This window comes from Acidovorax sp. LjRoot117, assembly GCF_964252695.1.
Lineage (GTDB): Bacteria > Pseudomonadota > Gammaproteobacteria > Burkholderiales > Burkholderiaceae_C > Acidovorax.
Genome location: NZ_CAXUPO020000017.1, coordinates 1 through 55,807, shown reverse-complemented (window position 1 = coordinate 55,807; position 55,807 = coordinate 1). Strand labels below are relative to the sequence as shown.

General features: G+C 67.7%; 48 protein-coding genes and 1 tRNA gene (1 of these 49 cut by a window edge). 23 read left to right on the top strand and 26 right to left on the bottom strand.

Annotated elements, in window-relative coordinates; genetic code table 11:
- The 4 genes from ACSQ3D_RS26355 to ACSQ3D_RS26340 form a co-directional block, all read right to left on the bottom strand.
- Positions 1-345: the beginning of an ATP-binding protein gene (locus ACSQ3D_RS26355; RefSeq protein WP_436128799.1), read on the bottom strand. 1,854 nt of this gene lie to the left of the window's left edge; 345 of the gene's 2,199 nt are visible here — the first part of the coding sequence; the start codon lies at positions 343-345; its stop codon lies beyond the left edge, outside the window.
- A complete protein-coding gene (locus ACSQ3D_RS26350) occupies positions 342-1,568 on the bottom strand; it encodes a hypothetical protein (protein WP_436128798.1) in 1,227 nt (408 codons plus the stop codon). Before ACSQ3D_RS26350 ends, ACSQ3D_RS26355 begins: the two co-directional genes overlap by 4 nt.
- 149 nt (positions 1,569-1,717) lie before the next feature.
- A complete protein-coding gene (locus ACSQ3D_RS26345; protein ID WP_436128797.1) occupies positions 1,718-2,224 on the bottom strand; it encodes a hypothetical protein in 507 nt (168 codons plus the stop codon).
- Positions 2,225-2,258: 34 nt separating this feature from the next.
- Positions 2,259-3,206 (bottom strand): hypothetical protein, encoded by a 948-nt coding sequence (locus tag ACSQ3D_RS26340; RefSeq protein WP_436128796.1) that lies wholly within the window; start codon positions 3,204-3,206, stop codon positions 2,259-2,261.
- Between the two features lie 373 nt (positions 3,207-3,579).
- Between ACSQ3D_RS26340 and ACSQ3D_RS26335 the strand changes: the two genes are divergently transcribed.
- Positions 3,580-4,599 (top strand): PhnD/SsuA/transferrin family substrate-binding protein, encoded by a 1,020-nt coding sequence (locus tag ACSQ3D_RS26335; RefSeq protein WP_436128795.1) that lies wholly within the window; start codon positions 3,580-3,582, stop codon positions 4,597-4,599.
- A 48-nt stretch (positions 4,600-4,647) separates the two neighbouring features.
- On the opposite strand, the gene ACSQ3D_RS26330 is transcribed toward ACSQ3D_RS26335, so the two are convergent.
- From ACSQ3D_RS26330 to ACSQ3D_RS26310, 5 genes are all read right to left on the bottom strand, one after another.
- The gene (locus ACSQ3D_RS26330) at positions 4,648-5,214 is read right to left on the bottom strand and encodes a YcxB family protein (RefSeq protein ID WP_436128794.1); all 567 of its coding nucleotides are present in this window, start codon (positions 5,212-5,214) and stop codon (positions 4,648-4,650) included.
- A 194-nt stretch (positions 5,215-5,408) separates the two neighbouring features.
- A complete protein-coding gene (gene leuD / locus ACSQ3D_RS26325; RefSeq protein WP_436128793.1) occupies positions 5,409-6,059 on the bottom strand; it encodes a 3-isopropylmalate dehydratase small subunit in 651 nt (216 codons plus the stop codon).
- Positions 6,056-7,474, bottom strand: a complete 1,419-nt coding sequence (gene leuC, locus ACSQ3D_RS26320) for a 3-isopropylmalate dehydratase large subunit (protein WP_436128792.1) — start codon at positions 7,472-7,474, stop codon at positions 6,056-6,058. The genes leuD and leuC overlap by 4 nt, the downstream gene beginning before the upstream one ends.
- Before the next feature lie 47 nt (positions 7,475-7,521).
- Entirely contained in the window at positions 7,522-8,427 is a 906-nt protein-coding gene (locus ACSQ3D_RS26315; RefSeq protein WP_436128791.1) for an alpha/beta fold hydrolase, read from the bottom strand.
- A gap of 25 nt (positions 8,428-8,452) precedes the next feature.
- Positions 8,453-9,448, bottom strand: a complete 996-nt coding sequence (locus tag ACSQ3D_RS26310; RefSeq protein ID WP_436128790.1) for a tripartite tricarboxylate transporter substrate binding protein — start codon at positions 9,446-9,448, stop codon at positions 8,453-8,455.
- Between the two features lie 112 nt (positions 9,449-9,560).
- Between ACSQ3D_RS26310 and ACSQ3D_RS26305 the strand changes: the two genes are divergently transcribed.
- Together ACSQ3D_RS26305 and ACSQ3D_RS26300 are read left to right on the top strand one after the other, a co-directional pair.
- A complete protein-coding gene (locus ACSQ3D_RS26305) occupies positions 9,561-10,460 on the top strand; it encodes a LysR family transcriptional regulator (RefSeq protein WP_436128789.1) in 900 nt (299 codons plus the stop codon).
- Positions 10,461-10,528: 68 nt separating this feature from the next.
- Complete coding sequence (locus ACSQ3D_RS26300) at positions 10,529-10,888, top strand: FlxA-like family protein (RefSeq protein ID WP_436128788.1); 360 nt, start codon at positions 10,529-10,531, stop codon at positions 10,886-10,888.
- Positions 10,889-11,062: 174 nt separating this feature from the next.
- Here ACSQ3D_RS26300 and ACSQ3D_RS26295 read toward each other — a convergent pair whose 3' ends face one another.
- On the bottom strand, positions 11,063-11,677 hold the full coding sequence (locus tag ACSQ3D_RS26295; RefSeq protein WP_436128787.1) for a hypothetical protein: 615 nt from the start codon (positions 11,675-11,677) through the stop codon (positions 11,063-11,065).
- Between the two features lie 331 nt (positions 11,678-12,008).
- Here ACSQ3D_RS26295 and ACSQ3D_RS26290 point away from each other — a divergent pair, with 331 nt between their 5' ends.
- Complete coding sequence (locus tag ACSQ3D_RS26290; RefSeq protein ID WP_436128786.1) at positions 12,009-12,605, top strand: lipocalin family protein; 597 nt, start codon at positions 12,009-12,011, stop codon at positions 12,603-12,605.
- Between the two features lie 240 nt (positions 12,606-12,845).
- Here the strand turns inward: ACSQ3D_RS26290 and ACSQ3D_RS26285 are convergent, their stop codons facing one another.
- The 4 genes from ACSQ3D_RS26285 to ACSQ3D_RS26270 form a co-directional block, all read right to left on the bottom strand.
- Complete coding sequence (locus ACSQ3D_RS26285) at positions 12,846-14,528, bottom strand: ABC transporter ATP-binding protein (RefSeq protein ID WP_436128785.1); 1,683 nt, start codon at positions 14,526-14,528, stop codon at positions 12,846-12,848.
- A complete protein-coding gene (locus ACSQ3D_RS26280; RefSeq protein ID WP_436128784.1) occupies positions 14,525-15,577 on the bottom strand; it encodes an ABC transporter permease in 1,053 nt (350 codons plus the stop codon). The genes ACSQ3D_RS26285 and ACSQ3D_RS26280 overlap by 4 nt, the downstream gene beginning before the upstream one ends.
- A gap of 13 nt (positions 15,578-15,590) precedes the next feature.
- On the bottom strand, positions 15,591-16,622 hold the full coding sequence (locus ACSQ3D_RS26275; protein WP_056414646.1) for a microcin C ABC transporter permease YejB: 1,032 nt from the start codon (positions 16,620-16,622) through the stop codon (positions 15,591-15,593).
- A gap of 86 nt (positions 16,623-16,708) precedes the next feature.
- Complete coding sequence (locus ACSQ3D_RS26270; protein ID WP_436128783.1) at positions 16,709-18,514, bottom strand: extracellular solute-binding protein; 1,806 nt, start codon at positions 18,512-18,514, stop codon at positions 16,709-16,711.
- 117 nt (positions 18,515-18,631) lie between these two features.
- On the opposite strand from ACSQ3D_RS26270, the gene fabI reads away from it, so the two are divergent.
- Positions 18,632-19,432, top strand: a complete 801-nt coding sequence (fabI, locus tag ACSQ3D_RS26265; RefSeq protein WP_396506483.1) for an enoyl-ACP reductase FabI — start codon at positions 18,632-18,634, stop codon at positions 19,430-19,432.
- A gap of 93 nt (positions 19,433-19,525) precedes the next feature.
- A complete protein-coding gene (locus tag ACSQ3D_RS26260; protein WP_436128782.1) occupies positions 19,526-20,389 on the top strand; it encodes a DNA ligase in 864 nt (287 codons plus the stop codon).
- 104 nt (positions 20,390-20,493) lie between these two features.
- Here the strand turns inward: ACSQ3D_RS26260 and ACSQ3D_RS26255 are convergent, their stop codons facing one another.
- Together ACSQ3D_RS26255 and ACSQ3D_RS26250 are read right to left on the bottom strand one after the other, a co-directional pair.
- A complete protein-coding gene (locus ACSQ3D_RS26255; RefSeq protein WP_056414656.1) occupies positions 20,494-21,054 on the bottom strand; it encodes a fasciclin domain-containing protein in 561 nt (186 codons plus the stop codon).
- 244 nt (positions 21,055-21,298) lie between these two features.
- Entirely contained in the window at positions 21,299-23,665 is a 2,367-nt protein-coding gene (locus ACSQ3D_RS26250) for an arginine/lysine/ornithine decarboxylase (protein WP_056414659.1), read from the bottom strand.
- Positions 23,666-23,811: 146 nt separating this feature from the next.
- Between ACSQ3D_RS26250 and ACSQ3D_RS26245 the strand changes: the two genes are divergently transcribed.
- From ACSQ3D_RS26245 to ACSQ3D_RS26230, 4 genes are all read left to right on the top strand, one after another.
- A complete protein-coding gene (locus ACSQ3D_RS26245; protein ID WP_056414662.1) occupies positions 23,812-24,237 on the top strand; it encodes an NfeD family protein in 426 nt (141 codons plus the stop codon).
- Between the two features lie 75 nt (positions 24,238-24,312).
- A complete protein-coding gene (locus tag ACSQ3D_RS26240) occupies positions 24,313-25,242 on the top strand; it encodes an SPFH domain-containing protein (protein WP_436128781.1) in 930 nt (309 codons plus the stop codon).
- A gap of 265 nt (positions 25,243-25,507) precedes the next feature.
- Positions 25,508-26,728 (top strand): GGDEF domain-containing protein, encoded by a 1,221-nt coding sequence (locus tag ACSQ3D_RS26235; RefSeq protein WP_436128780.1) that lies wholly within the window; start codon positions 25,508-25,510, stop codon positions 26,726-26,728.
- A gap of 63 nt (positions 26,729-26,791) precedes the next feature.
- Positions 26,792-26,881 (top strand) — tRNA-Ser (locus ACSQ3D_RS26230).
- Between the two features lie 9 nt (positions 26,882-26,890).
- Here the strand turns inward: ACSQ3D_RS26230 and ACSQ3D_RS26225 are convergent.
- The 4 genes from ACSQ3D_RS26225 to ACSQ3D_RS26210 form a co-directional block, all read right to left on the bottom strand.
- Positions 26,891-27,034, bottom strand: a complete 144-nt coding sequence (locus ACSQ3D_RS26225; protein ID WP_436128779.1) for a hypothetical protein — start codon at positions 27,032-27,034, stop codon at positions 26,891-26,893.
- A gap of 230 nt (positions 27,035-27,264) precedes the next feature.
- Complete coding sequence (locus ACSQ3D_RS26220) at positions 27,265-29,085, bottom strand: methyl-accepting chemotaxis protein (protein WP_436128778.1); 1,821 nt, start codon at positions 29,083-29,085, stop codon at positions 27,265-27,267.
- Complete coding sequence (locus tag ACSQ3D_RS26215) at positions 29,082-29,303, bottom strand: hypothetical protein (protein WP_436128777.1); 222 nt, start codon at positions 29,301-29,303, stop codon at positions 29,082-29,084. The genes ACSQ3D_RS26220 and ACSQ3D_RS26215 overlap by 4 nt, the downstream gene beginning before the upstream one ends.
- A 378-nt stretch (positions 29,304-29,681) precedes the next feature.
- A complete protein-coding gene (locus ACSQ3D_RS26210) occupies positions 29,682-31,544 on the bottom strand; it encodes a methyl-accepting chemotaxis protein (protein ID WP_436128776.1) in 1,863 nt (620 codons plus the stop codon).
- 242 nt (positions 31,545-31,786) lie between these two features.
- On the opposite strand from ACSQ3D_RS26210, the gene ACSQ3D_RS26205 reads away from it, so the two are divergent.
- A complete protein-coding gene (locus tag ACSQ3D_RS26205) occupies positions 31,787-32,593 on the top strand; it encodes an alpha/beta hydrolase (protein WP_436128775.1) in 807 nt (268 codons plus the stop codon).
- Positions 32,594-32,803: 210 nt separating this feature from the next.
- Here ACSQ3D_RS26205 and ACSQ3D_RS26200 read toward each other — a convergent pair whose 3' ends face one another.
- The 3 genes from ACSQ3D_RS26200 to ppa form a co-directional block, all read right to left on the bottom strand.
- Positions 32,804-34,705, bottom strand: a complete 1,902-nt coding sequence (locus tag ACSQ3D_RS26200) for a methyl-accepting chemotaxis protein (RefSeq protein ID WP_436128774.1) — start codon at positions 34,703-34,705, stop codon at positions 32,804-32,806.
- 241 nt (positions 34,706-34,946) lie between these two features.
- Complete coding sequence (locus ACSQ3D_RS26195; RefSeq protein WP_436128773.1) at positions 34,947-36,098, bottom strand: esterase-like activity of phytase family protein; 1,152 nt, start codon at positions 36,096-36,098, stop codon at positions 34,947-34,949.
- Between the two features lie 330 nt (positions 36,099-36,428).
- Positions 36,429-36,968, bottom strand: coding sequence for an inorganic diphosphatase (gene ppa / locus ACSQ3D_RS26190; RefSeq protein ID WP_056167978.1), 540 nt, complete (start codon positions 36,966-36,968; stop codon positions 36,429-36,431).
- Between the two features lie 262 nt (positions 36,969-37,230).
- Here ppa and ACSQ3D_RS26185 point away from each other — a divergent pair, with 262 nt between their 5' ends.
- From ACSQ3D_RS26185 to ACSQ3D_RS26175, 3 genes are all read left to right on the top strand, one after another.
- Entirely contained in the window at positions 37,231-39,312 is a 2,082-nt protein-coding gene (locus tag ACSQ3D_RS26185) for a sodium-translocating pyrophosphatase (protein WP_436128772.1), read from the top strand.
- Positions 39,313-39,429: 117 nt separating this feature from the next.
- Positions 39,430-41,805, top strand: coding sequence for a DUF1631 family protein (locus ACSQ3D_RS26180; RefSeq protein ID WP_436128771.1), 2,376 nt, complete (start codon positions 39,430-39,432; stop codon positions 41,803-41,805).
- A 157-nt stretch (positions 41,806-41,962) separates the two neighbouring features.
- Positions 41,963-42,349, top strand: a complete 387-nt coding sequence (locus tag ACSQ3D_RS26175; RefSeq protein WP_436128770.1) for a VOC family protein — start codon at positions 41,963-41,965, stop codon at positions 42,347-42,349.
- 78 nt (positions 42,350-42,427) lie between these two features.
- Here ACSQ3D_RS26175 and ACSQ3D_RS26170 read toward each other — a convergent pair whose 3' ends face one another.
- Positions 42,428-43,048 carry a TetR/AcrR family transcriptional regulator gene (locus ACSQ3D_RS26170; RefSeq protein WP_056167970.1) on the bottom strand — a complete coding sequence of 207 codons (621 nt, stop codon included), beginning with the start codon at positions 43,046-43,048 and terminating at the stop codon, positions 42,428-42,430.
- Between the two features lie 148 nt (positions 43,049-43,196).
- Between ACSQ3D_RS26170 and ACSQ3D_RS26165 the strand changes: the two genes are divergently transcribed.
- From ACSQ3D_RS26165 to ACSQ3D_RS26145, 5 genes are all read left to right on the top strand, one after another.
- Positions 43,197-44,018, top strand: a complete 822-nt coding sequence (locus ACSQ3D_RS26165) for a metal-dependent hydrolase (RefSeq protein ID WP_436128769.1) — start codon at positions 43,197-43,199, stop codon at positions 44,016-44,018.
- Positions 44,019-44,156: 138 nt separating this feature from the next.
- Entirely contained in the window at positions 44,157-45,590 is a 1,434-nt protein-coding gene (locus tag ACSQ3D_RS26160) for a TolC family protein (RefSeq protein WP_436128768.1), read from the top strand.
- Between the two features lie 7 nt (positions 45,591-45,597).
- Positions 45,598-46,755, top strand: coding sequence for an HlyD family secretion protein (locus ACSQ3D_RS26155; RefSeq protein WP_436128767.1), 1,158 nt, complete (start codon positions 45,598-45,600; stop codon positions 46,753-46,755).
- Between the two features lie 259 nt (positions 46,756-47,014).
- Positions 47,015-48,187: an ABC transporter permease gene (locus ACSQ3D_RS26150; RefSeq protein ID WP_436128766.1), complete on the top strand. Its 1,173-nt coding sequence runs from the start codon at positions 47,015-47,017 to the stop codon at positions 48,185-48,187.
- A gap of 281 nt (positions 48,188-48,468) precedes the next feature.
- The gene (locus tag ACSQ3D_RS26145) at positions 48,469-49,632 is read left to right on the top strand and encodes an ABC transporter permease (protein ID WP_436128765.1); all 1,164 of its coding nucleotides are present in this window, start codon (positions 48,469-48,471) and stop codon (positions 49,630-49,632) included.
- Between the two features lie 165 nt (positions 49,633-49,797).
- On the opposite strand, the gene ACSQ3D_RS26140 is transcribed toward ACSQ3D_RS26145, so the two are convergent.
- Both ACSQ3D_RS26140 and ACSQ3D_RS26135 read right to left on the bottom strand, forming a co-directional pair.
- Positions 49,798-50,670: a bile acid:sodium symporter family protein gene (locus tag ACSQ3D_RS26140; RefSeq protein ID WP_436128764.1), complete on the bottom strand. Its 873-nt coding sequence runs from the start codon at positions 50,668-50,670 to the stop codon at positions 49,798-49,800.
- A 188-nt stretch (positions 50,671-50,858) separates the two neighbouring features.
- Positions 50,859-51,383: a DUF962 domain-containing protein gene (locus ACSQ3D_RS26135; protein ID WP_056167953.1), complete on the bottom strand. Its 525-nt coding sequence runs from the start codon at positions 51,381-51,383 to the stop codon at positions 50,859-50,861.
- A 165-nt stretch (positions 51,384-51,548) separates the two neighbouring features.
- Between ACSQ3D_RS26135 and ACSQ3D_RS26130 the strand changes: the two genes are divergently transcribed.
- From ACSQ3D_RS26130 to ACSQ3D_RS26115, 4 genes are all read left to right on the top strand, one after another.
- Positions 51,549-52,253: a Crp/Fnr family transcriptional regulator gene (locus ACSQ3D_RS26130; RefSeq protein WP_436128763.1), complete on the top strand. Its 705-nt coding sequence runs from the start codon at positions 51,549-51,551 to the stop codon at positions 52,251-52,253.
- A 105-nt stretch (positions 52,254-52,358) separates the two neighbouring features.
- Positions 52,359-53,792, top strand: coding sequence for an aldehyde dehydrogenase family protein (locus ACSQ3D_RS26125; protein ID WP_056417112.1), 1,434 nt, complete (start codon positions 52,359-52,361; stop codon positions 53,790-53,792).
- Positions 53,793-53,901: 109 nt separating this feature from the next.
- A complete protein-coding gene (locus tag ACSQ3D_RS26120) occupies positions 53,902-54,537 on the top strand; it encodes a DUF2889 domain-containing protein (RefSeq protein WP_436128762.1) in 636 nt (211 codons plus the stop codon).
- A gap of 121 nt (positions 54,538-54,658) precedes the next feature.
- Entirely contained in the window at positions 54,659-55,420 is a 762-nt protein-coding gene (locus tag ACSQ3D_RS26115; RefSeq protein WP_436128761.1) for an SDR family oxidoreductase, read from the top strand.
- Positions 55,421-55,807: the final 387 nt, after the last annotated feature.

The following is a 55,807-nucleotide window of genomic DNA, read 5'->3' as shown; positions in this document are numbered from 1 at the left end:
CACGACCACCTGAGTGCCTGCGAGCTTGCCCAGCTCGGGGTTGGCCGCGATGTCGGCCTGCAGCACGTAGGGCCGGGGCGACGTGACGCGCAGCTGCGGGTTGCCGATGGGGGGCGCGTATTTCTGGATGTCCTGCGGCCACGCGTCCAGCTCGTTGTGGGCCTGCATCAGGGCCACGCGCCACTGCACCAGTTCGCCCCAGACGATGCCCGCGTTCTCGGCGCCCAGCACCGAGCCGCGCGTGACCGGGTTGAGCTTGGGCGTGAGCAGCGCGCTGCCCACGAAGAGGGTGATGGCCGCGACGACCACCGCGCGCACCAGCGCCTTGGACAGCAGCGGTCTCATGCGGCGCCGGACGCGGATTCCACGACCATCAGGCCCGCCTCGCGGATGGCCGGGCTGCGCCAGTGCAGCCGCGCGGCATCGCCCGTGCCCCGCACATGGATGAGGTTGCCCCAGAACAGGCGGCGCAGTTCGTCGTCCTGCAGGTACGGGCGCGCGCGGCCCAGTTCGTCGGCCTGCAGCAGCTGGGCCAGGCGCTGGCGCGTGGCAGGGGCCTGTGCCAGCGGCAGCAAGGTCTGCCACAGGCGCGGGCTGCCGGCCAGGTGGCTGCGCAATGCGGCAGAGCGGGCCTGCGCCTCATCCACGCCGTGGTCCACCAGCCATTGCAGGCCTTCTTCGAACAGCGCGGGGTGTCCGCCGCTCACGCCCTGCAAGGCCGCCAGCACGGACTGCGGCCAGGCCTGGTCGGGCCAGCGGTGGCGGGCCAGCAGCGTGAGGTCTTCGAGCGACGGGTCGGGCCAATGGTGGACCTGCGCGATGTTGAGCAGCGACAGGTCGCCGCTGCGGTACTTGAGGTCGGCCAGTGCCTCGCCGCCGCACAGCAGCAGGTGCAGGCGGCCGCTGTGCATCTCGCTCAGGCTGCGCAGGATGCCCGCCAGGGTCTCGCGCAGTGCGGGCGTGCCCTGCTCGAACCGGCTGACCAGGCAGAACAGGCGCTCGCCAGCGACCAGCCGGCGCTCCAGGGCGGACTCGAATTCATAGTCGGTGGCTACATCGCCCAAACCGCACTGGCGGCCGATGGCGGCAAAGTATTCGGCCGGCACGGTGCTCACGCTGTAGGGCGGCTGGATGTGCAGCACCGCACCGTCTCCGTACTGCGCCTTGGCGCGCTGCAGCAGCTCTTGCCGGAACGGCGGCTGGCCCCAGTGTGCGGGCGACAGCAGCAGTGCGATGGCATAGGGCACGGCCTGCGCCAGTTGCGCGAACAGCCGGTCTTGAAAGGCAGCAAACGGCTGCGCGGCGCCGGCCGGCCCGGCCTGCAGCGGAAACTCGGGCTGCAAGCCCGCCGCGCTGAGCAGGCGGTTGGCCTCGGCCTCGGTCAGGCGCAGGTAGCGGGTGCAGGCCACCACCTTGTCGCGCGAGCGCGGGTTGGGTGCGGACAGACCGTTGCGCCAATTGTTGACCGCCTCGCGGCTCAGGCCGATCTCGGTGGCGACGCCGGAGGCGCTGGCGCGGATGCGCCGCATGTAGAGCGACAAAAGCTCAGCGAAGGAATCTTGGGCCATGGACGGAAAAGGCGTGGGCGCACATGGGCGCGGGGCAAAGGGTCATGGATAAGTAGATGAAGGGGCCGGCCGGCCACTGCCGATTGTGATGGGCGCCGCAGCCGGCCGGCCCTGCAATGCGCCCCAGGTACAACCCGGGGCGGCATGCATCACAGCAGCCGCTGCACCATGGGCCAGGCCTTGTGGCAGCCCAGGCCGCAGGCCACCAGCACCGGGCTATACAGCGCCAGCGCGCCCACCACGGTCATCAGCCAGCCTGGCTCGTCGTCATCTTCGTCACCGCCAGCGGCGTCGGGCGGCTGCTTCTTGGCTTGCGGATTTTCTTCCGCGCCCTCCCCCTTCGTCTTCGCCTTGTCGGCCTTTTTCTTCTCTGCATCCGCGGGGCTGTCTCCGGTGATCTCTTGCACCAGCATCACCAGCACGACGGCCAGCGACGCGCCCAGGACAGCCAGGTAGCCGTACTGCCATCCGGCGCGCGGCAGGGGATAGAAGTACCCGGCCAGCACCACGGCGGGCAGCAGGAAGAACGCGTGCATCAGCCCGCGGTACCAGTGGATGCCGTCTTCGTTCTTCTCCAGCGCGCCCATGACCAGCCGGTAGGTGATGGCACCCAGCACGAAGATCAGCCCGCCCCACCATTCGATGTTTGTCAGCATGTTGGAATCGCTCCCTCGTCGTCAGTCATTGTGTTCAGTGGCCGGCCTGGGGGGCCTTTGGGGTGTTGGCGGCATCGTCGGCGTCGTCGCCAGCGGGCGCTTCGGCCAATTGCGCTTCACCGTCGTCATTGCCACCTCCATCCCCATCTCCATCACCACCCTCCGCATCGCTGTCATCGTCATCCCCATGGATGTCCTTGTATTCGCTCAGCATGTAGTACAGCGGCAGCACGATGGCCAGCACCAGCCCCAAGCCCAGCCAGAGCCACAAGCCCTTGAACAGCAGCACGGTGACTACCGTGAAGGCGATGGCCTGCAGCAGGCCCTTGAACCCCGCGCGCAACAACAGCACGGCGATGAAACCCTGCACGGGCGACTTGCCGCTCTTGCCCATGGCGCGGGCCATGTCGATGAAGGCCTGCGCGGCCTCTTGCGCTTCTTGCTTGCGTTCGGCCTCCTGCTGGCGCAGCTTGCTGACGCTGACGGGTTTGGCCGGGTCCTTGGAGTGGCAGTATTCGTCTTCGCTGCTGTCTTCAGCGTTGCCATCGCTCGCACTGTCGCGTTCCACCGCGGGCTCCACCACCGCGCGCCATTGCGGGTAGGCCGCGAAGAACGCCTTGCGCGACACCCACTGGCCTTGGTCGAAGTGCATGCGCTCGGTCTCGCCCACCTGGTCGTAGAACACCTCCAGCACTGCCGACTGCAGGCCGTGGGCGAAGAGGGCTTCCAGGGCGCGCAGGGGCAGGTCGTCGTGGGTGCCGGTGTCAAAGCGCAGCAGCAGGTGGGTGCGCTCGGCCGACACCTGCTGGTTGAACCATTGCGCGTCCCACAGCGCGCCCAGGTCCACGCCGCCCAGCTTGTCGGCCCAGCGCTCGGCCTGCTCGGTGTTGTGGGCCACCAGGTACTGGTAGACCAGCTGAAAGGTCTTGAGCTTGATCGGGTCTTCGAAGAACAGGTGCAGGGTATGGGCGTTTTGCGACATGGTTCGGCGGATGCAGGCAGTCGATGAAAGGTTCGCGTTGGAGTGCACGAATTGTTACAGGCTCTGGAGCCCCCGTCCCTCTCGGTCTTGTCCATGCCGACCACCGGGCACTTGACGCGGTGTCAACCGCCCTGCCCAGCGAGCCGCCGGCCCAGGCCGATGCCATGCGCCCACGGAGTCCCGCGCGTTACCCAAGCGCGCCGCCGTGGGCCCGCGCCAGCCGCTGCGTCATGCATACTCGACGGCTGCCCGCCGCCGCCAGCCTGACCGGCCATGCGACCGCAGGCTGCGACCAGCGCGGGCTGCGACGATCAGGCGCCAGACGTCGGGCTCCGGGCCTGCACCAACCACAAAACACTGAGGGAGATTCACCATGCGTTCCCACGCCCGCTCCGGCGCACTTTGGCTGTGCACCACGCTCACGCTCGGCCCGGTGGCCGTGCAGGCCCAGACCGACGCTGCCACCATGCCCCAGGCCCGCGCAGCCGCTGCCCGCGCCGCGGCAGCCCCGGCCCCCGCTTTCAGCGGCCCGCGCGAAAAGCTGGTGGTGGCCATGCCCAAGACGTATGCCAAGAGCGAGACGATGCTGCTGTGGGGCGACTACTTCAACCACCTGGCGCGCTGCGGCAACATCGACCTGCAGAACCTGCAGGGCGAGTCGCTGGAGCGCAGCACCAACATCGACGTGCTGCCCGAGAAGGACCTCATCGACAACCTGATCGCCGGCAAGGCCCAGCTGGCCCAGGTCAACCCGGGCCTGGTGCCGCAGCTCATCGCAGCCGGCCAGCCCGCGCCGTTCGGCGTGCCGGGCAACAAGGCCAGCGGGCAGCGCAATTCGTACAAGCTGATCCTGATCGCGCGGGTGGACAGCCCGTTCACCAAGCCGCAGGACCTGGTGGGCAAGAAGATCGCGCACACCACGCCCACGTCCAACTCCGGCAACCTGGCGCCGCGCGCGCTGTTCCCGGCCATCGGCCTGGTGCCGGACCAGAACTACGAGGTGGTGTTCTCCAACGGCCACGAGCGCTCGGTGACCGGGGTGATGCACGGCTTCTACCCCGCCGCTGCGGTGGCCAGCGACCTGTACCAGCGCATGGTGGTCAAGGGCGATGTGAAGGGGTCGAGCATTCGCACGCTGTGGGAGAGCCCGCCCTTCATGACCGAGACCTGGACCCTGGGCAAGGACGTGTCGCCCGATCTGCAGGCGCGGGTCAAGAAGTGCTCGTACGGCTACAGCTTCTCGCCCAAGCTGCGCCAGCTGCTGCCGGGCAACGACACCTTTTTGCCCATCAACTTCGAGCGCGACTTCGCCACCGTGATGGAGGTCTACAACAAGACCGCGAAGGCGGCGCAGGCCGGCAAGCCCGCCGCTGCGACTGCACCCAAGCCCTGAGTCAGCCAGCCCGGTGCGCCGCGCAGCGCAACCGGTGCAACCGGCGCTTCACGGCGCCTGCAGTGGCACGCGCTGCTCGATGAGCGCGCGGGCCTCAGGCGTGAGGATGGACTTTGGGACCATGAGGCACACGGCGTTGTCCACGAACAGGAACACCAAGGTCTCGCTCTCCTGCCGGTGTTTGAAGCCGGCCCATTGCCACAGGGTATGGGCCGCGTGGGACCGCTGCTCGATGCAGTCCTCCCGCACATCCAGCGTCTGGGGCGCGAGGCAGTAGCCATCGTCTTCGAACATGGCCTGCTGCAGGGAGCTGCTGCCGCTGCGCACCAGCGCCCAGAATGCCAACGCGCCGACCACGATGCCCACGGCCCCCATGGCCAGATGGGTGCCCATGTCGGGCAAGGACTCCAGCCAGCGAAACAGGAACACCAGCGGCACCACGGAGACGCCCCACAGCACCAGCGGCAGCCACCACCGTCCGGGATCGTCGTTGGATGGACCCGCTTTGCCGCCAGCGCGAGCGCCATCACCGCGCCGCAGTTGGGCCTTGGCCTGGGCGACGATGCGTTTTTGCAGATCGGCGTAGTCGCCACGGGTAAGGGAAAAGGAGGGCATGGGTGGGGATGAAGGCGTGAGGAGCCGCCACTATAGGGGGCGCCCACGGCGCACCGGTGCAGGCGGCCGCCATCGGCACACAACCTGGCACCACATCACGCCATCTTGCAGCGCCCCACACCCGGCGCCTACAGGCGTGCACCCGCGCACACCGACACGAGGTCACAGCGGCGGGCAGCGCCCGCGCTGGGTGGTCATGCCCCCAGGCGGTCCCGCATCAACCGCGCCACATCGCGCACCCAGGGCTGGGCGGCCCAAAGCTGCGCGGCAAAGGCGTCGATCCGGTCCCGGTAGGTGAGCGACGCGCCGATCACATCCAGCCCGTCGAGGAACATGCGCCGGTGCCGCTCGGAGATGGTGAACGGCGCGCTGTGGCCCGCCGTGCGCACCTGGCGCTGCGCCACGTCGATCTCGATGGCCAGCGGCCCTGCCGCGGCGCGTGCCTCGTGCATGAAGACCTGTGCGTCGGCCTCGGTCACCATGGCCAGCAGCAGGCGGTTGTTCATGGCGTTGGAGTAGAAGATCTCGCCAAAGCTCGACGCGACCACGGCCCGGAAGCCGTACTGCTGCATGCCCCACACGGCGTGCTCGCGGCTGGAGCCGCAGCCGTAGTTGCTGCCGGCGAGCAGCACGTCGGTGCCGGCAAACGCTGGCTGGTTGAGCACGAAGTCCTCGCGTGGCTGCCCGGCACCATCAAAGCGCAGGTCGTACAGCAGGCCCGGCGCCAGGCCCGATTTGTCGATGCCGCGCAGGAACTGCTTGGGCATGATCTGGTCGGTGTCGAGGTTGGCGATGTCGAGCACGGCGGCGTGGCCGCGCACGGTGGCGTTGTTGTCGGCGGTCATGCGGTCACCTCCAGGGTTCTGACGTCGGTGATGCAGCCGGTGACGGCCGCGGCGGCGGCCATGGCCGGGCTCATCAGGTGCGTGATCGCCCCCCTGCCCTGGCGGCCTTCGAAATTGCGGTTGGTGGTGGATGCGCAGCGCTGGCCCGGGGCCAGCACGTCGTCGTTCATGGCCAGGCACATGGAGCAGCCGGGCTGGCGCCATTCGAAGCCGGCCGCCACCAGGCGCGCGGCGATGCCTTCGGCCTCGGCCTGGGCCTTCACCGCGCCCGAGCCGGGCACGACCATCGCGCGCACGCCCGGGGCCACGCGGCGGCTGCCGACGATGCGGTCCACCTCGCGCAGGTCTTCGATGCGTGCGTTGGTGCACGAGCCGATGAACACGTGCTGCACCGGTACGCCCGCCAGCGGCTGGCCGGCGGACAGGGCCGTGTAGCGCAGAGCCTGCTCGGCGCTGCCGCGCTGCACGTCGTCGGTGATGTCCTCGGGCCGGGGCACGGTGGCGTTGACGGCCATGGCCTGGTCGGGGCTGGTGCCCCAGGTGACGAAGGGGGCCACCTCGGCCGCGTCGAACACATGCTCCACGTCGAACACGGCATCTTCGTCGCTGTGCAGCGTGGCCCAGTGGGCCAGGGCCTGCGCGCGCACGCCGCCGGTGATGTCGGGGGCCTTGGCCAGCACGTAGTCGATGGCGGTGGCGTCAGGGGCGATCAGCGCGCCGCGTGCACCCGCTTCCACGGCCATGTTGCACAGCGTGAAGCGCGCCTCCACCGACAAGGCGCTGATGGCGCTGCCGCTGAATTCGACGACAAAGCCGCGCGCGCCCTGCGCGCCGATGCGGCTGATGATGAGAAGGATCAGGTCCTTGGCGGTGGTGCCCGCAGGCAGCACGCCGTCCACGCGGATGCGCATGTCCCTGGCGAGGCGGTAGACGAGGGTCTGGGTGGCCAGCACATGCTCCACCTCGGACGTGCCGATGCCGAAACCCAGCGCCCCCAGCGCGCCGTAGGTGGTGGTGTGGCTGTCGCCGCAGATGATGACCATGCCCGGGCGCACCATGCCGTGCTCGGGCGCAATCACGTGCTCGATGCCTTGCAGCGGGTCGTTGGTGTCGAACAGCGGGATGTGGTGGCGGTCGCAGTTGGCCTTGAGGTTGCTGGCCTGCAGGGCCGAGGGCGGGTCCTGGATGGTGCGCCAGCGCACGGGGTGGGTGGGGATGATGTGGCTCACCACCGCCACGTTCTGCCCCGGCACGGGCACGCCGCGCCCGGCCTCGTGCAAGCCGGCGAAGGCCTGGGGGCTGGTGTATTCATTCATCAGGTGCAGGTCGCAAAAGAGCAGCACGTTCTGTTCATCGAGAACGGCCACGGTGTGCGATGCGACCAGCTTCTGGTAGAGCGTGGTGAGGGTGGTCATGGTCATCGTGGTGGGTGTGGCTGTGGAGGTGCGGATGCCGGTGCGGGCTATCGGCCGGCCAGCAGGAAAGGCAGCGCCGCGTCGAGCAGCGCACCGGGGGCCTCTTCGGCGATGTAGTGGCCGCAGGGGAGCGCATGGCCGCGCACGTCGGCCGCCACGCGCTGCCACTCCTTGAGCGGCTCGAAGCACTGGTGCACCACGCCCTGCTCGCCCCACAGGGCCAAGAGCGGCACGGCCAACTGGCGGCCTGCATCGCGGTCGGCGCGGTCGTGCACCAGGTCGATGCCGGCAGCGGCGCGGTAGTCCTCGCACACGCCGTGGGCCGCGCCGGGCAGACCCAGGCAACGCACGTATTCGGCCAGCGCCCGGGGGTCGAATGGTGCCAGGCCCGCGCTGCGCCGGCCCATCACGTCGCGCACATAGGCGGCGGGGTCGGCTTCGATCAGCCGCTCGGGCAGCGGCGCGGGCTGGATCAAGAAGAACCAGTGCCAGTAGGCACGGGCGAAGGCGTTGCTGGTCTGCTCGTACATGGCCAGCGTGGGTGCGATGTCCAGCATCACCAAACGCTGCACGGCCGACGGGTGGTCCGCCGCCAGGCGGTGCGCCACGCGCGCGCCCCGGTCGTGGGCCAGCACGGCGAAGCGCGGGTGGCCCAGGTGCTGCATCACGGCCAGCATGTCGGCGGCCATGGTGCGCTTGCTGTAGAGCGCATGCTCCGCATCGCCGGCGGGTTTGGCCGAATCGCCGTAGCCCCGCAAATCCGCGAGCACCAGCGTGAAGTGCTGGGCCAGCACGGGCGCCACTTTGTGCCAGATGGCCGAGGTCTGCGGGTGGCCGTGCAGCAGCAGCAGGCCCGGGCCCGTGCCGCCGACCAGCGCGTGGATGTGCTGGCCGTCGGGCGTGGGCACGCGGTGGGCGTTGAAGCCAGGGAAAAGCGGAGTCGTCGTGGTCATGGTGTCATTGGAATTCCGGCGGGGCCTATTCGGCAGTGATGCCCCGCTCTTTGATCAACTTGGCCCACTGCGGCATCTCCTTCTCGAGTCGCGCACGGGCCTGTTCGGGGGTCGAAGGGATGGGATCGAACCCGTCCTTGGCCATGCGCTCCTTGAGCGCTGGCGTGCTCAATGCCTGGTTCAGCGTGGTGTTGAGCCTGTCGATGATGGGCCGGGGCGTGCCGGCCGGAGCGAACACGATGAACCAGGTTTCAAAAGCGTAGCCCGGCAGGCCGGCCTCGGCAATGGTGGGCACGTCGGGCATGAGCGCGGAGCGTTGGGTGCCGGTCACGCCCAGCGCCCGCAGCTTGCCCGCCTGCACATGCGGCTGCGCGGCCGACAGCACGGGGAAGCTCATCGCCACTTGGCCCGACATGGTGTCGATCATGGCCGGGCCGCCGCCGCGGTACGGGATGTGCACGATGGGCGTGCCTGCCACCGCCTTGAACAGCTCGGCCGACATGTGAAAGGTGCTGCCCGCACCCGCGGAGCCGTAGGAGTACCTGCCCGGCTGCGCCTTGAGCAGCGCCACCAGTTCCTTGACGGTCTTGGCCGGCAAGGCGTTGTTGACCACCAGCACGTGCTGCGAGCTGGCCACCATGCCGATGGGCGCCAGGTCCTTCAGGGTGTCGTACGGCATCTTGGCCGTCAGGCTGGGGTTGATGGCCAGGGACACGGTCTGCAGGCCGATGGTGTAGCCATCCGCCGCGGCCTTGGCGACCATGTCCACGCCGATGTTGCCACCTGCGCCGCCCTTGTTCTCGATGAACAGCGAGCCGCCCAGCGCCTTGCCCCATTCGTCCGTCACGAGGCGCGCCGCGATGTCGGCGCTGCCGCCCGGGGCGTAAGGGACCACGAGCTTGATGGCCTTGTTGGGATAGCCGGCCGGTTGGGCCGACGTAGCTGCGGGTGCAAGCAGGGCCAGTGCCGTGGCGGCGGCGGCGAGCCGGCGGAATACACCTGGGGTAGTGGAAGGGTTCATGGGTTTGTCTCCTGCAGATATTTGTTGTGGATCGAATCTTAGGAGTGGTGCGCAAAGCAATAAATACCGTCAAAATTACTTCATTCATCAGTTCAAAGCATGAATCAACACCATGGATGGCTTTTCGGACCTGCGCTTTTTTGCACTGCTCATGAAGGAAGGCAGCCTGGCGGCGGCCGCACAGCAGATGGGCATTACCCCGCCCGCAGTCAGCCGGCGCCTGGCGCAGCTCGAGCACCGCCTGGGCGTGCGCCTGCTGCACCGCACGACCCGGCGCATCAACCTCACCCCGGAAGGCGAGACCTACCTGCTGGACGGCGTTCGCATCCTGGCCGACCTGGAAGCGCTGGAGCGCACGGTGGCCGGCGCGCGCAGCCTGCCCCGTGGGTTGATCAAACTGGCCGCCACGCTGGGCTTTGGTCGCACGCACATTGCGCCCGCCCTGTCGGCTTTTGCGCGGGCCTATCCGGAGGTCGAGGTGCAACTGCACCTGACCGACCGCCCGGTGAACCTGGTGGAGCAAGGCTTCGACGCCGCCGTGCGTTTTGGCGACCTGCCCGACTCGCGCCTGACCGCCCGCCGGCTGCTGGCCAACCAGCGCGTGCTGTGCGCATCGCCCGCCTACCTGGCCCAGGCGGGCGAGCCCGCCCAGCCGGCCGATCTGCTGGCCCACCAGTGCATCGTGATCCGCGAGAGTGACGAGACGTACGGCACCTGGCACCTGCACCAGGGCGCGCGGCAAGAGACGGTGAAGGTGCGCGGCATGCTCAGCACCAACGACGGCGCCGCCGCCACCACCTGGGCACTGGAAGGCCATGGCGTGCTGATGCGGTCCGAATGGGACGTGGCGGCCCACATGGCAGCCGGCCGGCTGGTGCGCGTGCTGCCTGCGTGGCTGCTGCCTGCCGCCGATGTGACGCTGGTGTACCCCACGCGCAGCGACCTGTCGGCCAAGACGCGCGCCCTGGCGGATTTCTTGCGAGACTGGTTTGCCGCGCCGCTGCGCAGTTGACGCCACCCATCCATCCGCGAATGCATAACCAGCCCTTGAGATTGCCGCGCAAATGCCGATAACACGGCATGCAGATCTCCAGTGCCACCTCTTCTTCGGGCGCAGCATCCAGCGCCAACGCCGCCAGCAACATCAACAAGCTGCAAAAGCAGCTGCGCGAGCTGACCGATGAACTGCGCGGCGTGGCGGGCCAGAACATGGAAGCGAAGGCCAAGGCAGAGAAGATCAAGCTGCTGCAGGCGCAGATCCAGATGGTGCAGCAGCAGATCGCCGCCATCCAGCGCCAGAGCCAGCAGGAGCAGATGGACCGGGTGCAGGCGCAGCAGCAGGCCAAGGCGGACAGGGACAAGCCCGCTGCAGCGTCTGCAATCAAAGGTGTGGCGAGTCGCACGCCGGGGCTGGGGGAGTCGGTCGATACCTATGCCTGATGGTTCCAGTGGCTTGGCAGCGTTCACACCCAAGCCAAGGCAACCAGCGCCGTGATTCTTGCGCCCGCCGATACGGCGTAGCTGCGTTCAGGCTTTGCGCCATTGCTATCAATAAAGTAGCTACTCACGCTTGACCATCAAGCGCTGGCAGCCCTTTTCAACTCCCAACACTGCCTACGAGACGATCTCCCCCACCAACGTGACCGCCGTCAACGGCATGTGGTGCATCAGCTCCCGCAGCACCAACAGCCGCGCGGCAAAGGACGCGCTGTCAGGCAGTCCTTCGTGTGCGGCGGGGCGGCCTTCGGACACGGAGGCCAGGCGGTTGAACAGGCGCTCCATCGCATCGAGCGACAGCACGCGCACGGGGCCCGGTGGAATGCCTGCCAGCGTTGCCAACTCGTGCAGCCCCGGGTCGGAAGACCAAGGCGGCGACGCCCCGGCCGCCAGGGCCTGGGCATACAAAGCGCCGTGACCCGGGTCGCTGCGCTGCAGTCGGTGCGCTGCGTGAATTTCATCTTCCACCGCGGCAATGGCGGTCTCCAGCTCCAGCGGCGTGGGCACAGCACTCCGAAAGAAATCGTGCGCTGTCTGGTGGTAGCCCAGCGCCAGGGTGACCACCAACGCCGGCTCCAGCGGGTTGGCTCCGCTGGCCACGATGGTGTGGTCAGCGCCCAGATGAAGGACTGTGGCGGCTTGTCCGGCAGCGGCAACAGCAGGCTCGCGGGCATGGACATGGCGGTACAGCGCCAGCAACTGGGCAGGGAGAGAACGGGTGGAATGGGGCACGGTGTGGGCGTTGGTGAAAGCCGTGGTGAGGTGTTCCACAAGCAGCAAGCAGGGGCGGTGCAGCCATTGTGTCGCCCCGGGCCCGCTGGCCACAAGTGCGCGCCCGCCACGGCCAGACGAATGTGCCGCACCGCACTGCATCGCGCAGTCCACCCACACCGCCCACCCACTCCGGCTGCCTGCACCTGCGTACCAGCGTTGCCGACACACCGTGCCAGCGCCCACCTACAAAGGCAGGCCCTGGGCAAATCTACATTCGTGGGCAGTCAGACAGCAGGACCGGCGCGCAACCAGCGGCGCTCCCACCCACAACACCTTGCAGGAGAACACCATGCGCATCCACACACTTCCCAGCCGCCGCTCGCCATGGCCCCTTGTGGTGGGCGCGGCAGCGCTGTTGGCCGTGCTGGTGCTCTCGGCGTGCTCCACGCCCCGCAGCCCGGAGGGCATTCAGCCCGTCAGCGGGTTTGATGTGAACCGCTACACCGGGCACTGGCACGAAGTGGCGCGCATCGACCATTCGTTCGAACGCGGGCTGACACAGACCAGCGCAACCTACACACGCAACGACGACGGCACGGTGAAGGTGGTCAACCGGGGCTACGACGCTGCGCGCAAGGAGTGGAAAGAGGCCGAGGGTACCGCCAGCTTTGTGGGCGACCCTGCGCAGGCAGCGCTGAAGGTGTCGTTCTTCGGCCCGTTCTACGGCGGCTACAACGTGGTGGCGCTGGACGAGAACTACCAGTGGGCCATGGTGGTGGGATCCAGCAAGGACTACCTGTGGATCTTGTCGCGCACACCGACCCTGCCCGGCCATGTGCGCGAGCACCTGCTGGAGCGCGCCCAGACCATGGGCATCGATGTGCGCAAAATCCTGTGGGCACCCGCCGCGGGCGAGCAGCACGCCAAGCGCGCCGTGATGACGTGACGGCTTTGGGTTGACGGTGGGCTGCGCGGGAGGCATCGCGACATCCACGTCCAGGCTGCATTGGGCAGCTTGAAGCAGTCCGACTCCGACCACCCCTGCCAACAGCCTCTGCCACAGAAGCGATGTACAGCACCGCACTTCCAACCTGCATCTGACGCTACATATCCAATAGCATCCGCCGCTTGATTGACAAGCGGCAGCAGGCACAGGGCGTCGTCAACACATCATCAAGGCGGTGTTCTACGCCGACGCGCCATCGGGCACCGTGGCGGCCGCCACCAGGCGCTGGGTGTAGGGGTGCTGCGGCGCGTCGAGCACCTGGTCCACCACGCCGTGCTCCAGCACGGCACCGTCCTTCATCACCAGGACGTTGTGCGCCATGGCGCGGATCACGTCCACATCGTGGGTGATGAGCAGGTAGCTCAAGCCCTTCTCCTTTTGCAGCCGTTGCAGCAGGCCCAGCACCTGCTGCTGGATGGTGACGTCGAGCGCGCTGGTGGGCTCGTCGAGCACCAGCACCTGCGGCTGCACGATGAGCGCGCGGGCAATGGCCAGGCGTTGGCGCTGACCGCCGGAGAACTCGTGCGGGTAGCGCTCGAGCAGGCGGGGGTACTGCGCTTCGGTCAGCCCCACCTCCGACAGCACGGCCTCCACGCGGGTGCGCCGCTCGGCGGTGTTCAGGGCCGGCTCGTGCACCTTGAGGCCCTCGCCCACAATCTCTTCGACGGTGAGGCGCGGCGACAGCGATGAGAACGGGTCCTGGAACACCACCTGTACGCGGCGGCGCAGTTGCTGGTTGGCCGGCGTGTTGCGCATGGCGGGCAACTGCCATGCCTGCCCGCCCACCTGCAGCTGCCCCGTGTGCGGCAGCAGGCCCAGAATGGCCTGCGCCAGCGTGGACTTGCCCGAACCGGACTCGCCCACCACGCCCAGCGTTTCACCGGGCAGCAGCGACAGCGTGGCGCCCTGCACTGCCACGAACTCGCCTTTTTTGAACCAGCCGCGGATGCCCGGCAACGGCGTGGGGTAGACGACGCGCAGATCCTGCGTGTGGATCACCGGCGGTGTACCCGGGGGCGAATCGGCAGGTGCCACATCACGGCGTGGCTGGCTGGCGATCAGGCGGCGGGTGTAGGCATGCTGCGGCGCGTTGAACACGTCGGCCACGGGCCCCTGCTCCACCAGCACGCCCTGCTCCATCACGGCCACGCGGTCGGCAAAACGGCGCACCAGGTTCAGGTCGTGCGTGATGAGCAGCACGGCCATGCCGTTGGCCCGCTGCAGGTCGGACAGCAGGTCCAGGATCTGGCCGCGCAGGGTCACGTCCAGCGCGGTGGTCGGCTCGTCGGCCAGCAGCAGTTGCGGCTCGCTGGCCAGCGCCATCGCGATCATGGCGCGCTGGCGCTGTCCGCCCGATAGCTGGTGCGGAAAGCTGTTGGCGCGCCGCGCGGGCTCGGGGATGCCGGTCTTGGCCAGCAGCTCGATGGCGGCCTGGGCGCACTGCGCTCCGGTGAGGCCCTTCTTGAGCTGCAATATCTCGGCGATCTGAACGCCGATGGTCATCAGCGGGTTGAGCGCGGTCATGGGTTCCTGGAACACCATGGCGATCTCTCCGCCGCGCACACCGCGCATCTCTCGTTCGGTCAGCCCCAGCAGGTCGCGCTGCCCGCGCAGATGGGCCTGCCCCGTGATGGCCGCATTGCCCGCCAGCCGCAGCAGGCTGAGCGCGGTGATGGTCTTGCCCGAGCCCGACTCGCCGACCAGCGCGAGCTTCTCGCCGGGAGCGATGGTGAAGCTGACGCCGCGCACGACCTCCTTGGCGCCGAAACGCACGTGCAGGTCGCGCACATCCAGCAGCGGCGCGGGAGTGGCCGGACCAGGGGACGGCGCGGACACACCGGCGCGGGGCGTGAGGGCACTCATTGGTCGGCCTTTCGGGGATCGAGGGCGTCGCGCAACGCGTCGCCCATGAAGGTCAGCAGCAGCAAGGTAGTGACCAGCACGGCGAAGGTGGACAGCGATATCCACCACGCATCGATGCTGTTCTTGCCCTGGCTCAGCAACTCGCCCAGCGACGGTGTGCCGGGCGGCACGCCCAGGCCCAGGAAGTCGAGCGAGGTCAGCGCCAGGATCGCCGCACTCATGCGAAACGGCAGGAAGGTCACCACCGGCGTCATGCTGTTGGGCAGGATGTGGCGCCAGATGATCTGGCCGTTGCCCACGCCCAGGGCGCGTGCGGCCTTCACGTAGTCGAGCTGGCGGTTGCGCAGGAACTCGGCGCGCACGTAGTCCGACAGGCCCATCCAGCCGAACAGCGACAGCAGGATGAGCAGCAGCGACACGCTGGGCGCGAACACGGCGCTGAAGATGATGAGCAAATACAGCTCGGGCATGGAGCCCCAGATCTCGATGAAGCGCTGGAACGCCAGGTCCACCTTGCCGCCGAAGAAGCCCTGGATCGCGCCGGTGAGCACCCCCAGCAGCACCCCCGTGACGGTGAGCGCCAGGCCGAACAGCACGCTCACCCGAAAGCCGTACAGCAACTGCGCCAGCAGGTCGCGGCCCCGGTCGTCGGTGCCCAGCCAGTTGTCGGTGGTGGGCGCCGAAGGGTTGGGGGACTTGGCGAAGTAGTTGAGGGTGTTGGGACCGTAGGTGTTGAGCGTGTAGACCGCCCAGTTGCTGCCCTGGCTCAGCCGCTCCTTGATGAACGGATCGAGGTAGTCGGTCGGCGTCTCGAAGTCTCCGCCGAAGGTGGTCTCGGGGTAGTCCTTGAGCATGGGGAAGTACGTCTGCCCCTCGTAGCGCACGACGATCGGCTTGTCGTTGCTGATCAGCTCGGCACACAGGCTGACGAGCACCAGCGTGCTGAAGATCAGCAGGCTCCAGTAGCCCAGCCGGTTGCGCTTGAAGCGCAGCCAGGCCCGGCGGGACGGGGACAGCGAAGGCGATGGCGAAGAAGAAGCGGTGCTCATGCCGTGGCGGGGGTCAATCAAACTTCACGCGCGGGTCCACCCACACGTAGCACAGGTCGCTGACGAGCTTGGTCACCAGGCCGATCAGGGTGAAGAGATACAGCGTGCCCAGCACGACGGGGTAGTCCCGGCGGATCACGCTTTCGTAGCTGAGCAGGCCCAGGCCGTCGAGCGAGAACAGCGTCTCGATGAGCAGCGAGCCTGTGAAAAACGCGCCGATGAACGCCGCCGGAAAGCCGGTGACGATGGGAATCAAGGCGTTGCGAAACACGTGCTTCCACAGCACCTGACGCTCGCTCAGCCCCTTGGCGCGGGCCGTGAGCACGTACTGCTTGCGAATCTCTTCCAGGAACGCGTTCTTGGTCAGCATGGCCGTGACCGCGAAACTGCCCAGCACCATTGCCGTGACAGGCAGCGTGATGTGCCACAGGTAGTCGACGATGCGCGCACCCCAGCTGAGTTCGTCCCAGTTGGACGAGGTCAGCCCGCGCAGGGGAAACCACTGCAATTGTCCGCCGAAGATCACCAGCAGCGCCACGCCCAGCACGAAGCCCGGTATCGCGTAGCCCACCAGCACGAGCAGCGTGGTGATCAGATCGAACCGGGACCCCGCCCGCACGGCCTTGGCCACGCCCAGCGGCACGGCCACCAGGTAGCTGATGAAAAATGTCCACAGGCCCAGGCTGATGGACACCGGCAGTTTTTCTTTCACCAGGCTCCACACGTCCTTGTTCTGGAAAAAGCTCTTGCCCAGGTCGAACCGCGCAAACTGGCCCAGCATCTGAAAGAACCGCTCGTGCGCGGGCTTGTCGAACCCGTACAGCGCCTTGATCTGCTCCAGCCGCTTGGGGTCCACGCCCTGGTCGCCACGGTAGGCCATGCCGCCGGATTCCACGCCGCCCTTGCCACCAGCGGTACGGGCTTCCGCCAGGTACTGCTCCACCGGCCCGCCCGGCACGAACTGGATCACCGCAAAGGTCAACAGCAGCACCCCCAGCAACGTGGGCAGCATCAACAACAGGCGTTTGGCGATGTAGGCGAGCATGTTCGGTTATCGATGAAACGGGGCACCGCGCACGGGCAAAGGCAAAGGCAGGCCGCGGGTGGGCAGCGAATCGGGCGAGCACTCATTCACGGCTTTGTCCACCACGAGAACATCAACCACTCTTCCGCCTTGGCGTAGGGCGGCATCGGTTCCTTGTAGGCCAGGCGCTTCTGGTTGTAGACCACCCGGTGCGACTCGAGCGTCCATTGCGGGATGAGGTAGTGACTGTGCATGATCACGCGGTCCAGCGCACGGCAGGCGGGCAGCATCTCGGCCTGGCTGGTGGCGCGGGTGAGCGCGGTCACCAGGGCATCCACCGCCGGGCTGTTCACCCCCGCGTGGTTGCTGGAGCCTTCGACCTTCACGCCCTGGCTGCCGAACAGCTCTTTCATCGCCTGGCCGGGGTTGTAGGTGCCTGGGTAGGCCAGGCTGATCATGTCGAAGTCGAACTTGTCCAGGCGCTGCAGGTACAGCGCAAAGTCCACCGTGGTGAAACGCAGCGTGATGCCGAGCTTCTCCAGATTGCGAATCCATGGGGTCACGGTACGGGCGCCGGCTTCCTTGCTGTCCAGGAACTCGATCTCCATCGCCTTGCCCTCGGCATTGCGCAGCGCGCCGTCGCGGTAGGTCCAGCCCGCATCGGCCAGCAGTTGCCGCGCGCTGCGCAGGTTGTCGCGCAGCGAATGGCCCTCGCCCTCGGTGCTGGGCGGCGTGTACATGGGGCCGAACACCGTGTCGGGCACCTTGCCGCGCCAACGTTCGAGCAACGCCAACTCCTCTGGCCCGGGCGTGCCCGTGGCCTGGCAACTGGTGTTGCCGAACAGGTCCTTCACGCGGGGATAGCCGCCATAGAACATCTGGCGGTTCATCCACTCGTAGTCGATGGCCAGGCCCAGCGCCTCGCGCACGCGCACATCCTGCAGCAGCGGGCGGCGGGTGTTGAGCACGTAGCTCTGAAAGCCCGAGGGCAGGCGGTGCTTCATGTCCTTCTTGACCAGCACGCCCTGCTTGAAGAGCTTGCCGTCGATGCGGCGGGCCCAGTCGCCGGCTGAATAGATGGTCATGAAGTCGAACTCACCGGCCTTCATGGCCTCCAAGCGCGCGGTGTTGTCCTTGTAGATCTTGACAGTGATGCGGTCGAAGTTGTGCGCACCCCGGTTGACATTGAGATCACGGCCCCAGTACTGCGTGTCCCGCTGGTAGGTGACATCGCGCCCGAACTTCACATCGCCGATGCGGTACGCGCCGCTGCCGATCGGTATGTCGGTCACGATCTGGTCGAACGGCTTGGCCTTGCCGTCCGGGCCGCGCCCCCAGGCCCGGCTGAAGACCGGCAGGCTGCCCACGGTGAGCGGCAGCTCGCGGTTGGGCTGCTTGAAGCGAAAGCGCACGGTGCGCTTGTCCAGCACGTCCACGCCGGCCACTTCCTGCAGCAGCGTGGCGTAGCTGGGCGACGCCTGCGGGCTGATCAGCATGTCGTAGCTGTGCTTGACGTCCGCGGCCTCCACCGTGTCGCCGTTGTGAAAGCGTGCCTCGGCCCGCAGGCGGAAGGTGGCGCTGAGCCGGTCGTCGGCCACCTGCACGTCTTCGGCCAGCAGACCATAAGCCGAGGCGGTCTCGTCCATGGAGCCGGTGAGCAGGGATTCGAAGATGAGCTCGCTCAGGTACGCGGGTACCGAGCCCTTCATGGTGAAGGGGTTGTACTTGTCGAAGGTGGAGTAGCGCAGGTTGCTCACCATGCGCAGCTCACCGCCCTTGGGGGCGTCCGGGTTCACGTAGTCGAAATGTGAGAAGCCCTCGGGGTACTTGAGGTCCCCCCACAGCGCATAGCCGTGGGCGGCCCAGGCCGGAGCCGCGCATACCGTCAGCAAGAAAGTGAGCCAAAACCGCATGCGACAATTCTGCACTACGTCGGCCCTGCCGCCGCACAGGCTGTGGGTATTCCCCGGAGACCCGTCCGGTGGCACCAGGGCGCCCTCTTTTTTCACGCATTCCACAGGAGAACAACAATGGGTTTTCTGACCGGCAAGAAGCTGCTCATCACGGGCGTGCTGTCCAACCGCTCCATCGCCTACGGCATCGCCAAGGCCTGTCACGCGCAGGGCGCCGAACTGGCCTTCAGCTATGTGGGCGAGCGCTTCAAGGACCGCATCACCGACTTTGCCGCCGAGTTCGACTCCAAGTTGATCTTTGACTGCGACGTGGCCAGCGACGAGCAGATCGAGCGCATGTTCGCCGACCTGGCGCAGACCTGGCCCAAGTTCGACGGCTTCGTGCACAGCATCGGCTTCGCACCGCGCGAGGCCATTGCGGGCAACTTTCTTGAAGGCCTGTCGCGCGAAGGCTTTCGCATCGCGCACGACATCAGCGCGTACAGCTTTCCGGCCATGGCCAAGGCCGCCCTGCCCTACCTGAACGACAAGTCGTCGCTGCTCACGCTGTCGTACCTGGGCGCGCTGCGTTCCATCCCCAACTACAACACCATGGGCCTGGCCAAGGCCAGCCTGGAAGCCAGCGTGCGCTACCTGGCCGAAGCCGTGGGCCGCACCGAAGACGGCCGCGCCATCCGCGCCAACGGCATCAGCGCCGGCCCCATCAAGACGCTGGCGGCCAGCGGCATCAAGGACTTCGGCAAGCTGCTGTCCCGCGTGGCCGATGCCTCGCCCCTGCGCCGCAACGTGACGATCGAGGACGTGGGCAACGTGGCCGCTTTCATGCTGTCCGACCTGGCCTCGGGCCTGACCGCCGAGATCACCTACGTGGACGGCGGCTTCAGCCAGACCGCGGGCCTGAGCGCCGACCAGGTCTGATCGGGTCCGACCCCGCCTGACCACAAGCCTTCAAGCCAAAACAAGCGCTACCGCTGGATAGTCAAGCGGTAGCAGCTATCAATTCAATAGCAAATGCTTCGCAGACGTTGGTTGGCCTGGCTGGCCTTGGCGGGCACAGCCACCGCCATCGGTGCGCCCGCCCGCGCAGGCGACGCACCGGCGCTGCTGCTGGCCAACGTGTACCGCCCGGGCATGCCCCTGGCGGACTACTGGGTCAGCGAAAAGTACGACGGCGTGCGTGGCTACTGGGATGGCCGCACGCTGCGCACCCGCGGTGGCGAGACGGTGGCTGCGCCGGCGTGGTTCACCGCAGGCTGGCCCGACACGCCGATCGATGGCGAGCTGTGGGCCGGGCGCGGGCGCTTTGCCCATGCGCAGTCCACCACCCGGCAGCAGCATGCCGACGATGCCGCGTGGCGGCAGATGCGGTTCATGGTGTTCGACCTGCCGCAAAGCCCCGGCACCTTCGACGACCGCATTCCCGCACTCAATGCCGTGGTCGCCACCATCGGCCAGCCCTGGGTGCAGGCCGTGCAGCAGCACCGCGTGGCGACGGACGCCGCACTGCAGTCGCTGCTGCAGCGCACGGTGCGCGCGGGCGGCGAAGGCCTGATGCTGCACCGGGGCGCTTCGCTGTACCAGGGCGGGCGCAGCGATGACCTCGTCAAGGTCAAGACCCACGAGGACACCGAAGCCCGTGTGGTGGCCCATGTGCCCGGCAAGGGCCGTCTGGAGGGCCGCCTGGGCGCGCTGCTGGTCGAGATGCCATCAGGGCAGCGATTCAAACTGGGCGCCGGGTTCAGCGACGCGCAGCGGGCCGATCCGCCGCCCATCGGCAGCTGGGTCACCTACCGGTTTCGCGGTACGCACGACGGTGGGCTGCCGCGCTTTGCCAGCTTCGTGCGCGTGCGCGACGACCTGCCGCCGAGCCGCTGAGGCCACTGTCGCCACTGAAAGCACAACGCCACGCCGCACATCACTGCACGGCGTGGCGCCTGGGGGTCCTTCGTGTCCTCAGAGGCTCACGAAAGGATCAGCGATCAGTTGGGCAGCAGGACCTTGTCCACCACGTGGATCACGCCGTTGGACTGGTACACGTCGGCGATGGTCACATTGGCAGTGCCACCCTTTTCATCGGTCAGCATGATGGCCTTGCCGCTGGCCTTGGCGGTGAGCGTGCCGCCCGCCACGGTCTTGATGCTGGCCATGCCCTTGCCGTCGGCAATCATCTTGGACAGCGCTGCGGCGTCCCACTTGCCAGCCACCACGTGGTAGGTCAGCACCTTGGTCAGCGTGGGCTTGTTTTCTGGCTTGAGCAGGGTGTCCACCGTGCCGGCGGGCAGCGCGGCAAAAGCGGCGTTGGTGGGTGCGAACACGGTGAAGGGACCTGGGCCCTTGAGGGTCTCCACCAGGCCGGCAGCCTTGACGGCGGCCACCAGCGTGGTGTGGTCCTTGGAGTTCACCGCGTTGTCGATGATGTCCTTGCTGGCCAGCATGGGGGCGCCGCCCACCATGACATCGGCAGCGAACGCAGGCACTGCACCGGCAGACAAGGCAACGAACAGACCGGCAGCGATACGGGCATTGAAAGAAGTGCGCATGGGGATCTCCTGAAAGTATGAAAGGGGGTGTCTCACACCGCATGAAATGCACGCGGCTACCAGTCAATACGCCGGGCCTGGCCCGCCGGATTCAAAAAGATTTGCAACAGCGCGGATACAAAAAAGAAAATCGCCCCGCGGCGTGGGCCGGGGGGCGATGGTTGGGTGAGCGGGCCGTGCACCGGCAGGTGCGTAGCCGGTCAGCGTGTCAGCGTTTCAGCCTTGCAGCAGGTGGACCGCCAGGTCAGATCGTGCGTCCGTAGGGGCCGTCGCCACCCACCTGCACCAGGTTCTTGGCCGTGGCCAACGGCTTGGGGTTCTTGGTGGTCTTTTCGTCGGCCACGCAGTCGGCGTAGTAGCGCACCTGGCCGTTCTCGTCCTCCACCTCGACCAGGCCGTGGATGTCGGTCTCGAAGCCGGGGCACAGCTTGGCGAATTCACGCGCGAACTTGAGGTAGTCCACGATCTTCTTGTTGAAGACTTCGCCGGGGATCAGCAGCGGAATGCCCGGTGGGTACGGCGTGACCAGGCCGACGGTGATGCGGCCTTCGAGTGCATCGATCTCCACGCGCTCGGTCTTGCGGTGCGCGATGTGTGCGTACGCATCCGACGGCTTCATGGCGGGCGTCAGGTCCGACAGGTACATCTCGGTGGTCAGGCGCGCGATGTCGTACTTGGCGTACATCTCGTGCACGTGCTGGCACAGGTCCTGCAGGCCCATGCGCTCGTAGCGCTTGTGCTGCTGGCAGAACTCCGGAAGGATGCGCCACATGGGCTGGTTCTTCTCGTAGTCGTCCTTGAACTGCTGCAGCGCCGTGAGCAGCGTGTTCCAGCGGCCCTTGGTGATGCCGATGGTGAACATCACGAAGAAGCTGTACAGGCCGGTCTTCTCCACCACCACGCCGTGCTCGGCCAGGTACTTGGTGACGATGGACGCGGGGATGCCCTTCTTGTCGAACTTGCCGTCCAGGTTCAGGCCCGGCGTGACGATGGTGGACTTGATCGGGTCCAGCATGTTGAAGCCGTCGGCCAGCTGGCCGAAGCCGTGCCACTTGGTGCCGGCCTTCTTGCCCTTGGCATCGCTGCGGATGATCCAGTCCTCGGCCCGGCCGATGCCCTCGTCCACCAGCTTGTCCGGGCCCCAGACCTTGAACCACCAGTCGTTCTTGCCGAAGTCATGCTCGATCTGGCGCATGGCGCGGCGAAAGTCCAGGGCCTCCAGGATGCTTTCTTCCACCAGCGCGGTGCCGCCGGGCGGCTCCATCATGGCAGCGGCCACATCGCAGCTGGCGATGATGCTGTACTGCGGGCTGGTGCTGGTGTGCATCAGGTAGGCCTCGTTGAAGAGGTGGCGGTCCAGCTTGGTGGTCTGCGAGTCCTGCACCAGCACATGGCTGGCCTGGCTGATACCGGCCAGGAGCTTGTGGATGGACTGCGTGGCGTAGGTCACCGAGTGCTTGGGGCGCGTGCGCTTCTTGCCCATGGCGTGGTAGGTGCCGTAGAACGGGTGGAAGGCCGCGTGCGGCAGCCAGGCCTCGTCGAAGTGCAGGTTGTCCACGTAGCCGTCGAGCATGCCCTTGATGGTCTCGGTGTTGTACAGCACGCCGTCGTAGGTGGACTGCGTGAGCGTGAGCACGCGCGGCTTGACCTTCTTGGCGTCCACGCCCTTGAGCAGCGGGTTGGCCTTGATCTTGGCCTGGATGGCTGCCGGCTCGAACTCGCTTTGCGGGATGGGGCCGATGATGCCGAAGTGGTTGCGCGTGGGCTTCATGAACACTGGGATGGCCCCGGTCATGATGATGCTGTGCAGGATGGACTTGTGGCAGTTGCGGTCCACCACCACCACGTCGCCCGGGGCCACGGTGTGGTGCCACACCATCTTGTTGGATGTGGACGTGCCGTTGGTCACGAAGAAGCAGTGGTCGGCATTGAAGATGCGCGCGGCATTGCGCTCAGATTCGCCGATGGCGCCGTTGTGGTCCAGCAGCTGGCCCAGTTCTTCCACCGCGTTGCAGACGTCGGCGCGCAGCATGTTCTCGCCATAGAACTGGTGGTACATCTGGCCCACGGGGCTTTTCAGGAAGGCCACGCCGCCCGAATGCCCGGGGCAGTGCCAGCTGTACGAGCCGTCTTCGGCGTAGTCGAGCAGCGCCTTGAAGAACGGCGGCTGCACGCTCTCCAGGTAGCTCTTGGCCTCGCGGATGATGTGGCGCGCCACGAATTCGGGGGTGTCCTCGAACATGTGGATGAAGCCGTGCAGCTCGCGCAGGATGTCGTTGGGCAGGTGGCGGCTGGTCTTGGTCTCGCCGTGCACGTAGATCGGCACTTCGGTGTTCTTGCGGCGCACCTCGCCAATGAAGTTGCGCAGGCTCAGCACGATGGGGTCCAGCCCCTCGCCGACGGTGAATTCCTCATCGTCGATGGACAGGATGAACGCACTGGCGCGGCTTTGCTGCTGCGCGAACTGCGACAGGTCACCGTAGCTGGTGACCCCCACGACCTCGAAACCCTCGGCCTCGATGGCCTGCGCCAGCGCGCGAATGCCCAGGCCCGAGGTGTTCTCGGAACGATAGTCCTCATCGATGATGATGATGGGAAAACGAAACTTCATGCGCAGCCTCCGTGCAACCGTGCCCTGCCGGCCAAAAAACGAAATAGGCGCGAAGTGTAAGGAATAACGTTGACGCGCCTTTGAACTGCCATGCTTTTGACCCAGAATGTGGTGCAACAAACACAACCACAACGAGGAGGTACGCTATGGAGGAATCCACCATCTGGTGGCTGGCAGCAGGGGCACTGGTCGTGGCAGAACTGCTCACCGGCACTTTCTATCTGCTCATGGTGGCTGTCGGCTTGGCTGCAGCGGCCCTGGGCGCGCACCTGGGGCTGTCGTTCGCATTGCAGATCGTGGCGGCTGCGGTCGTGGGCGGTGGCGCCGTCGTGGCGTCCTACCAGCTCAAGAAGCGGCGCCCCGGGGACCCGTCTGCACGTGCGGACCGCAGCGTGAACATGGACGTGGGCGAGACGGTGCTCATCGACAGCTGGAACATCGACGGCACCACCACCGTCAAATACCGCGGCGCGCAGTGGACGGCCATCCACCGCCCCGGCATCACCCCGTCGACCGGCATGCACCGCGTCGCTGAGCTCGTGGGCAACCGCCTGCTGGTGGACCCGCTGTAAGCCGGCCCCGGCCCGCATTGCGGCCGCCCGTTTTTCCGTCTCTCCTGTTCATTCACCATCCAGAAAGGCTGTCCCATGGAACTTGCCGTTGCCGTCGTCATACTCATCATCGCCGTGATCTTCATCGCGCGCTCCGTCAAGGTCGTGCCCCAGCAGAACGCCTGGGTCAAGGAGCGCCTGGGCAAATATGCGGGCACGCTGGCGCCCGGCCTGAACCTGCTGGTGCCCTTCATCGACAAGGTCGCCTACAAGCACAGCCTGAAGGAAATCCCGCTCGACGTACCCAGCCAGATCTGCATCACGCGCGACAACACGCAGCTGCAGGTGGACGGTATCCTGTATTTCCAGGTCACCGACCCCATGCGCGCCAGCTACGGGTCGAGCAACTACATCATGGCCGTCACCCAGCTGGCGCAGACCTCCCTGCGGTCCGTGATCGGCAAGCTGGAGCTGGACAAGACCTTCGAGGAACGCGACATCATCAATGCACAGATCGTGCAGGCCATCGACGAGGCCGCGCTGAACTGGGGCGTGAAGGTGCTGCGCTACGAGATCAAGGACCTGACGCCCCCTAAGGAAATCCTGCACGCCATGCAGGCCCAGATCACCGCCGAGCGCGAAAAGCGCGCGCTCATCGCAGCGTCCGAAGGCCGCCGCCAGGAGCAGATCAACATCGCCACGGGTGAACGTGAGGCCTTCATCGCCCGCTCCGAAGGCGAAAAGCAGGCCGTCATCAACAAGGCGCAGGGCGAGGCCGAATCCATCAAGGCCGTGGCCGAAGCCAATGCACAGGCCATCGAACGCGTGGCATCGGCCATCCGCCAGCCGGGCGGCGAGCAGGCCGTGCAGCTCAAGGTGGCCGAAAAAGCCGTCGAGGCCTACAGCCAGGTGGCATCGGATGCGACCACGACCCTCATCGTGCCCAGCAACATGACCGAAGTCTCGGCGCTCATCGCCTCGGCGATGAAGATGGTGCAAACCACCACCGGCACGCCGCGCCTCTGACACCGCCAGGCAGACCGGCTCCATCGGCGCCGGTCACGCCACCTTGCCGGCTCACCGGACACGCTGCAGGGCACCAGCCCCGCGTCCGGAGCCGGTTCTTTTTTTGACTCTGGGCATGGACACGGGCCCTGCCGCCGGCCACGGGCCCGATTCCTTCGCTGGGCGATCAGCGCCGACGGTGCGCCAAGGCGTCAAGCGGCCACGGCGTCGGCTAGGATGAGCGGCCATTTCGCCCCCACCCAGATACCTTCACGTGCAAGAACCCATGGGCGCCACCCTCATCGTCGGCATGCTGTGCGTGCACCTGCTGTGCTTTGGCGCCATGTTCCTGCTGATCAGCACGCGCCTGCACGGCAGGAAGATGGGCATGGAAGTGTTCGCCATCGGCAACTTCCTGCTGGGCTGCGCGTACGTGCTGCAGCTGGCGGGCGGCGCGCCAGGGTGGAACGCGATGAGCGTGGTCAACCATACGCTGACCCTGTGCGCACCGGCCGTCTACGCGGTGGGTGCCATGCGGTTCTTTGGCCGCGCCGCACCTCTGTGGCGCCCCCTGCTCACCCTGGCGGTGGCCTACACCGCCGCGCAGGTGGTGGCGCAATGGACGCTCGGAACAGCAGCGCGGTACGCCATGCTGGCGGGCGCGTCTGCTCTGCTCTTTGCGGCGATGACGGCCACCGTGATACAGGGCGCCCGCAGCTTTGCCAAAGACCTGCGCGTGGAAATGGTGCTGTTCGCCGCCCTGATTGGCGGCATCTTCGCGCTGAACGCGATGAAGTTCGTGTTCATTCTCCAGAACGGACTGGAAGCCCTGGACATGGACAGCCGTTTCCAGACCGTGTTCTACCTGTACATGTCGTTTCTGGCGACCGTGCTGGCACCGTCCATCATCTGGCTGGTGCTGCGCAGGCTCACCGACGAACTGCGGGCGACCGCCGCCCACGACCCGCTGACGCGGCTGCTCAACCGCCGCGGCCTGCTCGACGGGTTGCAGGCGCACTTGCGCTCCCGCAAGGCGGGCCCTGCGCACCTGCTGATCGTGGACATCGACCATTTCAAGCGCATCAACGACACCCACGGCCACCAGGTCGGCGACACCGTGCTGTGCCACGTGGCCGATCTGCTGCGCGACACCGCCCGGCAGGGCGACCTCACCTGCCGCCTGGGGGGAGAGGAATTCGTCGTCATCTGCCTGGACACCGACGCAGAGGGCGCCCTGCGCCTGGCGAGCCGCGCACGCACCGCCATCGAGAACAGCGACGTGGCAGCCGCCACGGCCCCAGGCAGCCCCATCCGCTGCACCGTGACCATCGGCATCTCCGCCGACTTTGCCGCCCCGCAGGAGCTGGACCGCGCCCTGCAGGAGGCCGATGCAGCGCTGTACCGCGGCAAACACGCCGGCCGCAACCGCGTCGAGGCCAGCGACGCCGCCGCACAGGCAGGCTCCGCCATGGAATCAGCCCTGCACGCAGCCCGGGCTGCGCACTAAAAACCGCCGATCCATCGATCGACGGCAAAAACGCTCCAAACCACTGCTACAATCGTGGGCTTCGGAGAGGTGGATGAGCGGTTTAAGTCGCACGCCTGGAAAGCGTGTGTGGGCTAATCCCCACCGCGGGTTCGAATCCCGCCCTCTCCGCCATATGCAACCCTAAGTGATTGAATCACTTAGGGTTTTTTCTTTGGTGATGGCTCTCTCCACCATGGCAAGTTCACGTACAGCTTGAAACGCAAAAGCCACCCTCGGGTGGCTTTTTGCTGGCGGCGTTTCGATTCCAGGTTTCTCGATGCGCATGTCAACGCGCAACCTGGGCCCAGGCGCCCGGCGCTACCTGTGCCCACGGTGCCATCCACCAGAGTCGACCACACCCAGGACCCCGCGCCGGGCCTGCCGTGCTGCACCAACTCACAATGGGGTGCTCGCACCGTTTGCGTTCCAACCATTGCGGTTGCCTGGAGGGCGATTTCTCGGGATGCAGCCTTGCAGTTGCGCCAGTCTTGGCATCTTCGGCTCACAGTGGCCGCTCAAAAGCTCTCCCAGTCATCCTCGGCCCCCGCCGCCACCGCCTGGGGTGCTGGCGCCTTCGGCTTGTTCACCGCAATGGCCGGTGGCCGGGTGCCGGGGGCCTTGGCTGGCTGGATTGCCTGGGTTGCCTGAGCAGCCTGAATAGCCTGAGTAGAGGGTGGCTTGCCGGAGCCTGGGCGGTGGGCGGGGGTGGGTACCCGCTTGGGCGACGGCGCGGAAGCCAGTTTGGCTGGGGATCTGGCCGCGCGCACCGCCTGGGCGGCTGCGGGCGGCTGCGACTGATCGGCCGAGAGTTTGAACACCTCCACGGCGCCGACGAGGGCTTGCGCCTGGTGGTTCAGGCTGCTGGCTGCAGCGGCCATTTCTTCCACCAGGGCGGCGTTTTGCTGCGTGACCTGGTCCATCTGCGTGACGGCCTCGCCGACTTGCGACACGCCCGTGCTCTGCTCGCTGCTGGCGGCGCTGATCTCGCCCATGATGTCGGTCACGCGGCGGATGGACGACACGACCTCGGTCATCGTCACGCCGGCTTTGTCCACCAGCACGGAGCCTTGCTCCACGCGCTCCACGCTGGCGGTGATCAGGGCCTTGATCTCCTTGGCGGCTTCGGCGCTGCGGCCAGCCAGGCTGCGCACTTCACCGGCCACCACCGCAAAGCCCCGGCCCTGCTCTCCGGCGCGGGCCGCTTCCACCGCCGCGTTCAGCGCCAGGATGTTGGTCTGGAAGGCGATACCGTCGATCACGCTGATGATGTCCGCGATCTTCTTGCTGCTGTCGTTGATGCCCTTCATGGTCTCCACCACTTCGGCCACGACCTCGCCCCCCTGCCCTGCCACGGTCGATGCGCTCATGGCCAGCTGGTTCGCCTGGCGCGCGTTGTCGGCGTTCTGCTTGACGGTGGAGCTGAGCTCTTCCATCGACGCTGCCGTCTCCTGCAGCGCGCTGGCCTGCTGCTCGGTGCGGATGGACAGGTCGTTGTTGCCCGAGGCGATCTCTGCGCTGGCCGAGGCCACGCCCTGCGCATTGCCGCGCACGCCGGATACCACGTGCGCCAGGTTGTCGCGCATGGCCGTCAGGCCGCCCAGCAGTTGCGCGATCTCGTCCTTGCCACGCGCATGGATCGGCACCGTGAGGTCACCCTGCGCGACCGAATCCGTGATCTGCACCGCGTTGTCCAGCGACCGCGAGATCTGCCGGATCATCGCCCCGCCCATCAGCACCGCCAGCGCAATGCCCAGCACCACGGCGGTGAGGGCCGTCGCGCGGATGGTCTGAAAACTCGCGTCGGCCCGGTCGTACTCGGCCTTGGCGCGGTCGAGCTGCACCTGCATCAGCTGGCCCAGCACGTCCTGCAGCGGGTCGATGGCGGGGTACATCTCCTTGGCGGCGAACGCGGTGAGCGCGGCCATGTCGGCCGACCTGAAATGCCCGTTGAGCGCATCGGCCGCCGCCTCGGCTTTGACCTGCAAGGGCTTGAAGCGCTCGACGAGCTTCGTTTCCTCGGGCACGAGCTGGGTTGCCAGGTAGGCCTTCCAGTTGGACTCGATGGCCTTGCGTGCATCGGCCACCGACTGCAGGCCCTGGGCGGGCGTCATGGCCCCGTCACGCACCTTGTGCGCGGCATCGACCACATTGACGGCATACATGTCTGCCACCACCTTGATCTGCTTGAGGGGCACCACCCGGTCGTCGTAGACGGACTTGAGTCCGGCATTCGATTGCCCCATGCCAAACAACCCCGCCGCGCCCACCAGCAAAACGAGCAGGCACAGGGCCGTGAGCAGGCCGGCTAGGCGCGTGGATATCTTGAACTGGCTCATGGCAGTGCTCCTGGAGTAATGACCAAATAGAAAGAAAAAAAGAAACAAGGAAGGGCGGCAACGGCATGCGCCACGACCACACCGGTCTGCGCCCCGGTGGCGAACACCCGGGGAACATCGACGTGGAAGGGGCACAAGAGGACATGCACGATGCGCGCCAGGAGGGCTGCCGGCAGCACGGCCCGGAAAGCCGGGCGCACTTGCAGAGCCAACGCCATGAGCCATGAAAGAACTCCCGGCAACAGACCAGCGCATCCAAGGACCGCAGCCGCGGCCTCAGCCGAGAGAGATGGGGGCGGAACTGCCCTTCGAGCATAGCGCGTTCCGTTACGTTTGCGTACATTTGCGCGCGATAAATCATCCAGCCATGGCGGGCGGAACGCACGCGCGGCGTGGGCCTGAGCGCCTCGGCTGGTCATGCCAGGGCGGCGGGCAAAATGCTGGCCCGGCAAGCCAGGCCGCTTCAGGCAGGCGCAAGGTGCCCACTCAGACGTCTGAGTGGGCACCTTGCGATGCTATCAATTGAATAGCTGCTACCGCCTATCCAGCGAGCGGTAGCGCCGTTTTTTAACCTTAACCTCGTGGGATGCGTGTCGTCAGAAGCTTTCCCAGTCATCGTCTCCACCCGCTGCCGGGGCGGGCGCCCTGGCAGACGCAGCGGCCTTGGCCGGCGCTGCCGCAGGTGTGGCCGCTGGTTTGACGGCCTGCCGGGGCGCCGGCAGGCTGGCTGCAGCTGCCTTGCGCCCAGATGCGGCGCCTGCGGGCTTGGCTGACGTGCTGGCGCTGCGTGCAGCCAGGTGGGGTGCCGGGGTCGACAGGGCCTTGCGCGCAGCGGCGGGCGCAGCGGTGTAATGGCGCGCTGGTGGTGTCGATGACGATGACGATGTCGATGGCGGGGCCGCGCTGCGCTGCTGCCCCCCCGCCTCCAGCTTGAACACCGCCACCGCGTTCACCAGGTCGCCCGCCTGCGCGTTCAAAGCGCTCGCCGCGGCCGCCATCTCTTCCACCAGCGCCGCGTTCTGCTGCGTGGCCTGGTCCATCTGCGTGACGGCTTCGCCCACCTGGCCCACGCCCGCGCTTTGCTCGCTGCTGGCCGCGCTGATCTCTCCCATGATGTCCGTCACCCGGCGGATGGAGCTGACCACTTCGGTCATCGTGGCCCCGGCCTTGTCCACCAGGGCCGTGCCTTGTTCCACGCGCTCCACGCTGGCGGTGATCAGGGCCTTGATCTCCTTGGCGGCTTCGGCGCTGCGGCCAGCCAGGCTGCGCACTTCACCGGCCACCACCGCAAAGCCCCGGCCCTGCTCGCCGGCCCGGGCGGCTTCCACCGCCGCGTTCAGCGCCAGGATGTTGGTCTGGAAGGCGATGCCGTCGATCACGCTGATGATGTCCGCGATCTTCTTGCTGCTGTCGTTGATGCCTTTCATGGTCTCCACCACTTCGGCCACCACGTCCCCGCCCTGCACGGCCACGGTGGATGCGCTCATCGCCAGTTGGTTGGCCTGGCGCGCGTTGTCTGCGTTCTGGCGCACGGTGGAGCCCAGCTCTTCCATCGACGCTGCGGTTTCTTCCAGTGCCGACGCCTGCTGCTCGGTGCGCGCCGACAGGTCGTTGTTGCCCGAGGCGATCTGCGAGCTGGCCGACGCCACGCCTTCTGCGCTGCCGCGCACCGTGCTCACGGTGTTCACCAGGCTTTGCTGCATGCGCTGCAGCGCGCTGAGCAATTGGCCGGTTTCGTCCTGGGACTGCGCGTGGATGTGGCCGCTCAGGTCGCCGCTGGCTACGCGGTCGGCGGCCTCTACCGCCTGGGCCAGCGGGCGGGTGATGGACCGGATGATGGTGATGGCCAGAAAGATCGCCAGCGCAATGGCCGCAGCCCCGGCGATGAGCACATCGCGCTGCAGTGCGCTGGCGGCGGCTTCGGCCCGCTCGCCCGCATCGGCGGTGACCTGGGCCTGGAAGTCGACCTGCTCCTGGATGGTGGCCTGGTAGGCCCGCTGGGTGGGGCGCAGGCGCTCCTCCAGCAGTTTCAGGGCCTCGTCCTTTTGCCCCTTTTGCACAAGGCCGATGTACTCGTCGCCCAGCGCCAGGAAGCTGCTGCGGTTTTGCTGCATGCGTGCCAGGATCTCCTTGCCCTTGTCAGAGCGGATCAGGCTGACGATGACCGGTATTTCCTTGGCGATCGACGCCCGCGCAGCGGCCACGCGCTCGAGCGACTGCTTGATGATGTCTTCGGACGCGAACAGCGCCAGGTTGCGGAACTGGATGGCCTGCACATTCACCCCATCGGTCAGCGTGCCCATCGCCTTGGTGATGGGAATGCGCATGGTGACGATGTCGTTGAGCGACGCGCGCTGGCTGGCCGAATGCGCCAACGCCACACCCCCCAGGATTGCGAGCAGCAGCACCATGGCAGCAAATGCTGCCGCAAGGCGGGTGGAAATGTTCAAGCGGTGCATCTTCGGGTACTCCTCGGTGAAAGCAAGGATTGAAATGTTGTTGCCCCACCATATAGCGGCGAACACTCATCAGCCAGCACTATTTGGCATAACTGACTGAACACGTCTCGCTGGCGCACCCAATGGCCGGTGTGCGTTTGGAGAGCTGGCTCCATGCGCGCGGCCCGTCTCGGCACAAAAAAATGCTACCGTCACGGCACGTCCTCGCACCCGCCGTCCCACCCCTTCGCAAGCACCACCCGATGCCATTTTTCAGCAAGAACCAAGAGTCCGGCGACCCCGCCCACCTGCCGCCACCCGGGCTGCCCTTGCTGGCCCTGGAGCTGCGCGCGCCATGGGAATTCGGTGCCGTGCTGCCCGCCTGGCCCGTGCTGCAGCGGGCCCCGCGGGGCGACGGCCACACGGTCATCGTGTTCCCGGGGCTCACGGCGGGCGACGCCACCACCATCCCGCTGCGCCGCTACCTCGATTCGCGCAACTACGGCACGCAAGGATGGGGCCAGGGCCTGAACCTGGGCCCGCGCGACGGCGTGCTGGACAACGCCAAGCGCCAACTGCAGGCGGCCAGCGACGCCAGCGGCCGCAAGGTGAGCCTGGTGGGCTGGAGCCTGGGCGGCGTGTACGCCCGCGAACTGGCCAAGGAAATGCCGGACCGGGTGCGCTGCGTGATCACGCTGGGCACGCCGTTTGCCGGCCACCACCGGTCCACCAACGCCTGGCGCATCTACCAGTTCGCCAGCGGCCGCGACATCGAACGCGAGACCGAGAACTACAACCTGCCTGAAGCCCCCCCGGTGCCCACCACCAGCATCTACTCGCGCAGCGATGGCGTGGTGGCCTGGCGCGGCAGCATCCAGGCGCCGGCCGCGCACAACCCGCACACCGAGAACATCGAGGTGGTGGCCAGCCACTTCGGCATCGGCCTGAACCCCAGCGCCTGGTGGGCCGTGGCCGACCGCCTGGCCCAGCAGCAAGAGGGTGCATGGCAACGGTTCCAGCGCCCCACCCTGCCAGGGCTGCAGCTGGTCTACCCCGACCCCGAGCGGTGAGGCGTGGGGCAGGCAGCATGGACCCGAAGCCCCCATATTCCTGACGCCACCGTTCTGAAAAACAAAAAGCAAAAAACAAAAAGCACGCGGAGAACCTTCTCTCGCGTGCTTCTTTTTTCATAGCTGCTACCGCTTGTCCAGCAAGGGGTAGCAGCTATTTTTCCTGGATTTCAGGGTGAGCCTTTGGGGTGGGCCTGCTGGGCCGGCCCCTCAAAAGCTCTCCCAGTCATCGTCCCCACCCGCTGCCGGCGCGGGCGCCCTGGCCGGTGCGGCCGCTGGCTTCGGTCCCGCCTTGGCCGCGGGCTTGGGTGCAGGCAGGCTGGCGGCAGGTGATGCGCCGCCCGCAGGCTTGGCCGGGCTGCTGCTGCGGGCGGCCAGCTTGGGCGCTGCAGGCGCTGCGGCTGCCGTGCTCGACAGGGTCTTGCGGGCCGCGGGTGCGGGCACGGGGGACGCAGCGGTGTCATGGCGCGCTGGTGGTGTCGATGACGATGACGATGACGATGTCGATGGCGAAGCCGCGCTGCGCTGCTGCCCCCCCGCCTCCAGCTTGAACACCGCCACCGCGTTCACCAGGTCGCCCGCCTGCGCGTTCAAAGCGCTCGCCGCGGCCGCCATCTCTTCCACCAGCGCCGCGTTCTGCTGCGTGGCCTGGTCCATCTGCGTGACGGCTTCGCCCACCTGGCCCACGCCCGCGCTTTGCTCGCTGCTGGCCGCGCTGATCTCTCCCATGATGTCCGTCACCCGGCGGATGGAGCTGACCACTTCGGTCATCGTGGCCCCGGCCTTGTCCACCAGGGCCGTGCCTTGTTCCACGCGCTCCACGCTGGCGGTGATCAGGGCCTTGATCTCCTTGGCGGCTTCGGCGCTGCGGCCAGCCAGGCTGCGCACTTCACCGGCCACCACCGCAAAGCCCCGGCCCTGCTCGCCGGCCCGGGCGGCTTCCACCGCCGCGTTCAGCGCCAGGATGTTGGTCTGGAAGGCGATGCCGTCGATCACGCTGATGATGTCCGCGATCTTCTTGCTGCTGTCGTTGATGCCTTTCATGGTCTCCACCACTTCGGCCACCACGTCCCCGCCCTGCACGGCCACGGTGGATGCGCTCATCGCCAGTTGGTTGGCCTGGCGCGCGTTGTCTGCGTTCTGGCGCACGGTGGAGCCCAGCTCTTCCATCGACGCTGCGGTTTCTTCCAGTGCCGACGCCTGCTGCTCGGTGCGCGCCGACAGGTCGTTGTTGCCCGAGGCGATCTGCGAGCTGGCCGACGCCACGCCTTCTGCGCTGCCGCGCACCGTGCTCACGGTGTTCACCAGGCTTTGCCGCATCTCGCCCAGCGCCGACAGCAACTGGCCCATTTCATCCTTGCCGCCGGGCGGTACTTCGGACGTCAGGTCGCCCCCAGCGATGGCGCGGGCGGCCTGCACCGCGTGGTGCGCGGGGCGCGTTACCGCGCGGGTGATGCCGATACCCAGCACCGCGGCCAGCACCACGCACACCGCCAGCGTGGCCAGCACCCAGATGCGGGCCAGGTTGAAGACCTGCAGCGCATCGACCTCTGCCTGCTGCGCGGCCTCGGTGTTGATTTTCTGCAGCTCGCCCAGCGTCTCCGCCGTGGCGACGAAAGCCGCCTCGGACTCGCCGGCGTACAGCATGGCCATGGCGTCGCCGGTGAGCTCCAGCGTCTCGGTGGTGCTGAAGTCCACGCTCTTGGCGATGTCCATCAGCTTGGCCTGCAGCTCGACGTACGCGAGCTTGCGCTTCTTGTAGTCGGCATAGACCTCGCGCTCCCTGGGGATGTCGATCAAGGCTTCGTACGTGGCTTCGACACGGTCCAGGTCCTTGTGGCGTGCGGCCACCTGTTCGGAGAACGCCTTGACCTCGGCCACGTTGCGCGCAGTGACCACGCCCGCCTCGGCCCGCCGCATGCGGTTGAGCAACACACGCAGCTCGCCAGTCTGCGTGACGCTGGGCAGCAGGTTGGTGGCGATCGCTTCGGCATTGGCGTGAATGCGCGACATCTGCACCAGCGCAATGGCGCCGAGCAAAGCCGTCAGCAGCACCAGCACCAGAAACCCCAATCCCAGCTTGACACCGATACGCAGATCGGAAACTTTCATGAATCACCCTTCAGACAGCGGTGCCGCGATGCGCCCGCCATATGTAACAAAATGCTGTCTCAGTCTATCAGCGAGACGCAGCATTTCCTCTCAGGTGTTTCCACGGTTTGCGCAACCTACCGTCCTGCGGCAGGTATCGCGTGCAGTGCCAAAAGCTCCAATTTTGATAGCGCCTGGCGCCCTGTCGACCTGCGGTGCAGCCTCATTGGCTCACAGCAGGCGGCGGGCGCAGTTGGCTGCGCTACTGCGGCACCACCTCCAGCACGATGAACTGGTTCCCCTGCGTGTCTGCAGTGAAGTTGTTGTCCGCCGCCAGCACCAGGGTGCGGTGGCCGTTGGGCAGCGTGTGGCCCCAGGTGATGGCCTCGATGTTGTCCAGCTTCACGCCCTGCCAGGTGAGCGGCATCTCCAGCAGCACGCGCCGCGTCATGGGGGTGTAGGTGGCGCCCGCCAGGCGCGCGGTGCCGATCACGTCGGTGGTGGCGCTGGTGATCTCGGTCCACACCAGGCGGATGGTGTTGCCCACGCCGGAGGCAAAGGCGCGCTCCACCGCGATGAACTGGCCGTTGCCCACGGCCAGCATGTCCGACAGGCCGTTGTCGGGCCCGAACGGGGCGCCCGGCGCGGCGTCCACCGGAATCCTGGGCAACGGGTAGGCGTACTGCCCCTTGGGCTTGCCGGTGGCGGGGTCGAGCGCCGTCACGCGCACCACGCTGCCGCCCTGCAGGCTGGTGAGGGGGCCGTCCTGGATCAGCGCGTCCTCGTTGGCCGCGTACACGGTGCCGTCCGGCGCCACGGCCAGGGCCTCGAACACCTTGTTGCTGCGCGCGCCATCGGTGGCGTTGTCCACGTATTGGTACATGGCGGGCAGCGAGAACTCGCGCACGAAGCGGCCTTCGCGCGTCATCTGCCGCACGAAGGGCTGAAAGCGGCTGGCGGCCGTGGCGCTCCAGTTGCCTTCCGAGGCCCAGTACAGGCTGCCGTCCGGCGCGGTGCGGATGGCTTCGGGGTCCACCGTGCGGGCGGTGGCCGGGAACGGGGTGCCGTCCTCGCGCAGCATGTTCGTCTGGCGGTTGATCTTGACCTTGACGCTGCCGCTGGCGTCGTAGTCGATGCCCAGGTTGTAAAACCGGGGTGTGCCCCGCTCGCCGCCCCGGTCGTCGGAGATGGCCCAGTAACTGCCGTCGGCCGCGCGGTCCAGGCCCGAGATGCCGCCGAACTCGACCCCTTCGAACATCGTGCCGGTGGGCAGCGACGTGCTGCCCAGCAGCCGCAGCGACGCAATGGGCTGCGCACGGCCATCGTCATCGCTGCCGCCACAGCCCGCCAGTGCGGCGGCCATTGCCACCGCCGTTGCCACGCCCACGGCCATGCGCCGCCATGAATGCACCATTGCCGATGCCGTTGCCGTTGCCATTGCTGTCGCTCCCCGCCCTGCCGGGCTTGTTGAATGGATGAATGAGTGACTGAGAATGAAGAAGACCGAGGAAAGCGCCCGAGCCTAGGGCGCTCGTGTGGCGGGTGCGTGACAGGTGGGTGCGTGACAGGCGGGTACGTGAGTGGTGGGTGATGTGCGGTCTGCGCGACGCCATGAAAAAAGCGCACAGGCCTGAACCTGTGCGCTTTTATCGATTGCTTCAATTTTGATAGCTGCCAGCGCTTTCCTATCAAGCGTTGGAGGCCAATCACCCTCCAACCCGGCGCGATCGGCCGGGTGCGGGTATCAGGCGTTGTTGGCCTTCTGGTAGGCCGCGATGCCGTCGGTGACTTCCTTCTTGGCAGAGTCGATACCTTCCCAGCCCAGCACCTTGACCCACTTGCCCTTTTCCAGGTCCTTGTAGTGCTCGAAGAAGTGGGCGATGGCGTTGCGGCGCATGGCGTTCACGTCGTCGATGGTCTTCCAGTGGTCGTACATGGGCAGGATCTTGGACGTGGGCACGGCGATGACCTTGCCGTCGACACCGGCCTCGTCTTCCATCATCAGGATGCCCAGGGGGCGGCAGGGCACCACCACGCCGGAGTGCAGCGGGTACGGCGTGATCACCAGCACGTCCACCGGGTCGCCGTCGCCCGACAGCGTCTGCGGCACGTAGCCGTAGTTGGTGGGGTAGTGCATGGCCGTGGTCATGAAACGGTCCACGAAGATCGCGCCGGATTCCTTGTCCACTTCGTACTTGATCGGGTCGGCGTTCATCGGGATTTCGATGACGACGTTGAAGGCTTCAGGGATGTTCTTGCCGGGGGTGACTTTGTTGAGGGACATGTCTTTGAATGGTGGTTGCTGAACGTAACCCGCGATGCGTGCGGCAAGTCGCGCAGCGTCGGGATTAACCCTGATTTTAGGCGCACGCCCCTTTCTGCCCGCTTGCAAACCCGCGTTTGCCTGTAAATTGGGTCTGTTGGCCAATCGACTCCTTGCCCCCTGGCGGGCCCGGTAGCACGAGGAAGCAACGCAGCGGAAGCACCACCGACCTGCGTTGTGATGTTTCCTTCCGTGCAACTGAAAAGATTGAAAGGAGCGACCAATGGCTGGAACTACAGCGCTGACTGCCCCCCTGATACTGGCTCTGGTTTGCGGATTGATTGCGGTGGCCTACGGCATCTGGGCGCGGGGATGGATCCTCGCCAAGGACCCGGGCAATGCCCGCATGCAGGAGATCGCCGCCGCCATCCAGGCGGGCGCCGCCGCCTACCTCGCCCGCCAGTACAAGACCATCGCCATCGTCGGCGTGGTGCTGGCCGTGCTCATCGGCATCTTCCTGGACGGCACCACGGCCATCGGCTTCGTGGTGGGCGCGGTGCTCTCGGGCGCCTGCGGATTCATCGGCATGAACGTGTCGGTCAAGGCCAACGTGCGCACCGCGCAGGCCGCCACGCACGGCATCGGCCCGGCGCTCGACGTGGCGTTTCGCGGCGGGGCGATCACCGGCATGCTGGTGGTGGGCCTGGGGCTGCTGGGCGTCACGGGCTTTTACTGGTTTCTGGCGGGCAACGGCAACCTCACGCCCACCGCCAGCCTGGCCACGCTGCTCAACCCGCTGATCGGGTTTGCGTTCGGCTCGTCGCTGATTTCCATCTTCGCGCGGCTCGGTGGCGGCATCTTCACCAAGGGCGCCGACGTGGGCGCCGACCTGGTGGGCAAGGTGGAGGCCGGCATCCCAGAAGACGACCCGCGCAACCCCGCGGTGATCGCCGACAACGTGGGCGACAACGTGGGCGACTGCGCCGGCATGGCGGCAGACCTGTTCGAGACCTATGCGGTGACGCTGATCGCCACCATGGTGCTGGGCGCGCTGCTGGTGGCGGCCGCCCCGGTCAATGCGGTGGTGTACCCGCTGGCGCTGGGCGCCGTGTCCATCGTGGCGTCGATCATCGGCTGCTTCTTCGTCAAGGCCTCGCCCGGCATGAAGAACGTGATGCCCGCGCTGTACAAGGGCCTGGCGATCGCGGGCGTGCTGTCGCTCATCGCCTTCTACTTCGTCACCCTGTGGATCATGCCGGACAACGCCATCATGGCCAGCGGCAGCCAGATGCGCCTGTTCGGCGCCTGCGCCACCGGCCTGGTGCTGACGGCCGCGCTGGTGTGGATCACCGAGTTCTACACCGGCACGCAGTACTCGCCCGTGCAGCACATCGCGCAGGCCTCCACCACGGGGCACGGCACCAACATCATCGCGGGCCTGGGCGTGTCGATGCGCTCCACCGCCTGGCCGGTGATCTTCGTGTGCCTGGCCATCCTGGCGGCCTACCAGCTGGCGGGCCTGTACGGCATTGCGGTGGCGGCCATGTCCATGCTGTCCATGGCGGGCATCGTGGTGGCGCTGGACGCCTACGGCCCCATCACCGACAACGCCGGCGGCATTGCCGAGATGGCCGAGTTGCCCAGCAGCGTGCGCGACATCACCGACCCGCTCGACGCCGTGGGCAACACCACCAAGGCGGTGACCAAGGGCTACGCCATCGGCTCGGCCGGCCTGGCCGCGCTGGTGCTGTTTGCCGACTATACGCACAAGCTCGAGAGCTACGGCCGCGCCATCACGTTCGACCTGTCGGACCCGCTGGTCATCGTGGGCCTGTTCATCGGCGGGCTGATCCCCTACCTCTTCGGCGCGATGGCCATGGAGGCCGTGGGCCGCGCCGCAGGCGCCGTGGTGGTGGAGGTGCGCCGCCAGTTCCGCGACATCCCCGGCATCATGGAAGGCACGGCCAAGCCCGAATACGGCAAGGCCGTGGACATGCTGACCACCGCCGCCATCAAGGAGATGGTGATCCCCAGCCTGCTGCCCGTGGTGGTGCCCATCGTGGTGGGCCTGGCCCTGGGGCCCAAGGCACTGGGCGGCCTGCTGATGGGCACCATCGTCACCGGCCTGTTCGTCGCCATCAGCATGTGCACCGGCGGCGGCGCCTGGGACAACGCCAAGAAGTACATCGAGGACGGCCACCACGGCGGCAAGGGCAGCGAGGCCCACAAGGCGGCCGTGACCGGCGACACCGTGGGCGACCCCTACAAAGACACGGCCGGCCCGGCCATCAACCCGCTGATCAAGATCATCAACATCGTGGCGCTGCTGATCGTGCCGCTGGTGGTGAAGTTTCACGGGGGGTGAGCGCACCGTGGGCGGGCTCGGGGCAGGCCCGCCGGGAAAATGCAACAAGGGGGCGCCGCGCCCCCTTTTTGCCGCGTACCATGACGGCCACCGGTAACCAATACTTACCTCCCGAAGATGGCCTTGAACCACACCACAGCTTCCGCCCCCGCCCCTGCCGACGGCCACGGCGAGGCGTACCAGCGCCTGGTCCAGGGCGTGGTGGCTGGCGCGCAACCCATGATGGAGCGCATCGCCGAGGCCACGCGCATGTCGCTGCAGGCGCGCCAGGACGCGGTGCGCACCGCGGGCGAGCACCAGGCCATGCACGAGGCGCGGCAACAGATCACGCGGCTGGCCAACGTGATGAGCGACCGCTACCCCGAGGCGCTGCGCAAGGCGCTGGAGCAGTCGGCCACACGCGGGCCCGAGAAAGCCACGCGCTCGCTGTTCACCGTGCATTTCGATGAACTCGAACTCATGGACGAGTCGCAGATCAGCGACAGCGTGGAGCGCGCCCGCGCGCGGCAGATCCTGATCTCCGCGGTGGACGGGCCCCTGGCCGACCTGGACGCGCTGGTGTGCGCAGCCCAGGGGCTGCCCAGCGTGCAGCCCGACCAGAACCCCTTGCGCCCCGACGTCTTCCTGCAGGCACTGCAAGCCGTGGTGTCGCAGATGCAGGTCTCCGACCAGGTGCGCCACGACTGGATCGGCCCTATGGCCCAGGCGCTGGGCAGTGAGCTGCGCGCGCTGTACCTGGCGCAGACCGACAAGCTCAGGCACACCGGCGTGCAGCCCGTGGGCTATGCCAGGCGGCAGGCCGACGGCCAGGTGGTGTATGCCGCGCCCGCCGGGGCCGGTGCCGCGCAGGGCTTTGCCGCCGACAACGAATTCGCCACCGCGGCGTCGGTGCCCGCCGACTCCCTGCTCACGCTCGACCGGCTGCGCCGCCTGCTGCTGGGCGAACTGAACGAGCCCGTGGCACCGGCGCCCGCGCCGGGGTCCAGCGCCCTTGGCGAGGTGCAGGAAGACTTCGCCGAGCGCTTTGCGCGGGAGTTCGACGGGCTGGACCCGCTGCCCCGCGTGGACCCGCCGGCCACGGATTTCGCCATGACCGTGCCTGCCGCCTTCGAGGCGCTGCAGGAGATGAACCAGGTCGGCCAGATGATGGAGCGCCTGGGCACCCCGCGCGCGCCCGCTGCCAGCGGCGTGGACAGCCCCCCTGCCGCGGCCGCGCGCCAGCATGCCAGCGGCCTGGGCCAGACGCTGAGCATGGAGGTGGTGGCGCTGATGGTGGACAACATCGCCCGCGACGCCCGGCTGCTGTGGCCCGTGCAGCAGTTCGTGCGGGCGATGGAGCCGGCCCTGCTGCAACTGGCGCTCGCCGACCCGCGCTTTTTCAGTCACAAGGAGCACCCCGCGCGCCGCCTGCTGCAGGACATCACCGACCGCAGCCAGGCGTTTGACAGCGTCGAGGCGGCGGGCTTTCAGAGCTTCATGCGGTCGCTCATGAACATCGCAGGCCCGCTGTCCACCGCCACCATCGAAGGGCCCGACGACTTCGAGCAGGTGCTGCAGCAGTTGCACGCCAAATGGGCCGAGAGCGAAAAGGCGCGCAAGCAGGAACGCCAGCGCGCCATCGAGGCCCTGCAGCACGCCGAGCAGCGCCACCTGCTGGCCGCCAAGGTGTCGCGCGACATCTGGCTGCTGCCCGACATCGACAAGGTGCCCGACCCCATCCTGCGCTTTCTGCTGGGCCCGTGGGCCAAGGTCGTGGCCCAGGCGCGCCTGACCGACACCAGCGGCAGCACAGACCCGGGCCGCTACCAGGAACTGGTGGAGGCCCTCATCTGGAGCGCCCAGCCCGAGCTGACGCGCATGAACACCGGCCGCCTGGCGCGCCTGCTGCCCAAGCTGCTGCCCAAGCTGCGCGAAGGCCTGGCCTCCATCGACTACCCGCCGGACCGCACCGAGGCCGTCTTCGAGCTGCTGATGCAGCTGCACCAGCAGGCTTTCAAGCCGGGCCCACGGCCCGCCACGCCCCGCACGGCGGCGCCAGCCGGCACGCCGGCCGCAGTGTCGGCAGCGCCTGCGCCGCCGCCGCAACCACCCGCCCCGGACGAAGACGACGAGCCCTGGGTGGCTCCCTCCGAGGCCAAGGAATCGGGCTTCATGGAGGCCTCGCAGGCACCCGAGTCCGAGAGCCCGTTGCCTGCGTTGGCAGCCCCTGCAGAAGGCGAGCCCGGCACGCCGGCGCTGGCCGTCGGCAGCTGGGTGAACCTGCTGGTGGCCGGCCGCTGGGAGCGCACGCAGCTGTCGTGGATCGGCTCCAACGGCACCTTCTTCCTCTTCACCAGCGCGTCCGGCCGCACCCAGTCGATGACCTTGCGGCTGGTGGACCGGCTCATCCAGCAAGGCGCCATGCACGTGCTGGCGCAGCAGACGGTGGTGGACGGCGCGCTCGATGCCGTGGCGCAGGCGGCCATGCGCAACAGCGTGGAGAGCAGGCTGTGACTGCGCCGTGCCTGGGGGGTTGATGCCGGCTGGCCACCCCAGGCTGCCCCGGCTTTGCACCAGCGGCATCCAGGCACTGTCTCCGGGCCTCGGCCCGCATCCGCACGCGGGCCTTTCGCAGGCCTGGCACCATTGAACCACCGCTTCCAGGAGCCCCATGCCCATCACCGTGCAATCCCTGGACCATCTGGTCCTGACCGTCGCCAGCATCCGGGCGACCATTGCGTTCTACGAACGCGTCCTGGGCATGGCCGCGCGCGAGTTCAAGCCCGGGCGCCACGCGCTGCACTTCGGCGACCAGAAGATCAATCTGCACGAAGTGGGCACGGTGGTGGACCCCAATGTGCGCCACGCCACCGCAGGCTCGGGCGACCTTTGCTTCATCACCCTCACGCCCATCGAGGATGTACTGGCACACCTGCAGGCGCAGGGCATCGCGGTGGTGCAGGGGCCGGTGGGAGCCACGGGGGCGCGCCAACGGCTGCGCTCGGTCTACATCTACGACCCGGACGAGAATCTGATCGAGATCGCCAACGAGGTCTGAAGGCGCAGCGGGGAGCCGCTCCGTAATGGCAGCGGCCCTTCACCAGCAGGCCAACGATTCCGTGCCTCGCAGAGCGGCTTAGAACTCCACAAACACCGCCGCCCGCAGCAGCGCGGCCGCAGGGGCCACCAGCTCCTGCAGCTCGCCGGCGCGCCCTTGCTCGATGGACTGCAGCACCATTTCGTTGATGCCGCCCACCACCGCCATCGCCATGGTGGGCTGCAGCGGCGTCTTGCGCAGGCGCTCGCCGGTGCGGTTGTTCACCACGTCCAGCATCAGGTCGGCCAGTTGCTGGTTGGCGCGCCGCCGCGCGGCCAGGCCCGGTGCGCCCAGGCCCAGGATCTCGATGAACAGCGTGCGCAGCAGCACCGGGTTGCGCATCAGCACGCCGAAGTACGCGCCCATGGCCTGCTCCACCTGCGCCTGCCAGTCACTGTGCGGGTCGATGGCGGCACGCAGCACGCCGATCGCATTGCCGCTGGCCAGCTCGTACAGCGCGATCAGGCACTCGGCCTTATCGGCAAAGTGTTCATAAAAGGTGCGGCGCGACACGCTGGCCTCGCGCACGATGTCGGCGATGGTGGTGTCGGCATAGCCCTTGGATGCGACCGCGCGGGCCATGCCTTCGAGCAGGCGGGCGCGGGGTTCCGGGGCGGGGGTGGCGAGCGGGGCGGAGGCCGGGGCGTCAAGGGGCGTCATGCGTGCTGCGGCGGCAGAAGTCCTGAAAGCGGAAATGGGGGCGGCATGGACCGGTACTTGACAGTACCACACCCGGAAGGCATGATACGAATCGCTGGTACACATCAGTACCACACCGCCTCGCCGGGATATCCAGGGAGTATTGTCCATGACCGAGCTCGTTGTCCGCCGCCTGCTGATCGATCTTGAAACGCCGTTTGCGCGCCACTGGTGCGGCGGCGACGCATTCCGCTCGGCCTTCTTCAATGCGCTGTCGATGAGCTTTCCGGTGGGCGAGCAGTTCTTCATCGACTCGGTGAAGGGCGGCCACAAGGCGCTGCCGCCAGACCTGCAGGCGCGCTTTGCCGACGAGGTGCGCGGCTTCATCGGCCAGGAGGCCACGCACCGCCGCATCCATGCGCTGTTCAACGGCCACCTTGAAAAGCAGGGCCTCGTCAACGCCTGGGCACCGCGCGCGCAAGAGCGCATGAAGCTCTTTGAAGGCGCCGACCCGCGCCACCCGCTGGCCGTCACCGCCGCCAACGAGCACTTCACCGCACTGCTGGCCGAATGGCTGCTGGCCCACCCCGAGACCCTGGCGGGCACAGAGCCGCGCCTGGCCACCATGTGGCAGTGGCACTGCGCCGAAGAGTCCGAGCACCGCAACACGGCGTTCGACCTGTACCAGGCGCTGGGCGGCAACCACGACTGGCGCATCACCTGGTTTCGCCGCATCACCGTGGTGTTCCTGGCCGATGCGCTGCGCCAGACCGTGGCCAACCTGCGCCAGGACGGCACGCTGTGGAAGTGGAGCACCTGGGCCAGCGCGGCACGCACGCTGCTGGGTCGCGGCGGCCTGGTGCGCGAGACCTGGAAGCCCTGGCGCGCCTACCTGCGGCGCGACTTCCACCCCAGCCAGCACGGCAGCGACCTGTCGTTGCGCTGGCTGGCCGAGCACAGCGATGCCTTCACGCCCGTGGGTGCCCGCTGACGGCCCCTGCCGCAACACATTGCGCACCGCCCCTTTGACCCGCAAGCCCTGTGCTGCTACAACTCCACCCACCTGCCTGGCAATGCACCACCGGCCCTGCGCCCTCCACGCCGGGCCCGACCCCCAAGAGCTGACACCATGACCCTTACCCGACCGCACCGGCGCACGCGCCGGGCAGGCGAAGCTTTGCTGTGCCTGATCGCCACCGCCCCGCTGGCACTCGCCGCGCTGCCCGCGCGGGCCGAGCCGATGGCCTTCGACACCGCGCTGCAGCAACTGGGCCAGCGCTCCGACCAGCTCGCAGCATCCAAGAACGCCGTCGAAAGCGCCCAGTTGCGCCGCGACGCGATGCAGCGCCTGGGCGGCCCGGTGGTCAACCTGACCGGCGCAGCCTACGCCTACAACGCCAACCTGGACGTGGACCTGAACCCGCTCAACCGCGTGCTGCCCGGCGTGCTGTCGCAGTTGCCGCCGCAGTTGGCCGCACCGTTGGCCCAGTTGCCGCACCTGCCATCGAGCTACACGCTCAACCGCCACAAGACCGACACCACATCGTCCGTCTCGGCCGTGTGGCCCATCTACATGGGCGGCGCCAGCAACGCGGCACGCGGCCTGCTGGACGCGATGACGCACGAGGCCGAAGCCGACGCCGCCAAGACCGGCCACGAGGCAACCACGCTGCTGGTGCAGCGCTACTTCGGCACCCAGCTGGCCGAGCGCGCGGCCGTGCTGCGCGAGGCGGCCCTGGCCACCATCGAGCAGCACGATGCAGCCGCCCAGAAGATGCTGGACGCCGGCGTGATCGCCCGCGTCGAGCGCCTGCAGGCCCGCTCTGCCCTGGAAGAAGCCCGCCGCAACGCCCGCAAGGCGCGCGACGATGCCGAACTGGCCGCCACCGCGCTCACCCGCACGCTCAAGGCCAGCGAGCGCGTCACGCCCACCAGCCCGTTGTTCGTGCTGGGCGAGCCGCTGCCGCCCCTGCCGCAGTTCATCGACACCGCGCTTGCGCGCCACCCGGGCCTGTCCAAGGTGGCGGCCAAGAAGGAGCAGGCCACGCAGCTGCACGCCGCGCAGGAGGCGCTGCGCAAGCCCCAGGTATTCGCCTTCGGCCAGCGCCAGCTCAAGACCGGCAAGGAAGCCGACTGGGTGGCGGGCGTGGGCGTGCGCTGGACGCTGTGGGACTCCATCGACCGCAACGCGCTGGCCGAATCCTCCAACCGCCAGATCGCGCAGGCCGAGCGCACCGGCGCACAGGCGCAGAACGACATCGCCCTGCTGGTGGAAAAGCGCTGGCTGGGCGTGGAGCAGGCCCGCCGCCAGTTCCTGGCCATGGCCCCCAGCCTGGAGCTGGCCGACGAAGTGCTGCGCCTGCGCGCTGCGGGCCTGAAGGCCGGCACCAGCACCACGCTGGATCTGATCGACGCGCAGGTGAACCAGGCCAAGGCCCAGACCGAACGCGCCCAGGCCGCCCACGACTACGTGAAGGCACTGGCCGACCTGCTGGAGAGCTGCGGCCTGTCGGAAGACTTTGGCAAATACATGGCGCGCGCCGACGCCCTGAAAGTAGAGTGAGCCCCCCATGAGCAACCACACGAACACCCCCGCCGAGCCGACCGACACCGGCGCCCGCCCGCCCGCCGGCGTGCCCCCGACCGCCAGCACGGCCAGCGCCGCCGCCAAGGCGACCAAGGCCACCACGGCCCCCGCGGCCCACACGTCCGGCCCCACCCACAACAAAAGCAACGGCAAGAAGGCCGCGGTGATCGGCACGGTCGCCGTGGTGGCTGTGGCGGGCTTCGTGGGCTTCGGCCTGTGGAAGGCCTCGCAGCCCGCGCCCGAGGTCTTCCAGGGCCAGATGGAAGCGCAGGAGGCCGACATTGCCCCCAAGGTCACCGCGCGCATTGCACAGATCCTGGTGAAGGAAGGCGACCAGATCGCCGTGGGCGCGCCGCTGATCCGCATGGACAGCCCCGAGGTGCAGGCCAAGCTGGCCCAGGCCACCGCCGCGCAAGAAGCCGCCCAGGCCGTGGCCGACAAGGCCCAGCATGGCGCCCGCCCGCAGGAGGTGGAGATGGCCCGCCTGAACTGGCAGCGCGCCGTGGCCGCCGCGGACCTGGCCGAGTCGTCCTTCAAACGCGTGGACGGCCTGGCCCGAGAGGGCCTGGTGGCCGCGCAAAAGCGCGACGAGGCCGAGGCCAACTTCAAGGCATCGCGCGACCAGGCGCTGGCCGCCAAGGCGCAGTACGACCTGGCCCGCGCCGGCGCACGCCCCGAAGACCGCTCGGCCGCCAGCGCCCAGGCGCGCCAGGTGGCCGGCGTGGTGGCCGAGGTGCAGGCCGCGCAGGCCGAGACTGAACTCAAGAGCCCCGTAGCCGGCGAAGTGGCCAAGGTGCTGGCCCGCACCGGCGAGCTGTCGCCCCAGGGCGTGGCCGTGGTCACGGTGGTGGACCTGAAGGACCAGTGGGTAGTGCTGAACGTGCGCGAGGACCGCCTGCAGCGCTTTGCCATCGGCCAGGAATTCGACGCCACGCTACCGGCCCTGAACGGCAAGGACGGCAAGGACGGCAGCAAGACCGTGAAGTTCAAGGTCTACCACACCGCCGCCCTGCCCGACTTCGCCACCTGGCGCGCCACGCGTGCGGGCCAGGGGTTCGACGTGCGCACGTTCGAAGTGCGGGCGCGGCCCGCAGCCCCCATCGAAGGCGCGCGGCCGGGCATGACGGTGCTGGTGCAGTGACGGGCGTGGTGGCTTCGATGTGCTTCCTCAGCCCCCTGCGGCTGCGCCGCGCCATTCGGCACGCGATGGCCGCAAGCCTGCGCGGCACTGGCGCTCTCGCTTCGGCGGGCTCAGCCCGAACGGACGGGGGCGGGGTGCGGCTTTGCGCATCGACTCGTCGGGCTCCGATGGGGACTCGGGCTCGGGCTCGGGCCTTGCCCAGCAGTGGGAATTCAAGAGAAAAATGCCTCTACCGCTTGTCTAGCAAGCGCGAGCAGCTATGAATTCGATAGTAAACAGCTTTCGCCGCGAAGCCCGCCGCCTCTGGGCCGACCCGTGGGACCTGGCCATGGTCACCTGGGTGCCGCTGCTGGGCGTGGCGCTGCTGTGGTGGATCTTCTCGGCCGGGCTGCCGCGCCACCTGGCCGTGGGCGTGGTCGACGAGGACCACTCCAGCCTGTCGCGCCAACTGGTGCGCATGCTGGACGCCACGCCGGGCGTGCAGATCACCCAGCACTACACCAACGGGGCCGAGGCCGAGCGCGGGTTGCGCAGCATCGACGTGTATGCCGTGGTGATCATTCCCCGCGACTTTGCACGCACCGTGAAGGAAGGCCGCGCTGCGCAGGTCACGCTGCTGCACAACGCGCAGATGGGCACGCACTCGGGCCTGCTGCAGCGCGACGTGCGCACGGCGGTGGGCACGCTGTCGGCCGGCATCGAGATGGCCGCGCGCAACAAGCGCGGCGAACCGGCCCGGGCCGTGCGGGTGAGCATGGAGCCCATCCACACGCAGATGGTGGCGCTGTTCAATGTGTCCAGCAACTACGAGCAGTTTCTGGGCGCGGCGCTCATCCCCGCGCTGCTGCACATCCTGGCCATGACGGCCGGCGCCTGGGCCGTGGGCCGCGAGCTGCGCGACCGCAGCGTGGGGGAATGGCTGGGCACGGGTCCATTCTTCGGCACCGCAGGCGCGTTGATCGGCAAGCTGGCGCTGCCCTGGGCTTCGCTCACGCTGGTGGGGCTGCTCGCGCTGGTGGGCATCACCTGGGGCCGGGGCTGGCACCCGCCGGGCAGCCTATGGTGGGTGGCAGGCGCGCTGGCACTGCTGATGGCCGTGTCGCTCGCTGCGGGCGCGGCATTGGCGGCGGTCACCCGCTCGCTGCGCACGGCGCTGTCGGGCGCGGGTTTCTTTGCCGCACCGGCCTTCGCTTTCAGCGGCGTGGCGTTTCCACTGGCCGGCATGCCTGCCAGCGCCCGCGCCTGGGCCGAGGCCATGCCGTTCACGCACTACATCCGCCTGCAGATCGAGCAGTTGCAGATGGGCGCGCCGCTGGCCACCAGCGTGTCGACCGTGGTGGCGCTGTTGGTGGCCGCGTTGGTGTTGTGGCTGGTGAGCACGGCGGGGTTGCATCGCGCAGTGCAGCGGACCGAGACGTGGGGAGGTCGGTGAGATGAAGTGCGGCGACGGGCATGCGGCTGCAACCCCCTCTCCCCCGCCCTCTCCCGCGGGGGGAGAGGGAGCAATGCCTGTGCACCTCGCCAGCGGCTGCCACGCCCACAGAGCCCCTCCCCCCTCGCGGGGGAGGGGTTGGGGAGAGGGGGCCTTAGCAAGTGGCAGAGTGCCCGCAACCACCTCCCCCTCTCCCCAGCCCTCTCCCGCAAGGGGAGAGGGAGCTATACCCGCGCGCCCTACACATCGCCGGCGGCACAGCGCCGCCGCCTCCATCTGACATGACAGCCCTGCCCCCACCACCCACCGCCCCCCGCAACCTGCTGCACGCCTGGCTGCTGGCCCTGGCCACCGTGGCCCGCGACAAGGGCGTGTTGCTGCTGCTGATCGGCGCGCCCGTGCTCTACGGCTTTTTCTACCCCTGGTTCTACGCCGACGAGGTGCTCACCCGCGTGCCCGTTGCCGTGGTGGACATGGACCGCAGCAGCCTGTCGCGCCAGATCACGCGCTTTGCCGATGCCGACCCGCGCATCGAGGTGCGCCTGGTCACCGGCAGCGAGCGTGAGGCGCAGGGGGCCCTGTGGCGCGGCGAAATCGAAGGCTATGCCGTCATCCCCGCGGGCCTCAAGCGCAGCGTGGTGCGCGGCGAGAACGCCGTGGTCAGCATTGAGGCCAACGGGGCCTACGCGCTGCTCAACAAGGCCGTGCAGTACGGCTTTGCCGAGGCCGTGGGCACCGTGTCCGCCGGGGTCGAGATCCGCAAGCTGCAGGCCGGCGGCCAGAGCGTGCAGCAGGCCCGTGCGAGCCGCGCGCCCGTGCAATTGCAGATGGTGGCGCTGTTCAACCCCACCGAGGGCTACGGCAGCTTCGTGGTGCCCGCCGTGGCGCTGCTCATCCTGCAGCAGACGCTGCTCATGGGCGCGGCCCTGCTGGCCGGCACCTGGGTGGAGGCCGGGCAGCACCGCGCCGATGCCACCACCTGGCTGGGGCGCCTGCTGGCGCTGTGCACGCTGGGCTGGGCCAGCGGGCTGTTCTACTTTGGCTGGATCTTCGTGCTGCACGACTACCCGCGCGGCGGCAACCCGCTGGGCGCGCTGGCCCTGCTGGCCTGCTACGTGCCCGCCATCGCGGCGCTGGGCGCGCTGCTGGGGCTGTGGTTCGGCAACCGCGAACGCGCGCTGCAGGTGCTGCTGTTCACCACCCTGCCCATCGCCTTTGTCGCTGGCTTCTCCTGGCCTGTGGAGGCGCTGCCCGGGCCGCTGCAGTGGCTGCGCTGGCTGCTGCCCAGCACCTCGGGCGTGCAGGCGTCGCTGCGGCTCAACCAGCTGGGCGCGCCGCTGTCAGCAGCCCTGCCCTACCTGTGTGCGCTGGTGGCGCTGTGTGCGGTGTGCACGGCCGGGGTGCTGTACCGGGCGCGGCCCGTGGCAGGCGAACACCTGCCGTGATGCCGTGATGCCGTGATGCCGTGATGCCGTGATGCCGGCAGCCTGCACCGAACCGCCCATCGCCGTTCACTCTGAGCCTGTCGAAGCGCTGCGCAAGGCTTCGACAGGCTCAGCCCGAACGGCGGCCGCGGCTCACAACCTCATCGCTCCCCCGCCGCACGCAGATCACGTGGCAGGGGTCGCGCCGCGCCGCCGCAGCACCACCATGCCGAACAGCGTCGCCATCACATACATGCTGACCGAGTAAATGGCCGCCGGCAGCGCGAGCTGAAAGTTCTCCAGCACCGACAGCGCGATGAAGATCGCGAGCGTGGAGTTGTGGATGCCGATCTCAAAGCTGATGGCCGTGGCCATCGACTTGGCAAGCCCCGCCGCACGCGCCAGGTAGTAGCCCGACGCAAGGCTGATGGCGTTGAACAACAGCACCGCCGGGCCGATGCCCGCGAAGGACTCCACCAGCGCCGTCCATTCCTTGGCGATGGCGATCAGCGCGAACGCGGCCAGCACCACGGCGCTGAAGATCTTCATCGGCCTTTCCATGCGCGCGCTGAAAGCCGGTGCGCGCCGGTGCACCCACATCCCCAGCACCACCGGCACCAGCACGATGACGATCACCTCCACCACCTTGCCGAACTGCAGCGGCACCACCTGCCCCGTGTGCGCAAAGGTGCCGATGGCCCAGTTGGTGATGAGCGGCAGGCTCACGATGGACAGCACGGTATTGATGGCCGTGAGCGAGATGTTCATCGCCACATTGCCGCCGAACAAATGGCTGAACAGATTGGCCGACACGCCGCCGGGCGACGCGGCCAGCAGCATCAGCCCCACGGCGTAGAGCGGCGCCACGCCCAGCAGCACGATGAGCGCATAACACGCCGCAGGCAGCACCAGCACCTGCAGCACCAGGGCCAGCACCACGGCGCGCGGGTGCTGCGCCAGCCGCGTGAAGTCGCCCACCGTGAGCGACAACCCCAGGCCGAACATGACAAGGCCCAGCGCGATGAACAGCAGCGTGGGCAGGATGGCAACGAAACTCATGGGCGCACGCGGCCAGCGGGGGCCGCGCTCCGTTCAAGGCGTGCAACCACGGCAGCGCACAACGCCACCAGGCGCTGTGGGCCGCATGCCGCGATCCCGCCAACAAAGACAAAGAAAAGGAGAAGGGGAAAAGAGGAGAAGAGGAGAAAAGAAACGAGCAAGCGCGTGCAGCGAGACTGCGGCGCGCGTTATGCCGCGGCCTGCCCCGTGCGCAGGCGCACCGGGCCGCTGCGCGCTTCGATCGCGGCCTGCACGTCCTTGCGCAGGCCCAGCGCAAAGGCCCACTCGGCCACCACGAACAACGGCCCCACCAGCAACCCCATGAGGTCGTCCACGAACGCCGGCTTGCGGCCCTCGTAGTAGTGGCCCACGAACTGGATCACCCAGCCCACCGCAAAGAGGCCGATGCCTGCACCCAGCCACACGGCCAGGCTCTGCACGGCCAGCCATTGCGCCACGGCCAGCATGGCCGCCAAAATCGCGGCCATGGTCAGGCCGAAGCGTGTGTCCAGCCGCATGTAGAAGATGCTGGCAGCCAGCGCGCACAGCAGCGCCGGCGTCAGCGGCAGATCGCCCACCATCCACGCGGGGCGTGACAGCAACACCACCACCGCGAACATGATCATCGGCACGCCCACAAAATGGGTGTGGATGTTGCGCGGGTCGCGGTGGTAGTCGGCGTACTGGGCCAGGTGGTCGATCAGGGTTTTCATGGGTGTCTCCGGCTATTGTTTTGAGCAGCATCGATACTCGCGCCGCGGCCCCGCCAGCGTCTGTCGTGCACACGACAAAAAAGGCACACTGGCACCGGCTTCCCCCCGCCCTCCGTCACCCACACACTCCCACACCACGCCGCGTTCAGACCCCATCCAGACCGCATGACCGACCCTGCCGCCTACCTGCCCATCCTTGCGTCCGGCCGCTGGTTTGCGCACCTGCCGCCCGACTTCGCCCAGCCCCTGATCGACATGGCGCACCTGCGCCACCTGAACGCGGGCGAGGTGCTGTTCTTGCGCGGCGATGCGCCCTGCGGGCTGTATGCGGTGGTGCGTGGGGCCATCAGCATCTCGGGCACGGGCGGGCGCGCCAACGAGGCGCGCTCGGCGCTGCTCACGCGGCTGGAGCCGCCGCACTGGTTTGGCGAGATCTCGGTGTTCGACGGCTCGGCCCGCACGCACGATGCGCATGCCACCGAGGCTAGTACGCTGCTGCAGGTGCCCCACGAGCGGCTGCAGGCCTGGCTGCAGGCCCACCCGGTGCACTGGCATGCGCTGGCGCTGCTGCTGACCGACAAGCTGCGCACCGCCTTCGTCGCCATCGAAGAGCTGGCGCTGCTGCCCGCGCCGCAGCGCCTGGCGCGCCGCCTGGTGATGATGGCCGAGGGCTACGGCCAGTGGACGGCCGAGGGCCAGTCGCGCCGCGTGCTGTCCATCTCGCAGGAACAGCTGTCGCTGATGCTGGCCATCTCGCGCCAGACCACCAACCAGATCCTCAAGGACCTGGAGCAGCGCCACCTGGTGCGCGTGCAGCGCGGCGAGGTCGAGATCCTGGACCTGGCCGCATTGCGCGCGTCCTGCCACTGAATTTGCTCTCATATCCATAGCGCGCTGCGCCTGCTGGCAGGGCGGCAGCAGCGCTTTGCACACAAATACTAAGCACACATTCCATTTCCGGGCAAAATGGCGGCCATGCAACTGAACTACATTGCCAACGCCTCCGTGGCGTCCGCCTCGGGCCGCACCATTCCCGTGATCGACCCGTCGGACGGCCAGCCGTTCGACGAGATCCAGCGCAGCAACGCCGAAGACATCGACGCGGCGGTGCATGCGGCGCGCCAGTGCTACAACGCGGTGTGGCACAAGGTAGCGCCCGTGGAGCGCGGCCGGCTGCTGCAAAAGCTCTCGGCCAAGATCCTGGAGCATGCCGACGAGCTCACCGCGCTCGAGCAGCGCGACTGCGGCAAGCCCACCAAGCAGGCGCGGGCCGATGCGATCGCGCTGGCGCGCTACTTCGAGTTCTATGCCGGCGCCTGTGACAAGTTCCACGGCGAGACCATCCCCTACCCCGACGGCTACAGCGTGCTCACCTGGCGCGAGCCCCACGGCGTGACGGGCCACGTCATCCCCTGGAACTACCCCATGCAGATCTTCGGCCGCAGCGTGGGCGGCGCCCTGGCGGCGGGCAACGTGTGCGTGGTCAAGCCGGCCGAAGACGCCTGCCTGTCGCTGATCCGCGTGGCGCAACTGGCGGCCGAGGTGGGCTTTCCGTCGGGCGCGTTGAACATCGTCACCGGCTACGGCCACGAGGTGGGCGACGCACTGGCGCGCCACCCCGGCATCGACCACATCAGCTTCACCGGCAGCCCCAAGATCGGCACGCTGATCCAGCAGGTGGCCGCAGAGCGCCACTGCCCCGTGACGCTGGAGCTGGGCGGCAAGAGCCCGCAGATCATCTTTGCCGACGCCGACCTCGACGCCGCCATTCCCGTGGTCATCAACGCCATCGTGCAGAACTCCGGCCAGACCTGCTCGGCCGGCTCGCGCGTGCTGATCGACTCGCTGATCTACGAGCCCCTGCTCGAGCGCCTGGGCAAGGCGTTTGACAAGCTGCGCGTGGGCCCCGCCGCCATGGACCTGGACCTGGGCCCGCTGATCCGCCAGACACAGCAGCAGCGCGTGTGGGACTTCCTGTCGGACGCCCAGGTGGCCGGCATCCCCATGGTGGGCCAGGGCATCGTGGTGCCCGACGCCCCCGACACCGGCTACTACCAGGCCCCCGTGCTGCTGCGCGATGTGCCGGTGAACCACCGCCTGGCACAGGAAGAAGTCTTCGGCCCCGTGCTGTCGGCCATGGCCTTCCAGGACGAAGACCACGCGGTAGAGCTGGCCAACGCGACGGAATTCGGCCTGGTGGCCGGCATCTGGACCCGCGACGGCGCCCGCCAGTTCCGCATGGCCAAGCGCGTGCACAGCGGCCAGGTGTTCATCAACAACTACGGCGCCGCAGGTGGTGTGGAGCTGCCGTTTGGCGGCGTCAAGTCGAGCGGCTACGGCCGCGAGAAGGGCTTCGAGGCCCTGTACGGCTTCACCACGCTCAAAACCGTGGCCATCAAGTACGGCTGATCGCTGCGCGGCCGGCCGCTTGCGCCCTTGGCCTGTCGCGTTCGCGCGCGACGGCGCGGCCCGCCGGCCCTAACCTGTGCTTCTTCTTGTTGTCGACGCCCCAAACCACATGCCGCTCAGCCCCCCCGCACCCCGCACCTTGAAGCACGTCCGCCGGGTGAACTACCAGGGCTTCGAGCGTGAAGACGGCCTGTGGGACATCGAAGGCGAGCTGCACGACAGCAAGGCCTACGACGCACCCTCCTTCCGCGACCCCACGGGCACGCGCCGGGCCGGCGAACCGATCCACCACATGTGGCTGCGCGTGACGGTGAACCGCCAGCTCGTGGTGCAGGCCATCGACGTCGCCATGGACGCGCACCCGCTCAAGGACTGCACCGCCGCCCAGCCCGCACTGCAGCGCATGGTCGGCTGCAGCATGGCGCGCGGCTGGCGCCAGTCCATCCAGAAGCACCTGGGCGGCGTGGAAAGCTGCACGCACCTGCGCGAGTTGCTGTTCAACCTGGCGACCGCGGCGTTCCAGTCGGTGCCCGCCGTGTTCGCATCGGCCCACCCCGACGAGCCGCCCCGCCACCTGGGGCAGTGCACGGGCTGGGACTTCAACGGCGACGGCGTGAAGGAGTACTTTCCGCAGTTCTACCGGCGCGCGCCCCAGGTCGCAGGCGCAGTGCAGGCTGCGCTACAGGCCGCACCCGACGCCGACCGCCCTCCCGAGACGGCCACCACGACGGCGCCACCCGCGTGACCCCCTGCTATCGCATTCAAAAATGCCGCTACCGCTTTCTACACAAGCGTCAGCTGCTATCGAATTTGATTGTTCACGTTTTTATTGTTGTATCTGATTGACTGAATCGAGGAGCCTTTCCATGCGCGTGTTGAACAAATCCATCATCGTCACCGGCGCCGGCAACGGCATCGGCGAAGGCATCGCCAAGCGCCTGGCCGCTGAAGGCGGCAAGGTCATCGTGAACGACATCAACGAAGCCGGCGGCCAGCGCGTGGTGGCCGAGATCACCGCCGCCGGCGGCACCGCCGCCTTCGTGAAGGCCGACGTCACCAGCTCTGCGGAAGTGAAAGCCCTGGTGGCCGAAACGGTGCGCCTGTACGGCCGCCTGGACGTGGTGGTGAACAACGCCGGCTGGACACACCGCAACCGCCCCATGCTGGAAGTGAGCGAAGAAGACTTCGACAAGGTCTATGCCATCAACATGAAGAGCATCTACTTGTCGGCCATCCACACCGTGCCCGAACTGCGCAAGGCGGGCGGCGGCAGCATCATCAACATCGCGTCCACTGCCGGGCTGCGCCCCCGCCCGGGCCTCACCTGGTACAACGGCTCCAAGGGCGCCGTCATCATCACCAGCAAGTCCATGGCCGCCGAACTGGGCCCCGACAACATCCGCGTGAACTGCATCAACCCCGTGTTCAACCCCGACACCGGCCTGGCCGCCGAATTCGCGGGCGGCCCGGTGGACGAGGCCCGCCGCGCCAAGTTTCTGGCCACCATCCCGCTGGGCCGCTTCTCCACCGCGCTGGACGTGGCCAACGCCGCGCTGTACCTGGCCAGCGACGAAGGCTCGTTCATCAGCGGCGTGTGCATCGAGGTGGACGGAGCGCGCTGCGTGTGATGGCGCCGTGGCGGCGCCTGTCAGTGCAGGGTGCGCTTGCCGGCGCGCCGCGCCACGCTCGGTTCTTTCAGGCCGCGTGCGGCCTGCCGCAGAGCTGGCAGCAATGTTGGAAACACAGCCGACGTCTGCGCGCCTTCAGCAGCAGGTGTAGCCAGCCCGGCGTACCTCCCTCGCCATCAAGATTTTTGAATGCGTATGCACCTCGAAAATCCCAATGAAACACTGAACTACAACGTCTTTTCGACAGGTCTCCAATGACCCAGTAAGAGTTGTATCGGACGACAAAACAAACACGCTCCGGCAGCTGTTTTGCACTCCCTCGAACCTATCATGCGCGGCGATTTGAAGCCCCCTTCCAGAGGGGGCCGTCGCCACAACAAATGATAT

Excerpts from the sequence above, each read along its gene's own strand:
- ACSQ3D_RS26160 (WP_436128768.1), top strand. The coding sequence starts at position 44,157 with ATGACCCTTACCCGACCGCACCGGCGCACGCGCCGGGCAGGCGAAGCT.
- ACSQ3D_RS26235 (WP_436128780.1), top strand. The coding sequence starts at position 25,508 with ATGGGCGCCACCCTCATCGTCGGCATGCTGTGCGTGCACCTGCTGTGC.
- ACSQ3D_RS26120 (WP_436128762.1), top strand. The coding sequence starts at position 53,902 with ATGCCGCTCAGCCCCCCCGCACCCCGCACCTTGAAGCACGTCCGCCGG.
- ACSQ3D_RS26205 (WP_436128775.1), top strand. The coding sequence starts at position 31,787 with ATGCCATTTTTCAGCAAGAACCAAGAGTCCGGCGACCCCGCCCACCTG.
- leuC (WP_436128792.1), bottom strand. The coding sequence starts at position 7,474 with ATGACCACCCTCACCACGCTCTACCAGAAGCTGGTCGCATCGCACACC.
- ACSQ3D_RS26285 (WP_436128785.1), bottom strand. The coding sequence starts at position 14,528 with ATGAGTGCCCTCACGCCCCGCGCCGGTGTGTCCGCGCCGTCCCCTGGT.
- ACSQ3D_RS26340 (WP_436128796.1), bottom strand. The coding sequence starts at position 3,206 with ATGTCGCAAAACGCCCATACCCTGCACCTGTTCTTCGAAGACCCGATC.
- fabI (WP_396506483.1), top strand. The coding sequence starts at position 18,632 with ATGGGTTTTCTGACCGGCAAGAAGCTGCTCATCACGGGCGTGCTGTCC.
- ppa (WP_056167978.1), bottom strand. The coding sequence starts at position 36,968 with ATGTCCCTCAACAAAGTCACCCCCGGCAAGAACATCCCTGAAGCCTTC.
- ACSQ3D_RS26280 (WP_436128784.1), bottom strand. The coding sequence starts at position 15,577 with ATGAGCACCGCTTCTTCTTCGCCATCGCCTTCGCTGTCCCCGTCCCGC.
- ACSQ3D_RS26345 (WP_436128797.1), bottom strand. The coding sequence starts at position 2,224 with ATGCTGACAAACATCGAATGGTGGGGCGGGCTGATCTTCGTGCTGGGT.
- ACSQ3D_RS26215 (WP_436128777.1), bottom strand. The coding sequence starts at position 29,303 with ATGGCGTTGGCTCTGCAAGTGCGCCCGGCTTTCCGGGCCGTGCTGCCG.
- ACSQ3D_RS26170 (WP_056167970.1), bottom strand. The coding sequence starts at position 43,048 with ATGACGCCCCTTGACGCCCCGGCCTCCGCCCCGCTCGCCACCCCCGCC.
- ACSQ3D_RS26125 (WP_056417112.1), top strand. The coding sequence starts at position 52,359 with ATGCAACTGAACTACATTGCCAACGCCTCCGTGGCGTCCGCCTCGGGC.
- ACSQ3D_RS26300 (WP_436128788.1), top strand. The coding sequence starts at position 10,529 with ATGCAGATCTCCAGTGCCACCTCTTCTTCGGGCGCAGCATCCAGCGCC.
- ACSQ3D_RS26310 (WP_436128790.1), bottom strand. The coding sequence starts at position 9,448 with ATGAACCCTTCCACTACCCCAGGTGTATTCCGCCGGCTCGCCGCCGCC.
- ACSQ3D_RS26200 (WP_436128774.1), bottom strand. The coding sequence starts at position 34,705 with ATGAAAGTTTCCGATCTGCGTATCGGTGTCAAGCTGGGATTGGGGTTT.
- ACSQ3D_RS26145 (WP_436128765.1), top strand. The coding sequence starts at position 48,469 with ATGACAGCCCTGCCCCCACCACCCACCGCCCCCCGCAACCTGCTGCAC.
- ACSQ3D_RS26290 (WP_436128786.1), top strand. The coding sequence starts at position 12,009 with ATGCGCATCCACACACTTCCCAGCCGCCGCTCGCCATGGCCCCTTGTG.
- ACSQ3D_RS26185 (WP_436128772.1), top strand. The coding sequence starts at position 37,231 with ATGGCTGGAACTACAGCGCTGACTGCCCCCCTGATACTGGCTCTGGTT.
- ACSQ3D_RS26330 (WP_436128794.1), bottom strand. The coding sequence starts at position 5,214 with ATGCCCTCCTTTTCCCTTACCCGTGGCGACTACGCCGATCTGCAAAAA.
- ACSQ3D_RS26180 (WP_436128771.1), top strand. The coding sequence starts at position 39,430 with ATGGCCTTGAACCACACCACAGCTTCCGCCCCCGCCCCTGCCGACGGC.
- leuD (WP_436128793.1), bottom strand. The coding sequence starts at position 6,059 with ATGACCGCCGACAACAACGCCACCGTGCGCGGCCACGCCGCCGTGCTC.
- ACSQ3D_RS26210 (WP_436128776.1), bottom strand. The coding sequence starts at position 31,544 with ATGCACCGCTTGAACATTTCCACCCGCCTTGCGGCAGCATTTGCTGCC.
- ACSQ3D_RS26150 (WP_436128766.1), top strand. The coding sequence starts at position 47,015 with ATGAATTCGATAGTAAACAGCTTTCGCCGCGAAGCCCGCCGCCTCTGG.
- ACSQ3D_RS26155 (WP_436128767.1), top strand. The coding sequence starts at position 45,598 with ATGAGCAACCACACGAACACCCCCGCCGAGCCGACCGACACCGGCGCC.
- ACSQ3D_RS26245 (WP_056414662.1), top strand. The coding sequence starts at position 23,812 with ATGGAGGAATCCACCATCTGGTGGCTGGCAGCAGGGGCACTGGTCGTG.
- ACSQ3D_RS26250 (WP_056414659.1), bottom strand. The coding sequence starts at position 23,665 with ATGAAGTTTCGTTTTCCCATCATCATCATCGATGAGGACTATCGTTCC.
- ACSQ3D_RS26135 (WP_056167953.1), bottom strand. The coding sequence starts at position 51,383 with ATGAAAACCCTGATCGACCACCTGGCCCAGTACGCCGACTACCACCGC.
- ACSQ3D_RS26315 (WP_436128791.1), bottom strand. The coding sequence starts at position 8,427 with ATGACCACGACGACTCCGCTTTTCCCTGGCTTCAACGCCCACCGCGTG.
- ACSQ3D_RS26260 (WP_436128782.1), top strand. The coding sequence starts at position 19,526 with ATGCTTCGCAGACGTTGGTTGGCCTGGCTGGCCTTGGCGGGCACAGCC.
- ACSQ3D_RS26240 (WP_436128781.1), top strand. The coding sequence starts at position 24,313 with ATGGAACTTGCCGTTGCCGTCGTCATACTCATCATCGCCGTGATCTTC.
- ACSQ3D_RS26225 (WP_436128779.1), bottom strand. The coding sequence starts at position 27,034 with ATGCGCATCGAGAAACCTGGAATCGAAACGCCGCCAGCAAAAAGCCAC.
- ACSQ3D_RS26275 (WP_056414646.1), bottom strand. The coding sequence starts at position 16,622 with ATGCTCGCCTACATCGCCAAACGCCTGTTGTTGATGCTGCCCACGTTG.
- ACSQ3D_RS26305 (WP_436128789.1), top strand. The coding sequence starts at position 9,561 with ATGGATGGCTTTTCGGACCTGCGCTTTTTTGCACTGCTCATGAAGGAA.
- ACSQ3D_RS26195 (WP_436128773.1), bottom strand. The coding sequence starts at position 36,098 with ATGGTGCATTCATGGCGGCGCATGGCCGTGGGCGTGGCAACGGCGGTG.
- ACSQ3D_RS26165 (WP_436128769.1), top strand. The coding sequence starts at position 43,197 with ATGACCGAGCTCGTTGTCCGCCGCCTGCTGATCGATCTTGAAACGCCG.
- ACSQ3D_RS26255 (WP_056414656.1), bottom strand. The coding sequence starts at position 21,054 with ATGCGCACTTCTTTCAATGCCCGTATCGCTGCCGGTCTGTTCGTTGCC.
- ACSQ3D_RS26350 (WP_436128798.1), bottom strand. The coding sequence starts at position 1,568 with ATGGCCCAAGATTCCTTCGCTGAGCTTTTGTCGCTCTACATGCGGCGC.
- ACSQ3D_RS26130 (WP_436128763.1), top strand. The coding sequence starts at position 51,549 with ATGACCGACCCTGCCGCCTACCTGCCCATCCTTGCGTCCGGCCGCTGG.
- ACSQ3D_RS26115 (WP_436128761.1), top strand. The coding sequence starts at position 54,659 with ATGCGCGTGTTGAACAAATCCATCATCGTCACCGGCGCCGGCAACGGC.
- ACSQ3D_RS26335 (WP_436128795.1), top strand. The coding sequence starts at position 3,580 with ATGCGTTCCCACGCCCGCTCCGGCGCACTTTGGCTGTGCACCACGCTC.
- ACSQ3D_RS26220 (WP_436128778.1), bottom strand. The coding sequence starts at position 29,085 with ATGAGCCAGTTCAAGATATCCACGCGCCTAGCCGGCCTGCTCACGGCC.
- ACSQ3D_RS26175 (WP_436128770.1), top strand. The coding sequence starts at position 41,963 with ATGCCCATCACCGTGCAATCCCTGGACCATCTGGTCCTGACCGTCGCC.
- ACSQ3D_RS26140 (WP_436128764.1), bottom strand. The coding sequence starts at position 50,670 with ATGAGTTTCGTTGCCATCCTGCCCACGCTGCTGTTCATCGCGCTGGGC.
- ACSQ3D_RS26270 (WP_436128783.1), bottom strand. The coding sequence starts at position 18,514 with ATGCGGTTTTGGCTCACTTTCTTGCTGACGGTATGCGCGGCTCCGGCC.